Annotated in this window: 56 protein-coding genes, 4 pseudogenes, 1 riboswitch and 1 other annotated feature (2 of these 62 running past the window's edge); of the genes and pseudogenes, 31 read left to right on the forward strand and 29 right to left on the reverse strand. The window is 47.1% G+C overall.

Going from position 1 to position 57,671, the window contains the following annotated elements; genetic code table 11:
• The 9 genes and pseudogenes from VJ374_RS14835 to acpS all read right to left on the reverse strand — a co-directional run.
• Positions 1-14: pseudogene (locus tag VJ374_RS14835) on the reverse strand (SprT family protein); it reaches 425 nt to the left of the window's first position.
• Positions 11-2,136, reverse strand: a pseudogene (locus VJ374_RS14840) (Tex family protein). The pseudogenes VJ374_RS14835 and VJ374_RS14840 overlap by 4 nt, the downstream one beginning before the upstream one ends.
• A 63-nt stretch (positions 2,137-2,199) precedes the next feature.
• Complete coding sequence (sigB, locus tag VJ374_RS14845) at positions 2,200-2,997, reverse strand: RNA polymerase sigma factor SigB (RefSeq protein WP_023469620.1); 798 nt, start codon at positions 2,995-2,997, stop codon at positions 2,200-2,202.
• Complete coding sequence (gene rsbW, locus VJ374_RS14850; protein ID WP_035412210.1) at positions 2,963-3,445, reverse strand: anti-sigma B factor RsbW; 483 nt, start codon at positions 3,443-3,445, stop codon at positions 2,963-2,965. Before rsbW ends, sigB begins: the two co-directional genes overlap by 35 nt.
• Positions 3,442-3,768 carry an STAS domain-containing protein gene (locus VJ374_RS14855; protein WP_029342841.1) on the reverse strand — a complete coding sequence of 109 codons (327 nt, stop codon included), beginning with the start codon at positions 3,766-3,768 and terminating at the stop codon, positions 3,442-3,444. Before VJ374_RS14855 ends, rsbW begins: the two co-directional genes overlap by 4 nt.
• 194 nt (positions 3,769-3,962) lie before the next feature.
• On the reverse strand, positions 3,963-4,313 hold the full coding sequence (locus VJ374_RS14860; protein ID WP_023469623.1) for a type II toxin-antitoxin system PemK/MazF family toxin: 351 nt from the start codon (positions 4,311-4,313) through the stop codon (positions 3,963-3,965).
• Positions 4,314-4,316: 3 nt separating this feature from the next.
• On the reverse strand, positions 4,317-4,541 hold the full coding sequence (locus VJ374_RS14865; RefSeq protein WP_023469624.1) for a hypothetical protein: 225 nt from the start codon (positions 4,539-4,541) through the stop codon (positions 4,317-4,319).
• Positions 4,542-4,680: 139 nt separating this feature from the next.
• On the reverse strand, positions 4,681-5,751 hold the full coding sequence (gene alr, locus VJ374_RS14870; RefSeq protein WP_329469426.1) for an alanine racemase: 1,071 nt from the start codon (positions 5,749-5,751) through the stop codon (positions 4,681-4,683).
• Position 5,752: 1 nt separating this feature from the next.
• Positions 5,753-6,109: a holo-ACP synthase gene (gene acpS, locus VJ374_RS14875; protein WP_035412205.1), complete on the reverse strand. Its 357-nt coding sequence runs from the start codon at positions 6,107-6,109 to the stop codon at positions 5,753-5,755.
• A gap of 68 nt (positions 6,110-6,177) precedes the next feature.
• Here acpS and VJ374_RS14880 point away from each other — a divergent pair, with 68 nt between their 5' ends.
• Genes VJ374_RS14880 through VJ374_RS16010 form a run of 3 tightly spaced genes read left to right on the forward strand, consistent with a single transcriptional unit; the run spans position 6,178 to position 7,423 of the window.
• Positions 6,178-6,456 carry a hypothetical protein gene (locus VJ374_RS14880; RefSeq protein WP_329469427.1) on the forward strand — a complete coding sequence of 93 codons (279 nt, stop codon included), beginning with the start codon at positions 6,178-6,180 and terminating at the stop codon, positions 6,454-6,456.
• A complete protein-coding gene (locus VJ374_RS14885) occupies positions 6,362-6,835 on the forward strand; it encodes a rhomboid family intramembrane serine protease (RefSeq protein ID WP_329469428.1) in 474 nt (157 codons plus the stop codon). Before VJ374_RS14880 ends, VJ374_RS14885 begins: the two co-directional genes overlap by 95 nt.
• A 30-nt stretch (positions 6,836-6,865) precedes the next feature.
• Positions 6,866-7,423 carry a rhomboid family intramembrane serine protease gene (locus VJ374_RS16010; RefSeq protein WP_442899595.1) on the forward strand — a complete coding sequence of 186 codons (558 nt, stop codon included), beginning with the start codon at positions 6,866-6,868 and terminating at the stop codon, positions 7,421-7,423.
• Between the two features lie 50 nt (positions 7,424-7,473).
• On the opposite strand, the gene VJ374_RS14900 is transcribed toward VJ374_RS16010, so the two are convergent.
• Both VJ374_RS14900 and VJ374_RS14905 read right to left on the reverse strand, forming a co-directional pair.
• Positions 7,474-7,737, reverse strand: coding sequence for a hypothetical protein (locus VJ374_RS14900; protein ID WP_035412200.1), 264 nt, complete (start codon positions 7,735-7,737; stop codon positions 7,474-7,476).
• A 46-nt stretch (positions 7,738-7,783) separates the two neighbouring features.
• A complete protein-coding gene (locus VJ374_RS14905) occupies positions 7,784-8,527 on the reverse strand; it encodes a 4a-hydroxytetrahydrobiopterin dehydratase (RefSeq protein WP_329469429.1) in 744 nt (247 codons plus the stop codon).
• 162 nt (positions 8,528-8,689) lie between these two features.
• On the opposite strand from VJ374_RS14905, the gene VJ374_RS14910 reads away from it, so the two are divergent.
• The 3 genes and pseudogenes from VJ374_RS14910 to VJ374_RS14920 all read left to right on the forward strand — a co-directional run bounded on the left by VJ374_RS14910 (position 8,690) and on the right by VJ374_RS14920 (position 11,711).
• Positions 8,690-9,223, forward strand: a complete 534-nt coding sequence (locus VJ374_RS14910) for a cysteine hydrolase family protein (protein ID WP_035412192.1) — start codon at positions 8,690-8,692, stop codon at positions 9,221-9,223.
• 17 nt (positions 9,224-9,240) lie between these two features.
• Positions 9,241-10,696, forward strand: a pseudogene (locus VJ374_RS14915) (nicotinate phosphoribosyltransferase).
• 523 nt (positions 10,697-11,219) lie between these two features.
• Positions 11,220-11,711 (forward strand): YwpF family protein, encoded by a 492-nt coding sequence (locus tag VJ374_RS14920; protein WP_035412187.1) that lies wholly within the window; start codon positions 11,220-11,222, stop codon positions 11,709-11,711.
• Here VJ374_RS14920 and VJ374_RS14925 read toward each other — a convergent pair.
• Both VJ374_RS14925 and VJ374_RS14930 read right to left on the reverse strand, forming a co-directional pair.
• Complete coding sequence (locus VJ374_RS14925) at positions 11,708-12,298, reverse strand: histidine phosphatase family protein (protein WP_329471070.1); 591 nt, start codon at positions 12,296-12,298, stop codon at positions 11,708-11,710. The genes VJ374_RS14920 and VJ374_RS14925 overlap by 4 nt on opposite strands.
• A 21-nt stretch (positions 12,299-12,319) precedes the next feature.
• On the reverse strand, positions 12,320-13,300 hold the full coding sequence (locus VJ374_RS14930) for an alpha/beta hydrolase (RefSeq protein WP_329469433.1): 981 nt from the start codon (positions 13,298-13,300) through the stop codon (positions 12,320-12,322).
• A gap of 186 nt (positions 13,301-13,486) precedes the next feature.
• Between VJ374_RS14930 and VJ374_RS14935 the strand changes: the two are divergent.
• Together VJ374_RS14935 and VJ374_RS14940 are read left to right on the forward strand one after the other, a co-directional pair.
• A pseudogene (locus VJ374_RS14935) lies at positions 13,487-14,500 on the forward strand (metal ABC transporter solute-binding protein, Zn/Mn family).
• A gap of 69 nt (positions 14,501-14,569) precedes the next feature.
• Positions 14,570-14,676: riboswitch (SAM riboswitch) on the forward strand.
• A gap of 83 nt (positions 14,677-14,759) precedes the next feature.
• Entirely contained in the window at positions 14,760-16,070 is a 1,311-nt protein-coding gene (locus VJ374_RS14940) for a Na+/H+ antiporter NhaC family protein (RefSeq protein WP_290753404.1), read from the forward strand.
• A 39-nt stretch (positions 16,071-16,109) separates the two neighbouring features.
• On the opposite strand, the gene VJ374_RS14945 is transcribed toward VJ374_RS14940, so the two are convergent.
• Positions 16,110-16,313: a hypothetical protein gene (locus VJ374_RS14945; protein WP_035412176.1), complete on the reverse strand. Its 204-nt coding sequence runs from the start codon at positions 16,311-16,313 to the stop codon at positions 16,110-16,112.
• A gap of 159 nt (positions 16,314-16,472) precedes the next feature.
• Between VJ374_RS14945 and VJ374_RS14950 the strand changes: the two genes are divergently transcribed.
• Positions 16,473-17,285, forward strand: coding sequence for an aldo/keto reductase (locus VJ374_RS14950; RefSeq protein WP_050678472.1), 813 nt, complete (start codon positions 16,473-16,475; stop codon positions 17,283-17,285).
• A gap of 122 nt (positions 17,286-17,407) precedes the next feature.
• Here the strand turns inward: VJ374_RS14950 and VJ374_RS14955 are convergent, their stop codons facing one another.
• The 3 genes from VJ374_RS14955 to VJ374_RS14965 all read right to left on the reverse strand — a co-directional run bounded on the left by VJ374_RS14955 (position 17,408) and on the right by VJ374_RS14965 (position 22,036).
• The gene (locus VJ374_RS14955; RefSeq protein WP_214856632.1) at positions 17,408-17,869 is read right to left on the reverse strand and encodes a YfbM family protein; all 462 of its coding nucleotides are present in this window, start codon (positions 17,867-17,869) and stop codon (positions 17,408-17,410) included.
• A gap of 86 nt (positions 17,870-17,955) precedes the next feature.
• Positions 17,956-19,401 (reverse strand): alanine/glycine:cation symporter family protein, encoded by a 1,446-nt coding sequence (locus VJ374_RS14960; RefSeq protein WP_329469439.1) that lies wholly within the window; start codon positions 19,399-19,401, stop codon positions 17,956-17,958.
• Between the two features lie 181 nt (positions 19,402-19,582).
• Positions 19,583-22,036 (reverse strand): CoA-disulfide reductase, encoded by a 2,454-nt coding sequence (locus VJ374_RS14965; RefSeq protein ID WP_329469441.1) that lies wholly within the window; start codon positions 22,034-22,036, stop codon positions 19,583-19,585.
• Between the two features lie 200 nt (positions 22,037-22,236).
• Between VJ374_RS14965 and VJ374_RS14970 the strand changes: the two genes are divergently transcribed.
• Positions 22,237-22,764: a type III secretion system chaperone family protein gene (locus VJ374_RS14970; protein ID WP_023469644.1), complete on the forward strand. Its 528-nt coding sequence runs from the start codon at positions 22,237-22,239 to the stop codon at positions 22,762-22,764.
• A gap of 151 nt (positions 22,765-22,915) precedes the next feature.
• On the forward strand, positions 22,916-24,091 hold the full coding sequence (locus VJ374_RS14975; RefSeq protein ID WP_329469442.1) for a hypothetical protein: 1,176 nt from the start codon (positions 22,916-22,918) through the stop codon (positions 24,089-24,091).
• Between the two features lie 193 nt (positions 24,092-24,284).
• Here the strand turns inward: VJ374_RS14975 and VJ374_RS14980 are convergent, their stop codons facing one another.
• Together VJ374_RS14980 and VJ374_RS14985 are read right to left on the reverse strand one after the other, a co-directional pair.
• Positions 24,285-24,851 (reverse strand): GNAT family N-acetyltransferase, encoded by a 567-nt coding sequence (locus tag VJ374_RS14980; protein WP_329469444.1) that lies wholly within the window; start codon positions 24,849-24,851, stop codon positions 24,285-24,287.
• A gap of 101 nt (positions 24,852-24,952) precedes the next feature.
• A complete protein-coding gene (locus VJ374_RS14985; protein ID WP_311246954.1) occupies positions 24,953-25,570 on the reverse strand; it encodes a YitT family protein in 618 nt (205 codons plus the stop codon).
• 411 nt (positions 25,571-25,981) lie between these two features.
• On the opposite strand from VJ374_RS14985, the gene VJ374_RS14990 reads away from it, so the two are divergent.
• Complete coding sequence (locus VJ374_RS14990) at positions 25,982-27,331, forward strand: FAD-dependent oxidoreductase (RefSeq protein WP_214856639.1); 1,350 nt, start codon at positions 25,982-25,984, stop codon at positions 27,329-27,331.
• A 153-nt stretch (positions 27,332-27,484) separates the two neighbouring features.
• On the opposite strand, the gene VJ374_RS14995 is transcribed toward VJ374_RS14990, so the two are convergent.
• On the reverse strand, positions 27,485-27,958 hold the full coding sequence (locus VJ374_RS14995) for a VOC family protein (RefSeq protein WP_035412154.1): 474 nt from the start codon (positions 27,956-27,958) through the stop codon (positions 27,485-27,487).
• Between the two features lie 131 nt (positions 27,959-28,089).
• Here VJ374_RS14995 and VJ374_RS15000 point away from each other — a divergent pair, with 131 nt between their 5' ends.
• The 8 genes from VJ374_RS15000 (at position 28,090) to VJ374_RS15035 (ending at position 35,963) form a co-directional block, all read left to right on the forward strand.
• Complete coding sequence (locus VJ374_RS15000) at positions 28,090-28,974, forward strand: SDR family oxidoreductase (protein ID WP_329469452.1); 885 nt, start codon at positions 28,090-28,092, stop codon at positions 28,972-28,974.
• Between the two features lie 122 nt (positions 28,975-29,096).
• A complete protein-coding gene (locus tag VJ374_RS15005) occupies positions 29,097-29,648 on the forward strand; it encodes a maltose acetyltransferase domain-containing protein (protein WP_035412148.1) in 552 nt (183 codons plus the stop codon).
• 98 nt (positions 29,649-29,746) lie between these two features.
• Positions 29,747-30,631 carry a hypothetical protein gene (locus VJ374_RS15010; RefSeq protein WP_329469453.1) on the forward strand — a complete coding sequence of 295 codons (885 nt, stop codon included), beginning with the start codon at positions 29,747-29,749 and terminating at the stop codon, positions 30,629-30,631.
• Between the two features lie 19 nt (positions 30,632-30,650).
• Positions 30,651-31,334: a response regulator transcription factor gene (locus VJ374_RS15015; RefSeq protein ID WP_329469455.1), complete on the forward strand. Its 684-nt coding sequence runs from the start codon at positions 30,651-30,653 to the stop codon at positions 31,332-31,334.
• A complete protein-coding gene (locus tag VJ374_RS15020; RefSeq protein WP_329469457.1) occupies positions 31,331-32,602 on the forward strand; it encodes a HAMP domain-containing sensor histidine kinase in 1,272 nt (423 codons plus the stop codon). Before VJ374_RS15015 ends, VJ374_RS15020 begins: the two co-directional genes overlap by 4 nt.
• Positions 32,603-32,669: 67 nt before the next feature.
• On the forward strand, positions 32,670-33,749 hold the full coding sequence (locus VJ374_RS15025) for a site-2 protease family protein (protein WP_035412136.1): 1,080 nt from the start codon (positions 32,670-32,672) through the stop codon (positions 33,747-33,749).
• Between the two features lie 150 nt (positions 33,750-33,899).
• Positions 33,900-35,288 (forward strand): MATE family efflux transporter, encoded by a 1,389-nt coding sequence (locus tag VJ374_RS15030; RefSeq protein ID WP_290753444.1) that lies wholly within the window; start codon positions 33,900-33,902, stop codon positions 35,286-35,288.
• Positions 35,289-35,396: 108 nt separating this feature from the next.
• Entirely contained in the window at positions 35,397-35,963 is a 567-nt protein-coding gene (locus tag VJ374_RS15035) for a 3'-5' exonuclease (RefSeq protein WP_329469460.1), read from the forward strand.
• 47 nt (positions 35,964-36,010) lie between these two features.
• Here the strand turns inward: VJ374_RS15035 and VJ374_RS15040 are convergent, their stop codons facing one another.
• The 3 genes from VJ374_RS15040 to VJ374_RS15050 all read right to left on the reverse strand — a co-directional run bounded on the left by VJ374_RS15040 (position 36,011) and on the right by VJ374_RS15050 (position 40,173).
• Complete coding sequence (locus tag VJ374_RS15040) at positions 36,011-37,126, reverse strand: NADH-dependent flavin oxidoreductase (protein ID WP_290788352.1); 1,116 nt, start codon at positions 37,124-37,126, stop codon at positions 36,011-36,013.
• 92 nt (positions 37,127-37,218) lie between these two features.
• Positions 37,219-39,309, reverse strand: coding sequence for an MMPL family transporter (locus VJ374_RS15045; RefSeq protein ID WP_056059880.1), 2,091 nt, complete (start codon positions 39,307-39,309; stop codon positions 37,219-37,221).
• A gap of 69 nt (positions 39,310-39,378) precedes the next feature.
• On the reverse strand, positions 39,379-40,173 hold the full coding sequence (locus VJ374_RS15050) for a hypothetical protein (protein WP_081780437.1): 795 nt from the start codon (positions 40,171-40,173) through the stop codon (positions 39,379-39,381).
• Positions 40,174-40,288: 115 nt separating this feature from the next.
• On the opposite strand from VJ374_RS15050, the gene VJ374_RS15055 reads away from it, so the two are divergent.
• Positions 40,289-40,462 carry a YycC family protein gene (locus VJ374_RS15055; RefSeq protein ID WP_069201452.1) on the forward strand — a complete coding sequence of 58 codons (174 nt, stop codon included), beginning with the start codon at positions 40,289-40,291 and terminating at the stop codon, positions 40,460-40,462.
• A gap of 47 nt (positions 40,463-40,509) precedes the next feature.
• Here VJ374_RS15055 and VJ374_RS15060 read toward each other — a convergent pair whose 3' ends face one another.
• Positions 40,510-40,992 (reverse strand): site-2 protease family protein, encoded by a 483-nt coding sequence (locus VJ374_RS15060; protein ID WP_329469463.1) that lies wholly within the window; start codon positions 40,990-40,992, stop codon positions 40,510-40,512.
• Positions 40,993-41,176: 184 nt separating this feature from the next.
• The gene (pulA, locus tag VJ374_RS15065) at positions 41,177-43,189 is read right to left on the reverse strand and encodes a type I pullulanase (protein WP_329469466.1); all 2,013 of its coding nucleotides are present in this window, start codon (positions 43,187-43,189) and stop codon (positions 41,177-41,179) included.
• 105 nt (positions 43,190-43,294) lie between these two features.
• On the opposite strand from pulA, the gene VJ374_RS15070 reads away from it, so the two are divergent.
• Both VJ374_RS15070 and VJ374_RS15075 read left to right on the forward strand, forming a co-directional pair.
• Entirely contained in the window at positions 43,295-43,789 is a 495-nt protein-coding gene (locus tag VJ374_RS15070) for a YajQ family cyclic di-GMP-binding protein (RefSeq protein WP_023469671.1), read from the forward strand.
• 80 nt (positions 43,790-43,869) lie between these two features.
• The gene (locus tag VJ374_RS15075; RefSeq protein ID WP_290753467.1) at positions 43,870-44,463 is read left to right on the forward strand and encodes a metallophosphoesterase family protein; all 594 of its coding nucleotides are present in this window, start codon (positions 43,870-43,872) and stop codon (positions 44,461-44,463) included.
• A 62-nt stretch (positions 44,464-44,525) separates the two neighbouring features.
• On the opposite strand, the gene VJ374_RS15080 is transcribed toward VJ374_RS15075, so the two are convergent.
• Positions 44,526-45,131: a hypothetical protein gene (locus VJ374_RS15080; protein WP_035412119.1), complete on the reverse strand. Its 606-nt coding sequence runs from the start codon at positions 45,129-45,131 to the stop codon at positions 44,526-44,528.
• A 30-nt stretch (positions 45,132-45,161) separates the two neighbouring features.
• Positions 45,162-46,844, reverse strand: coding sequence for an arginine--tRNA ligase (gene argS, locus VJ374_RS15085; protein WP_308102278.1), 1,683 nt, complete (start codon positions 46,842-46,844; stop codon positions 45,162-45,164).
• Positions 46,845-46,904: 60 nt separating this feature from the next.
• Positions 46,905-47,122 (reverse strand) — a binding site (T-box leader).
• Positions 47,123-47,251: 129 nt separating this feature from the next.
• Between argS and VJ374_RS15090 the strand changes: the two genes are divergently transcribed.
• Both VJ374_RS15090 and VJ374_RS15095 read left to right on the forward strand, forming a co-directional pair.
• The gene (locus VJ374_RS15090; protein ID WP_329469472.1) at positions 47,252-48,928 is read left to right on the forward strand and encodes a GGDEF domain-containing protein; all 1,677 of its coding nucleotides are present in this window, start codon (positions 47,252-47,254) and stop codon (positions 48,926-48,928) included.
• A gap of 15 nt (positions 48,929-48,943) precedes the next feature.
• A complete protein-coding gene (locus tag VJ374_RS15095) occupies positions 48,944-49,726 on the forward strand; it encodes an alpha/beta hydrolase (protein ID WP_329469473.1) in 783 nt (260 codons plus the stop codon).
• A 60-nt stretch (positions 49,727-49,786) separates the two neighbouring features.
• Here the strand turns inward: VJ374_RS15095 and trhO are convergent, their stop codons facing one another.
• Positions 49,787-50,701: an oxygen-dependent tRNA uridine(34) hydroxylase TrhO gene (gene trhO / locus VJ374_RS15100; protein WP_023469680.1), complete on the reverse strand. Its 915-nt coding sequence runs from the start codon at positions 50,699-50,701 to the stop codon at positions 49,787-49,789.
• A gap of 238 nt (positions 50,702-50,939) precedes the next feature.
• Here trhO and VJ374_RS15105 point away from each other — a divergent pair, with 238 nt between their 5' ends.
• From VJ374_RS15105 to VJ374_RS15120, 4 genes are all read left to right on the forward strand, one after another.
• Positions 50,940-51,587: a TVP38/TMEM64 family protein gene (locus VJ374_RS15105; RefSeq protein ID WP_023469681.1), complete on the forward strand. Its 648-nt coding sequence runs from the start codon at positions 50,940-50,942 to the stop codon at positions 51,585-51,587.
• Positions 51,588-51,851: 264 nt separating this feature from the next.
• Positions 51,852-52,178 carry a DUF485 domain-containing protein gene (locus tag VJ374_RS15110; protein ID WP_056059859.1) on the forward strand — a complete coding sequence of 109 codons (327 nt, stop codon included), beginning with the start codon at positions 51,852-51,854 and terminating at the stop codon, positions 52,176-52,178.
• The gene (locus tag VJ374_RS15115; protein WP_329469477.1) at positions 52,175-53,731 is read left to right on the forward strand and encodes a solute symporter family protein; all 1,557 of its coding nucleotides are present in this window, start codon (positions 52,175-52,177) and stop codon (positions 53,729-53,731) included. Before VJ374_RS15110 ends, VJ374_RS15115 begins: the two co-directional genes overlap by 4 nt.
• 114 nt (positions 53,732-53,845) lie before the next feature.
• Positions 53,846-54,703, forward strand: a complete 858-nt coding sequence (locus VJ374_RS15120; RefSeq protein WP_035412101.1) for a sulfite exporter TauE/SafE family protein — start codon at positions 53,846-53,848, stop codon at positions 54,701-54,703.
• A gap of 57 nt (positions 54,704-54,760) precedes the next feature.
• Here VJ374_RS15120 and VJ374_RS15125 read toward each other — a convergent pair whose 3' ends face one another.
• Positions 54,761-56,137, reverse strand: a complete 1,377-nt coding sequence (locus VJ374_RS15125) for an alanine/glycine:cation symporter family protein (protein WP_290788337.1) — start codon at positions 56,135-56,137, stop codon at positions 54,761-54,763.
• 145 nt (positions 56,138-56,282) lie between these two features.
• Here VJ374_RS15125 and VJ374_RS15130 point away from each other — a divergent pair, with 145 nt between their 5' ends.
• Both VJ374_RS15130 and ald read left to right on the forward strand, forming a co-directional pair.
• Complete coding sequence (locus tag VJ374_RS15130; protein WP_290753489.1) at positions 56,283-57,500, forward strand: PucR family transcriptional regulator; 1,218 nt, start codon at positions 56,283-56,285, stop codon at positions 57,498-57,500.
• Positions 57,501-57,621: 121 nt separating this feature from the next.
• Positions 57,622-57,671: the 5' end (the start) of an alanine dehydrogenase gene (gene ald / locus VJ374_RS15135; protein ID WP_329469482.1), read on the forward strand. 1,075 nt of this gene lie beyond the right edge of the window; only the first 50 of its 1,125 coding nucleotides appear in the window; it begins with the start codon at positions 57,622-57,624; the stop codon falls past the right edge of the window.

Here is a 57,671-nt window from a genome sequence, read left to right on the forward strand (position 1 = left end):
TGTTCATTCGTCATTTCGGCGGAACCAGCGTCAAACCAATGCGTCCTCGCTCCGGTTCAACATTCGTCACCCATACCGTCACGATATCCCCGACAGCGACAACATCAAGTGGATGTTTGACACGCTTACGACTGAGCTTCGAAATATGGATCAATCCATTCTCTTTCACCCCGATATCAACGAACGCACCAAAATCAAGAACATTACGGATCGTCCCTTGGAATTCCATCCCGACTTGAATCATATCCATCGATAGAACATCTTGGCGAAGTAACGGTTTATCGAGTGCTTCTCGCGGGTCACGTCCCGGACGTTGTAACGCCTCGATGATGTCACGTAACGTTGGCTCTCCGATCTCGAGCGTCTGTGCCATCTCCGGTAATGCCAATGTGGACAATTGTTCCCGGAGTGCATCCGTTCCGACTTGATCGAGCGTTAAACCTAGTGTCTTGAATAACCTTTCGACTGTTTTGTACTGCTCCGGATGGATTGGCGTCCGGTCGAGCGGATGCGTTCCATCTAAGATCCGGAGGAATCCAGCTGCCTGTTCATAAGCTTTTGCCCCAAGACGAGGGACTTTCAATAATTCCTGACGCGTCTTGAACGTTCCAAGTTCTGAGCGACGTTCGACGATTTTTTTTTTTCGCCGTCGCTTTCGTGATTCCTGCGACGTAACTCAAAAGCGGTTCTGACGCTGTATTGACATCAACTCCGACCTGGTTGACGACCGTTTCGACGACAAAATCAAGCGTCTCCTTCAATTTCGTTTGCGAGACATCATGTTGATATTGACCGACACCAACAGATTGCGGATCGACTTTGACGAGTTCTGCCAGTGGATCCTGCAAGCGACGTGCGATCGAAATTGCGGATCGTTGTTCGACTTGAAGCTCCGGAAACTCCGTTCGGGCAATCTCTGAAGCGGAATAAATACTTGCCCCTGCCTCGTCGACGATCGTAAAGGCAATATCTTTCTGCCCCTTCATCCAATCCGCAACGAATGCTTCTGTTTCCCGCGAAGCCGTCCCATTGCCAATCGCAATCAATTCAATACCATACGTGTCGACGAGCTTTTGAAAGGGTTTGGCGCGCTTCTTTCGCTTTTTGCTCTGACATCGTCACGTAGATGACACCGACTTCCTTCATCTCACCCGTCGGATCAATGACCGCCCACTTACACCCCGTCCGATAAGCCGGATCAAGACCAAGCATGACTTTCCCTTTCATCGGTGGCTGCATGTAGAGTTGACGGAGGTTCTTACCGAAGACGTCAATCGCCTGAAGTTCTGCTTTCTCAGTCAGTTCGTTCCGAATTTCTCGTTCGATAGCAGGAAAAACGGATTTTTTATACCCCGTTGTGATTGCCGCTTCGACGATGTCACGTTTCTTTGGCGCCAGTTGTGCATATGAACGAAGTAACGTTGGTAAAACCTGCTGTTCCTCTAATACGACCTTCACCGAGACGATTTTCAACGACTCAGCACGGTTGATCGCAAGAATCCGGTGCGGAACAATCTGTTGAATCCGTTCGTTGTAAGCATAGTACTGTGCAAAGACACCTTTTTCATCGACTGCGTCCTTTTTCTGTTTCGTGACGATTTCTGCTGAACGACGTATTTGCTTGCGTATGAACTCACGCACCGTCGCTTGTTCGCCCCACTCCTCAGCGATGATTGATTGAGCTCCGGCAAGTGCTTCTTCCGAATCGAGTGTACCGCTCAAACGCTGAAATGTCGCTTCATCATAGGCAGACTTGTCGCGTAACCAGTCAGCAAGTGGCGCAAGCCCTGCTTCCCGTGCGATTTCCGCCTTCGTCCGACGTTTTGGTCGAAACGGTAAGTAAATATCTTCGACTTGTTGTAAGGTCGTCGCTTCTTCAAGCGTTCGACGGAGTTCCGGCGTTAGTACACCTTGTTCCTCGATTTTTTCAAGGACGTCACTTCGTCTACTTTCAAGTTGTGTTAATTGTTTATGTCGATCGAGGATCGCTTTAATCGCGACCTCATCGAGTTCTCCTGTCTGTTCTTTCCGGTAGCGGGCGATGAACGGAATCGTACCGCCTTCTTCCGTCAATTGTAAGACTGCCTTCACTTGAGCAGGACGTACATTCAATTCACTTGCGATTCTCTTTTCCATCTGCTTCACCTCTCATTCATTATACCGAAGAATGCATGGAAAAGAAAAAAGACTGACACGAGGTCAGTCTTTTGAGAATACTTCATTTGGTTCAACTTTAATCGCTTCACGTAACTTCTGCAAAGCACGTCGTTGGAGACGGGACACATGCATTTGTGAAATGCCGAGTAGTTCTCCCGTTTCTTTTTGACTCATATTGCGATAATAGGCACATTCGAGGATAGAACGCTCGCGGTCCGTCAAGACAGCAAATGCCTTTTCAAGAATCAGACGCTGATCGACAGAGTCATAGCCATTCTCTTGATTACCAACGAGGTCGAGCAAGGTAACGGTACTACCTTCCTGATCTGCCTCAATCGAGCTATCGACGGAGAGAGCTTGATAACTCTTACCCATCTCGAGTGTTTCAAGGACTTCCTCTTCTGATACTTCAAGGCGAGCAGCAATCTCATCGATGCGCGGAGAGCGTTGTAGCTCCGTCGTCAATTCCTCGACTGCCTTCTTAATTTTCGGACCGAGTTCCTTAATGCGACGTGGAACGTGGACGCTCCATGTCTTATCGCGGATGAAACGTTTGATTTCTCCGATGATCGTCGGAACAGCAAACGATTCAAAACTGCGACCAAACTCCTTATCGAATCGACGAAGCGCCGCGAGTAACCCAATCATACCGACCTGAACGAGATCGTCATGAATCGGTCGACCACGCGAAAACTTTCGGGCCAAAGCTTCTACCAAGTCTGAATAACGCTCGAGTAATGCCGCATGCACTTCCTCATCTTGGTCGTCCTGCTGATACAAATCAATCAGTCGAAGTACTTCATCATCACTGTGATGGCGTTGTTGAGACTTTGCTGGCACTTTGACCCACCTCATCTCTATTCATATATTTTGTCATATGGACAGTGACGCCGTTCGCTTTCTCGATCGTTACTTGATCCATCAATGCTTCGATCATCAAGATACCAAGTCCTCCTTCATGCAAGGAATCGAGATCGTGTGCGTCCGTAATCGGCTCACTTTGGCGTTTGACCTCATCTTTATCGAACGTAATGCCGTTATCTTTAACGATGATCTCAAGACGATCATCTGGATAGACGTTGCAAGTCAAGGCGATGCTGCCATCTTCTTTTCCTTCGTACGCATGTTGAACAGCGTTCGCACATGCTTCTGAGACAGCGATTTTGATATCTTCGATGTCATCGTACGTATACCCCATTCGGTTCGCGACGCCTGAAACCGTCAAACGAGCGATGGCTACATATTCCGGTTTGGCCGGTAATGTCATGTTCAGTTGTTCGTTCTTCATTGCGTTCCACCTCGTACACCACTATCAATTGTAATGATGCTTGAAAGACCTGTGATCTCGAATAGACGACGGATACGTTCAGAGACGCCAACGAGCGTGAACGACGTACCGTTCTTTTTCGCTGCTTTGAGCGCACCGACAAAAACACCGAGACCGGTTGAATCCATATAATGAACTTCATCCAAGTGCACGATGACATCATTCGTTTCGACTGCCGGGACTAATTCTTGGCGAAGCTTTGGTGCCGTATACGTATCAATCTCACCTGCGATATAAAGATGCGTCTGACCGTCTAGCTGCTCTGTTTTAATTGTTAAATCCATCTTCAAGTTCCTCCTCAAGGAAAATCTGTCTATGTGGTCTTGCTATTCATCCTACCTCTTCCCTTTATAAAAAGGTCACTTGGGTATGTTTCCCCGTAAGAGAAAACTTTGAAACCCATTTTTAAAAAAAGAGGTCAAAAAAAGTCGTATACGCTAGTATCGACTCTTCTTGTGTTGCGCTTCTATGTAAGTGCCTAAAAATCAACCAAGCCTAAGCTGATTGCGACGGCACTATTTACTTTCATCATCGTGTCCGGATCTAGATGTGTGACTTTATCCGTTAGACGGCGTTTATCAATTGTACGGATTTGCTCAAGTAAGATGACCGAATCACGTTCTAATCCGTGTCGCTCTCGATATACTTCCACATGGGTCGGTAGTTTGGCTTTGTCGATCTGTGCCGTGATCGCAGCCACGATGACTGTCGGGCTGAATCGGTTACCAATATCATTTTGTAGAACAAGCACGGGACGAACTCCCCCTTGTTCCGATCCGACCACAGGTGACAAATTTGCATAAAACACGTCGCCACGTTTGACTATCAAAGCTTACACCCCGCTTACTTGACGTAGGAGTGAGAACTCCGCCTCCGTTTCAATCTGGAACATTTCGCCTACGATCGATAAATTGATTGCTGCCATTTCTTCGTAACCACGCTTCAATTCCTCACGTAGCTGACGCTTGCGTTCTTCGGTCGTATGATTCGACTTCATCCCAATCGTCTCCTTCGCTACATTTCGCTCAACAAACTGCATTTCCCGTTGTTGGACCAAGATAATGGCACCTCCAGATTCACTGAAACCTTAACGAACGACTCACTTTCTACTTCAATATATCAGTCGAATTCAGAAAATACAATCAAAATTCAAACAAATAACATATTTTTGCCATCTTATTGATGTCTTATTCGAATCACTGACGCGGAACACGTTTCGAGAATTGACAGAGAACTTCATAGTTGATCGTCCCGAGCCAATGGGCCGCTTCCTCGATTGGTGCCCCTTCTCCAATCAAGATGACTTCCGTTCCAATCGGATATTCTCGCGGTAAACGAATCATCAAGCGATCCATACAGACACGACCGACGATTTCGCACGGTAGACCGTCTACAATCAGTGAATAGCCCTGAAACTTGCGTGACCAGCCATCTGCATAACCAATCGGAACGGTACCGATCCATTCATCTGTCGGTGCCGTATAAGTCGCTCCGTAACTGATCGTCTGACCCGGTTCGACTTGTTTGACCTGCATCAGACGACTCTTCAGTGAAAACGCTGGTTTTAAAAATTCATAATGTCCTGCCATCTCATCCGACGGCATCGCCCCATATAACGCGATACCGACCCGAACGACGTTAAACGGCGCTTGTCCCGCTAAGCGAATCGCTGCCGCTGAATTAGCACAATGTACGTAACGAATGTCCGGTACTAGCGCGACATAGGATAAAAATGTCTCGAGCTGACGTTCGAACAATCGACTGTTCAGCTCGTCAGCGGTTGCGAAATGCGTATAGATGCCTTCGAGTTCGACAAGATCATTACACTCAACCAAAATATGCTTCAACTCATCGACATGCTGCAGTCCGAGTCGCCCCATCCCGGTATCGACCTTGATATGCAAACGGAGATGATCGATTTCCGTCAGATGCCGTTTCGCTTCTTGGAGCCAATCGGCTGAAAAGACAGGAACGGCGACATCGTAATTCGAAGCGACTGGCGCATGCTCCGGCAGTAAAGCTTCAAGCATCAAAATTGGCGCTCGGATACCCGCTTCTCGCAACTCAATCGCTTCTTCAAGGAGCGCAACAGCGAGTAAGTCAGCTCCATTTTCAAGGGCAATCTCAGCGACTGTCACTGCACCGTGACCATAGCCGTCTGCCTTGACGACTGCCATCACCTGTTGCTCGCCCATTCGTGTTTTAATTTCGCGTATATTGTGTGCGATCGCTTCCCGATCGATTTCAATCCAAGTTGGTCGATACATCCTAATCCCTCTTCTCTAATAAGACTTGCGCAGACGCGTAGTGCTCTGAATGTGTAATCGAGACATGGATGACGCCATCGAATGGTCCGCTCATGATCGGTCGTCCGGTCTCATCGTTTAAAACTTCGACGTCCTGCCAGGAAACCTCTTTTCCGACACCGGTTCCAAATGCTTTAACGAACGCTTCCTTTGCGGCGAAGCGACCTGCCAGGTACTCAATTTGCCGGTGTCCTGAAAGCGATTGAAATCGTTCCTGTTCTGCCTGCGTCAAAATTCTTCCTGCAAAACGTGGCTGTCGCTCGAGCGTTTGCTCGATTCGATTTAGTTCGACTAAATCGATCCCAATTCCATAAATCATCCGAGACGCCTCCACAGTTCTATTCTTCGCCATCTTCATATAGAATGAAGATGAAGCGAGGTGTTGTCATGTTTAGTCGAACGGAAAATCTACAAACGTTCACACGTTCTTATCCGGTCGTTTCGTTGTTCATTTTAATCCAAGTCGCCCTGTTTGTCATCGAACAGTTAGGTGGACTCCTTAATCTGACGTTCTCTCCCTTAAGTGCAGGCGCAGCAATTAATCTCTTAATCGGGCAAGGTGAATGGTGGCGTGTCGTCACGGCAACGTTCTGGTCGATTTGCTGCCTTTTATTTGCTCGTCGGTACGCTCGCGAACGTTTTGACGTACTTCACGAAAATCAATGAACCATTCTATGGACAAGCTGGAGCATCTGGCGCCATTCTTGGTCTGCTTGGTTTTTATGTCTACTTGAGTCGCTTCAAACGGACGGTCATCATGGCAGACGATACACGGCTTGTGTATATCTTCACTGCAGTCACGGCAGTCTTTACGTTACTTGGATCGAACGTCGCTGTCTTCGGTCACTTGTACGGTTTCGTCCTCGGATTCCTTTTCGGATTCGTCTTCGGCAACCGCGCCGTGCCATTCACACGTCCGTTCCAAACGGGTCGTCGGACAAGTGGTGGTCCTGTCTTCGTAAGCGGTTCTGGGCAGTTGGGTCGTATCTTCTTCTATGTCATCATCGCCTTTGCTGTACTCGGATTATTCTTCCGTTACCTATAAACCAGCATACAAAAAAAAGGACTACGCTACATGCGTAAGTCCTTTTTGCATTATGATTTTTGGCACATTGCGTTCAATACGTTTGCCCTTGTCATCTTTGCTCCACCACTCGAGCGGATGATTGGTCATGGTCGATTTGCTGCCTTTTATTTGCTCGTCGGTACGCTCGCGAACGTTTTGACGTACTTCACGAAAATCAATGAACCATTCTATGGACAAGCTGGAGCATCTGGCGCCATTCTTGGTCTGCTTGGTTTTTTATGTCTACTTGAGTCGCTTCAAACGGACGGTCATCATGGCAGACGATACACGGCTTGTGTATATCTTCACTGCAGTCACGGCAGTCTTTACGTTACTTGGATCGAACGTCGCTGTCTTCGGTCACTTGTACGGTTTCGTCCTCGGATTCCTTTTCGGATTCGTCTTCGGCAACCGCGCCGTGCCGTGCCATTCACACGTCCGTTCCAAACGGGTCGTCGGACAAGTGGTGGTCCTGTCTTCGTAAGCGGTTCTGGGCAGTTGGGTCGTATCTTCTTCTATGTCATCATCGCCTTTGCTGTACTCGGATTATTCTTCCGTTACCTATAAACCAGCATACAAAAAAAGGACTACGCTACATGCGTAAGTCCTTTTTTTGATTATTTGCGTAGAACTTCTGCCAAGTCCTTCACATCATCAATCAAGTTATGGATCGTCTCCTGATTATCCGTATAAAGTGCTTTTAATTCCTCAAAGCGTCCTTTCGGATCTTGTTTGACAGCAGACAATTGTGTTCCTGCGCCACTGAATGTTCGTTTCACTGCCGTGAACTGCGCTTGACGCGTATCTTTATGCAGTAGTGATAAAGTAGCGCCGACAAGTGCGCCACCAAGTGTTGCTACGACAAAATAGTTCTTCTTCATCTGTTAGTCCCCCTGCATCTCACTCATTTGTGTTGGTGGTACGATTTTATACCGTTTTCATGACGGGAGAAGGCGCGAACGACTTCCCTGCCTCTTCAGCATACTGGTCTACCGTGAGACGTTCAACTGATTTTGCATAACGAGCCCCGTCGCTTGTCTCATGGAACTGAATCAATAAGACGAGATCCGTCCCCTTCTCGACACGTCCAATCCGAAAAGCCTGGAAGCCACCATATTCTGCTCCAATGACTTTTGGATTCGACATCACTTGATGTACGAATAAATCTCCGCTATTTTGATCTGCCGGAATCGACCAGTAGAAGAGACTGCCTTCATCCGAAAAATTTCCACGTGATTCGAGCAACGTGTAGGTATTGCCACTTTGAAAAGGTGATTTCGAGTCCGTCTCTATCCAGAGGATAGCGTCACCGCTTCCGCTAGCAACACGAATGTGAGCGTCCCGAGAACGAATTTGTTCAACAAACGAACCGCTACCGAATGTGATCGAAAGTTTAGATGGCATCACAGGCCTCCGCAAGTTGAAAGTCTTTTTTTCGTCAAATCCATTTTCATCATGAGTCGTCGCCGCAAGTGTGACGTTTTTATAGTCAATCACGATCCGTGGATGATGATTCAAGTTTTCGGCGATACTCCCGACTTCCTGTACGAAATCCAGTGCAGCAGGAAACGATGGAAGTGTATACGTTCGGACGATTTCATCATCGACGATACTCCAATCCTGCAATCGTTCAAGACGCTCTTCCACTTCATACTCATTCAACCTAGCCATCCCTTTCTCCTCCTCTACTATCATTTTCGTCCTATACTTTATACCCCATTCTATTACTTCTCTATACCTGTTTGTATCCGATTTCTTCCTTTCGCCTTCTATGTGAGATAGAGTACAATGTGAAAGAGAACACTAATTCAAAACCGAAAGGGGCTCACGCACATGCGCGCTCTGATTGTCATTGATTACACGATCGACTTCGTTGCTGACGAAGGGAAGCTGACTTGTGGAAAACCAGGACAGGCGATTGAAGACCGGATCGCTACATTGATGGAGGAATTTTCAACAGAGGACTACGTCGTCATTGCCAACGATATTCATGAGGAAGGTGATACGTTCCATCCGGAAACTGTCCTTTTCCCGCCGCATAATATTCGCGGAACACATGGACGTGATTTGTTTGGGAAAGTCGCAGCCATGGCACGTGTCGCTGATCACATCATTGATAAGACGCGTTACAGTGCGTTCGCCGGGACGGACCTTGATTTACGCTTGCGTGAACGTGGTATCCGCGAAGTCCACCTCGTTGGCGTCTGTACGGACATCTGTGTCCTTCATACAGCTGTTGATGCCTACAATCTCGGATATCATATCGTCGTCCATGCCGATGCGGTCGCAAGCTTTAACGCGACGGGTCACGACTGGGCGCTTACACACTTTAAACAATCGATCGGCGCAGAAGTCGTCGGCGAATAAGAAGGGATTTGTCCGTTATGTTACAACGTAATCTTGCACTCCATACCGATCTATACTTACCACGGTGGATGTATATCTACTGGAAAGAAGGACGTCACAATGAACGTGCCGTCTTCGATGTCTACTACCGTTCGAATCCGTTTGCAGGAGGGTATGTCGTCTTTGCGGGTCTTGAGAACATCATCGAGTACATTCAAACACTCCGTTTCACGGAAGAAGACATCACGTACTTGCAAGAGATGATCGGCTTCCCAGATGAATTCAAGGATGAACTGCGTCAATTCAAGTTCAACGGTTCGATTTCCAGTGTCAAAGAAGGTGAGATCGTCTTCCCGAACGAACCATTGATTCGGATCGAGGCACGAATTTTTGAAGCGAAACTCTTACAGACCGCGATTTTGAACATCGCGAACCATGAATCACTCATCGCGACGAAGTACGCACGCATTCGTCAATCGGCACCCCGTGCGAAGTTTCTTGAAGCCGGTGCCCGACGTGCGCAAGGCATCGATGCTGCTTACTTCGGAACGCGTGCTTCGTACCTCGCTGGTTTTGACGTCACAAGTCTTGCTTCAGCAGGACGCGATTTCGGAATCCCATGTGGCGGAACGATGGAACATGCCGACATTCAATTCCATGATGATGAACTAACAGCATTCCGGACATTTGCTTCTCACTATCCGGATCAATCGACGTTACTCGTCGATACGTATGACACACTCAAGAGTGGTCTGCCGAATGCCATCACGGTCGCAAAGGAACTCCAAGCCAAAGGACATAAACTGCGCGGAATCCGGATCGATTCTGGTGACTTATCTTATTTGTCAAAACGTGCTCGTAACATGCTTGACGAAGCCGGCTTCCCAGAAGTCGACATCGTCTTGTCAGGGGATCTCGATCGATGAGTACGTCATCCAAGATTTGCGCATCCAAGGCGCCCAAGCGAATACGTTCCTCGTCGGAACACGTGGTATTACAGCTTACGAGCAACCCGCTCTCGGAATGGTCTATAAACTGGTCGCACGTGAAGTAGACGGCGAACTCACGCCTGTCATCAAAGTGTCCTCGTCAAAAGCCAAGACGACGACACCACACATCAAGGAAGTCTATCGCATCATCGATCCGGTGACGGATAAGTTTAAAGGGGATTACGTGACGTTGATGGATGAGGATCCATCGACACTTGAAGCCGTCGATCTCATCGACGTCCGGGACCCATCGTTCCGTAACCGTGTAGAGCAGTTCAAGGTCGAACGCTTGCTTGAACCGATCTTCAAAGATGGAGAGTTAATCTATACAGTTCCAACGATCGAAGAGATCCGTCACTTCCATGAAACGCAGATTGGTCGTCTTTGGGAGGAGTACAAACGTCTCCGTTTGCCAGAGATTTATGCCGTCACATTCAGTGACCGTCTCTGGAAACTCAAACTCGACATGATTCGGGAGACACGACTCGCGAGTGGTTTAAAATAAGACGCACAAACAAGCGCCGTTCTTCCTCCCTCAGGATGAACGGCGCTTTTCTCATGTTAATCCTGCTTCGTTTCCGACAGGTGTCATTTCTTTCTGTTGGCGCTTGTTCCATCTTCTTACGAAAGTACCACGCGAAACCAAGCGCACCTCCGATAAAGACGATATACGTTATGCGTTGACCGAATTCTGCTAAGGAATCCGCGTAAAAAATACTGATTAAATGATCACTTCCACTAATGAGTAGCAAACAGGCAATCAGGAGCGCAATGCGATATGCAAGCGTCGGGCGGTCTGTCGGTTCAGCATGCCAATACATGATGATATGGTGGGCAAGTAAGACAATACCCAGGATTCCTAATATTCCAATGAGTACTTGCGGCATAATGAACGATCCTCCTGTTAGTAATATCTAGTCTTATTTAAACATAGTTCACACGAATTTCGTCAGGAAAAGTTTCCCGTCCCCCATTCCTCACTGTATACTGTAGAAAAATCGTAAGCGATCAAGGGAGGGCATTTTTTCATGAAAACCTTTAAATTATGCACATTGCGCATTTTAATGGACGAGTCAGGACGTGATACGACGATTCCCGTCGCCATTCAAGACGGACTAACGGTCAGTACCGAACAAACGGCACAATGGGTCGCAGAAATCGTCGTTCCTTCGAGCGATCAGCCGATCGTCGATGAATTGTTCACAAAACATTTACGTGCTTTGATTGAAATCACGATCTCACGACCCGATAATGACCCTGCCGCGATGATCGTCACGCCTCTTGAACGGACTGCCTTAAGCGAACACGTCTCCTATGTCTTCACTGGTAAGATGGTCATGATGAAGAATGATTTATCCGAATCGATCTTACGTGAAGTCGTCGAGGATGGATTCGCTGGTGAGGAACTCGTCCAAGAATACAAGGATCGTCGTTCAAAACGCGGTGCACATATCACGAGTATCGCTAAAGAAACATTTAAACAGTATCTAGCAGAACATCCAGAAACACCGATTTCTTAAGGTTTTTCGACTTCGTCCGTGATGTGATCCGCTACATTGATTCGATCAATCGTATAGTGGTCCGTATATTGGATATAATTCGCACATGCATTTTTCAAAGGTGTCCGGTAACTGAATGTCTCATCAATCGACGATAAGGCTGCTTTGATCGTATGCGAGTGACAGACGATTAAGATTCGTTTCCCCTCATACGTTCGTGTCACTTCCTGTAATGCTTCGAATACGCGATCCTGAATCGCTTGTTCCGTTTCAAGACCCGGAACACGTTTCGTATCGTTCGCTTGAACAGCTTCATAAATCGACGCAACCGGTTCACCGGAAGCAGCACCAAATTCACGTTCGACGAGTCGGTCATCGGTCGCTGTGATCGTCAATCTGACCGCACGTCCGATGATTTCTGCTGTCTCAACAGCGCGAGACAACGGGCTTGCTAGCAAGACATCCCACTTTTCATTGGCTAGATAAGCGGCGCTGAGTTCCGCTTGTCTTTTTCCTGTTGCATTCAACGGGATATCTTCTCTTCCTTGGATTCGTTCATTTAAGTTCCAATCCGTCTGACCATGTCGCACTAAACAAATTTCAGTCAGTCATGCCTCTGTCTCCTTCATTCAAGAAATATGACTGATTGTATCATGTTTTTCATCGGGAAGTTGTCGCGGTGGCAATAACAACACCTGACAAGTGAAGCGTTCAATTCGTTCGAGCAGTCGTTCAATTTTCAATGGATTTTCTGTCTGTGCAAAACTAGCAAGTGAGTGGGTACCGTTCGGAAAAGAAAACAAACGGACATCAGCTCCGACATCGGCTCCTTTTTCAACGAAGTGAAGAGCTTGGGAAAACGGAACGATTGGATCTTTTTTGCCATGTAGGAGCATGATCGGTGGGGCGTCTGACGAGAGATGCGTCACAGGTGAAACGTGGGTCATGAGCTTGCGCCATTCTTCCCGTCCACCTTTATAAAACTTAATGTGAGCGATCCAGGTCTGAATGAAAGTAAACAATAAAAAATTCGTCGGTGGATATAAGGCAATGACACCACTAATCAATGGCATGTGTCGTTCATCGCGCTCACCAACGAAAGCAGATGGGGCAAGTGCCGTCGTCAGCATGAGTGCAGCTCCGGCTGAGTCTCCCCATACCATCATCCGTCCTCTTAAAATGCGAAGATCTTCTGCTTCTTTGTTCAAAAAGCATAAGGCATCCCTTACATCTTCGAGATTATCCGGAAAATAACTCCCTTCTTCAAACAGACGATAATCGATACTACAAACAGCAACCCCAAGTTCAAGCAGGCGATCAACGATCGGGCTAAAACAGAACATATCCTCGCGCTCTCCACGAACGAATGCGCCACCGTGCGCGTAGATCGCGACCGGAAACGGTCCTTCCCCCGGCGGATAATAGAGATCGAGTTGTAAGGTACGGTCTCCCACTTGTTTGTAAGTGAGTGTCCGCGGTGCGAGTTGTTTTTTTTCTGTGATTGGCAAGGCGGGTTCAGTCCACCGAAGTAATGCACCGTAATTATTCCAGATACTTGCTCCCGCAGCTGCCGTCGTTAGTAATGCAGCTCCCCCCCCATAGCCATGCATGCAGTTTCACGTTTCACTTGATCACCTCCAAAAGACGTACCAATTCCTTCACTTTTTTATCCTTTTACCCCGTTTTAAAAGAAGTCGAACGTCTCGGTATTCGTACTTGACGCTTCTCAAACGTTCCGCTATAGTGAAAAAGTCCAAATCGGAATAATTACGTTTTAATAACGGAGGTAACATATAATGAAAAAAATCATTCCTGCTTTAACGGTCGCATTCGCGAGCGCAAGTATCCTCGCAGCTTGTGGATCAAACACCGATTCATCGACTTCAGATGATAAAAAGACGGAAATCTATACATCGACGTTCGCAACAGCTGCCATTGCCCGTGAAATCGGTGGTAATCAAGTCAACGTCAAGATGATCGTCCCACCTGGAGCAGATCCGCACTCCTATGAACCGACGTCAAAGCAACTCACTGAGATTGCCAAAGGTGACCTTTTCCTTTTGACGGGTACGACACTTGAACCCTATTCAAAAAAAATCCAAGAGAGTCTAAAAGGCACGGACGTCCGGTTCGTCGAGACGAGTAAGGATGTCACTTTGCTGGAATCGGATGCTACGCTTCACGCACATGAAGAAGAGGGACATACAGAAGATGAGCATGCGCACGAAGAAGCAGGGCACGATGATCACGCAACTGATGAACATGCTCACGAAGAGGAAGAACACGATCATGGAAAATACGATCCACACGTCTGGCTTGATCCTGTCAACGCCAAAGCAATGGCACGTTCTATCACAGTCGCCTTATCAAAAGAAGTACCAAAAGACAAAGCAACATTCGAAAAAAACTTGAAAGCGTTCGATCAGCAAGCTGACGCACTCGATAAAGAGTTCAAGCAAGCCGTCGCTGACGGATCAAAAAAAGAACTTCTCGTCACACATGCAGCTTACGGTTACCTCGCCGAACGATATGGTTTCACGCAGCTTCCAATCGCCGGAATTTCCCCTTCCGATGAACCGTCACAAAAGCAACTGGCTGCTTTTTGAAAAAGAGCGCGGATGCATGATTTGAAATACGTCGCGTTCGAAGAAACGGTTTCACCAAAGGTTGCGCGTGTCATCCAAAAAGAAATCGGAGCTAAATCCGTGACGATCCATAACCTCGAGTCGGTGACGAAATCGCAACAAAATAGCTCGTATTTCAAATTGATGGAAGAAAACGTCCAGACGTTAGAACAGGCACTTCAGTAAAGTACAGTTGACACGCGTTACTCAATGCGGTACGGTAAGAAACGTGTTTTACAACAATTGAATGACTTCTTTTTATCGCGAGAAACGGAGGGACTGGCCCAATGATGTTTCGGCAGCGGCGACGATTTGATTCGTACTGTGCCAAATCCAGCAAGCGAAAGCTTGAGAGATAAGAAGAGCGTCTTTTTATTTCATAAAGACCTCCTTCTTTCTTGCGAAGGGGTCTTTTTTTGTATCTTTGAGAAATGAGGTATCAACAATGAAAGAAACGATTACGCCTAACAAATGGGCACTGCTTCCGCTCGTCGTATTCCTGGTCCTCTTCATCGGAGCCGGTATCTTCTATGACGATTTTTACAAATTTCCGATTCTGATCGCCGCTTTGATCGCGTTGATCTTTGCTGCAATCATGACGAAAGGATCGATCAATCAAACGGTCGAACGTATCGCAACCGGTGCCGGAAATCCTGATATCATGATCATGGTCTTCATTTTCTTATTAGCCGGTGCGTTCTCTGGAACAGCGGAAGCGATCGGCGCAATTGAAGCAACTGTCAATGCTGCTTTGACGTTCTTACCTCCTTCACTCCTGATGAGTGGGATATTTGTTATCGCAGCATTCATCTCGATGGCAATGGGTACCTCGACAGGAACGATTGCCGCTCTCGCACCGATTGCCTTCGGTATTCATGAAGCAACAGGTATCAACGTTGCGATCGCAGCAGCGTCAGTCGTTGGTGGTTCGATGTTCGGTGATAACTTGTCGTTCATCTCGGATACGACAATCGCTGCCGTTCGGACACAAAAAACGAACATGCGCGATAAATTCCGGACGAACTTCATGATCGTTCTCCCGGCTGCCGTCTTAACGGTCATCTTACTCGCGTTCGTTTCTGGTTCTGGCGATGCGGCAGCAGCTAAAGCATTCGAGTTCTACAAATTAATTCCGTATCTCGCCGTCATCGTCCTTGCACTATTTGGTGTCAATGTCATTCTTGTTCTCGTCGGTGGCACATTGCTTACTGGAATCATCGGTATGATCGACGGTAGCTTTGGCTTAAGTGGGTTCGTCCTTTCGATGTCTGAAGGAATGATGGGCATGGCAGAGATTTCCATCTTGACACTCCTCATGGGTGGTCTCGTCAGTTTGATCACGTTCAATGGCGGAATCGCCTACTTGAAAGAGACGTTGACGCGCAAGATTTCACAGCGTCGCGGTGCTGAATTCAGTATGGCAGCACTCGTCAGTGCGACGAACCTCGCAACGGCGAACAATACGATCTCGATTCTCGTCGCTGGACCACTCGCGGCTGAAATCGCTGATACGTATGAAATCGACCGCAAGAAATCAGCGAGTATTCTTGATATCTTCTCTTGTGGTATTCAAGGCATCATTCCGTATGGGGCACAACTGCTGATCGCAGCAGAGTTGACGAAGACAGCTTCACCAGAACTGATTCCGTATCTGTTCTATCCGTTCCTGCTCTTCGTCTGTGGATCGATTGCCATCATCTTTGGTTTCCCACGTCCGAAAAAATCAGTTGCTCAACAGGAAAAAATCTCTTCTTAACCAACGACAGGTCCGATCATGGTGATCGGACCTGTTTCATTATTTTTTCTGCTTCGCTTGTCGTTCTAAAATCAAATACGCGATTGCTGGAAGTGGAAACTGAAGGAGTCCCGCGCCTCCCCATACCCACGGGTTACGTCCTGATTTTCGTGCACTGAAAAATAGGCTAACTGCTTGCGTGACCAACAAGGCACTAATACTAAGCCAAGCTCCCTTTGATAGCTTTTTATTCTTTTGAGCCATCCTTTCTCCCCCTCTTTCTGACATACGGTCAGATGTGATGAATTCTCTTTTATTTTAACCCATTCTATTCCTCCATGAGCATGGAAACGGACGGTTTCGTTCGTTCGTGCTAAACTAAACGAGCAAATCTAAACTACGTTTTATGAGGAGGAGTAACACATGCAATACGCAAAACTTTCAAACGGTATTACGATTCCCCAAATCGGATTCGGTGTCTGGCAAGTAGACGAAGAAACAGAAGCACCCGCTGCTGTTGCTGAAGCACTACGTGTCGGCTATCGTCATATCGATACAGCTGCTGTCTATAAAAACGAGCGCGGTGTCGCAAAAGGAATCAAAGAAAGCGGCGTGAAACGTGAGGATCTCTTCTTAACGTCGAAAGTCTGGAACGATGATATTCGTGCCGGTCGGACGAAGGAAGCATTCGCAGAATCGCTCGAACGTCTCGAAACAGACTACCTTGACCTCTACCTGATCCACTGGCCAGTCGAAGGCTATATCGAAGCGTGGAAAGCAATGGTTGAACTTTATGAAGCAGGCAAGATCAAAGCGATCGGTGTCTCGAACTTCAAGGAACATCACCTCGATACATTGGCAGAAGAGGGCTTGATGGCACCAATGATCAACCAAGTCGAATTGCATCCACAATTGCCGCAACACGAACTGCACGAATACTTGCAAGATCACAACATCCAAGTCGAAGCATGGAGTCCACTCATGCAAGGGAAATTCCTCGAAATCAACGATTTCAAGGAAATCGCAGAGAAGCATGGTAAGACACCTTCACAAGTCGTCTTGCGCTGGCACCTCGACAACGGTATCGTTGCTCTTCCAAAATCCGTCACACCAGAACGCATTGCAGAAAACTTCGACGTCTTTGATTTCCAACTCGATGCCGATGATCTTGAGAAAATTGATCGTCTAGCAACGGATGTCCGCCTCGGACCGGATCCAGACGAAATCGATTTTTAATCTAAAAGTTATTGTAAAAAGAGTGATTTCCATGTGAAGTCATCTTGATTTAGATGAACGACAAGAGACCCGTTTCCAGTCGACGACTTGGAAGCAGGTCTCTTTTTTATAGATGGTACTAGTCATACGTAATAAATTAAAATCGTATCTTCCGCTTCTTCTGCCTTTTGAAAATAGGCACGCAGATCGGCGAACTGCTCCCAGACATATTCGAATTCGCCCGGTATTCCAGCTTCATCATGAATCGAAGCGAGTGCCCGTTGATCGAAGTTTCGCATCACTTCAGCGGAAATGATCAAAAGCGGTAAAGGAAGAATACCGACGATTGCCGCTTTTTCCTCATTGACGATCAACTCTTCACCAATGATCGCTCGCCCTAGATTATAGTGCGTGTCCTGATCAATATAGATATCGATTTGATTCATCAAATGGTAGATGGCATTCGTTTGTTCGAGGGCAAACAATTGTTCATGGTCGGGTTGTGTCTCATGAATGAATAATATCCAGTCCATGATGATGTGGGGATCGTTTCCGAACGACTCCCAGACCGCATCCGTGACGCGAACGAAATGTACGTTTTCCATTCTCCCCCTCCCTTCTGTACTCTGTATTCCCTTTTTAAATTCGTTCTATACAAAAAAAAGAGCCAGATTTCTCTGACTCTCTTTTCTTAGATCGCTTTTTCGTCTTCTTCTGACCCATGCCATGCTTCAAGCGTATGTTTTCCTGGCAAGTTCGGAATTGAATCCGCATAGAAACGCGGCTCTTTTCCTGCTTTTCGTTGTGTCACGTAATCATCGAGCGCAAGCTTCGCGATTTTTGCGAGGCGGAAAATCGCATATAGATTAACGATTGCCATCAGTCCCATACAGATGTCCGCTAAAGCCCAAACGAGACTAGCCGACTCGACAAGTGAACCGAAGACGATCATGACGAGGACGAGTGCACGGTATGCCATCATGACTTGTTTATTGTCACGGATGAACGTGATGTTCGATTCACCGTAATAGTAGTTTCCAACGACAGAACTAAAGGCAAAGAGGAAGATGGCAAGTGCCATGAATCCTGTCGCAAGTGATCCAACTTGCGACGCAAGTGCCCCTTGCGCTAAATCAATACCGGCTAAGGCATCTCCATTCGCATCTTTTGTCGGAACACCACTGACGAGAACAATCATCGCTGTCGCCGAACAGACCATCAACGTATCAACGAAGACCGCGAATGATTGAATCAAGCCTTGTTTGACCGGGTGGGAGACTTCAGCCGTTGCTGCTGCGTTCGGTGCCGAACCCATACCGGCCTCGTTCGAGAACAAACCGCGACGAATACCATTTAAAACGGCCGCTCCGATTGCTCCCCCTGCTAGTGTCTTAAATTCGAATAATCCTTCTTGGAAAATCAATTTAAAGACGTTCGGTAATACTTCAAGATTCGTCACCATGATATACAGGGCGATCAGGATATAACCACCTGCCATGATTGGAACCATAAACGAAGCGACTGTCGCAATACTACGAACACCACCAAAAATGATCAGTGCCGTCAAGACGACCAATCCGACCGTAATCCACATCTTATCCACACCATATTGACTTTGCAGTGACAAGGAAATCGTATTCGATTGGACAGAGTTGAAGACAAAACCAAATGAGATCGTGATCAGAACACTAAAGACGATTCCTAACCACCGTTGTCCAAGCGCTTTTTCCATGTAATAGGCTGGACCACCACGCCATTCTTTTCCGTCACGTACCTTATAAATCTGAGCAAGTGTACTTTCAACGAATGCTGATGCCGATCCAATTAAGGCAATCAACCACATCCAAAAAACTGCTCCTGGACCACCTAGTGCAATTGCAGCCGCTACACCCGCGATGTTTCCGGTACCAACACGCGCTGCCGTACTGATTGCGAATGCTTGAAATGGAGAGACACCGTCTTTTCCATCATCTGTTCCTTGGAACAATAAGCGAACCATCTCCGGAATCATCCGGAATTGAACGAACCGCATTCGAAGTGTAAAATAAATACCTAACACGACTAGCAGTGTGATCAATACATTTGTCCATAACAAATCACTGACTCTATTCACTAACCTCATTAATTCCTTTTCCATCAAAACTCCTCACTTTCATCCATCTTTTCTCTCTATTTGTATGTAAGTTTTTTTCACATGTGATTTATCATACGCAATTTTTTTTGAAAAATCAAACTCACTTATAACTCAGAACATAAAAAACGTGTTAAACCTCACATCAGATGTCAGGTTTAACACGTTCACATAGTTAATTCTTTTATTAGATGAACAGATTCAGGTTAGCACCATCTGTTGCGCCGAGATAACTCGCGACACCACCGTAATCAATGCCGTCGAGGAGTTCTTCTTTCTTAATGCCCATGATATCCATCGACATCGTGCAGGCAATCATGCGGACACCCGCCGCTTGCGCTTTTGCCATCATCGTCTCGAGCGCATCGACTTGTTTATCCTTCATGACTTTTTTCATCATTTTTTGACCAGCACCTGCCATATTCATGTTCGAGAGTGGCAGTTCCCCGGCGTGTTTCGGCATCATCATCCCCATCATCCGCTCAATACCGGCTTTCTCGACGGCAGGAGCATCCGGTTTTCGAATGATGTTCAAGCCCCAGAACGTAAAGAACATCGTCACTTGTTTCCCCATCGCTTGTGCACCTTGCGCAATGACGAAAGAGGCAAGTGCTTTATCAAGATCACCACTGAAGACGACCATCGTCGCATCATCTGCCGGATTGACTTGAACCGGTGCTGCAGCAGGTGTCTCCCCTTGCCCTTTTTCAAGCAAGACCTCGACGACTCCCTGATTCATTTCAGCTGAATGGACCGTGTGACCTAGTTTTTTCGCCCATGCTTGAACATCCGGCAAGAATCCTGGATCCGATGCCTTAACGAAAATTTGCTCGCCGTCCGTCATCTGATCGATTTTTGTTTTCAGCTCTAAGATTGGACCTGGGCACTGTAAGCCGCACGTATCGAGCAGCGTCACTTGTTCCGGTGTAGTCTTCGTTTTCGGCTCACGCTCCGTTACCGTCACAGCTGTCTCCTCCTTCACTTGGCTTCGCGCTTCTTGATCACGATGGACGACCGACCATGTTTTGTAGCCGCCGCTTAAGTTTTTCACATCATAACCGTGTTGTTGCAATAGTTGGCTCGCAACATATCCACGTAATCCGACTTGGCATGTCACATAGATCGTTTGATCCTTCGGCAGATCAGTCAACTTCTCACGTAACGTCGGTAACGAGATATTGACCGATCCCGGAATCGCGCCTAACTCGTTTTCCGATGGTTCACGGACATCGAGTAATAAGCCGCCATTGGCGACGATCGCGTCAATTTCGTGCCAATGAACGTTCGCACTGTCACCAAGAACGATGTTCGACGCAATATATCCTGCCATGTTGACCGGATCTTTCGCTGAACTATACGGCGGTGCATATGATAGTTCAAGATCTGGTAGATCAAGCACTGTCAATCCACCTTTGATCGCTGTCGCGAGGACATCGATCCGTTTCTCGACTCCTGTCATACCGATTGCCTGCGCTCCGTAGATCGTTCCTTCGATCGGATCAAATAGTAACTTCATCGAAATTGGACTCGCCCCTGGGTAGTACCCCGCATGCGATCCCGGATGCAGGTGCACAGCTTCATAACGTAGACCGAGCTGACGTAACCGTTTTTCGTTGTTGCCGGTCGAAGCGACTGTCAAGTCGAAGACTTTTGCTACCGCTGTTCCGAGTGTGCCGCTGTACCGGACATCGCGTCCTGCGATGATGTCAGCAACGAGGCGTCCTTGACGGTTTGCCGGCCATGCGAGCGGAACATGTGTCGCTTCCTTCGTGATATAATCTTTGACTTCAATCGCGTCACCGATCGCAAAGATTGATGGATCGGATGTCCGCAGTTGGTCGTCGACTTGAATCGTCTGTTTGATTCCAAGTGTTAAACCAGCATCTGCTGCGAGCGTGTTCTCCGGTGCAACACCAATCGATAGAATATTCATCTCTGTCTCAATCACGCGTCCGCACGTTAAGACGACACGACGACCTGCCTCTTCAAAACGAGCAACGCCATCTTCTAGAATCAACTCGACACCTTTCGCACGAAGATGTTCATGAACGATCGCTGCCATTTCCGGGTCAATTGGAGCCATGACTTGATTCGCCATCTCGACGAGGGTGACGTGCGCCCCACGTTCAGCGAGATTTTCCGCCATCTCGAGACCAATGAAACCACCGCCGATGACAAGTGCTTTATCCGGACGCGTCGTATCGACGTATTCCCGCATTCGGTCCGTATCTGGAATATTCCGTAACGTAAAGACGTTCGATGCATCACTCAATCCCGGAATGTTCGGACGAATCGGTTTTGCACCTGGAGAAAGAATCAGATGATCGTACGATTCATCGTATTCTTCACCCGTTTCGACGTTGCGGATCGTGACTGTCTTCGCTTCACGGTTGATCCGAATCGCTTCCGACAAATTGCGGACATCTAAATTAAACCGTGCATGCATGCCTTCTGGCGTTTGGACGAGTAATTTATTGCGATCTTTGATGACATCTCCGATATAGTAAGGCAGTCCACAGTTCGCGAACGAAATCTCTTTTCCTCGTTCAAGCAAAATGATTTCTGCCGTTTCGTCAATCCGACGCAGTCGTGCTGCAGCCGTAGCGCCACCAGCGACGCCGCCTACGATGATCGTTTTCATCTGATGATTCCTCCTCGATTTTCTATCTGCCACTCAATATACCCTGTTAGGTATGTATTTTCAAGTCAGTTGCTTGCGGCTTCACAGATATGACATATCCCATTCGTTTTGTATTTTCTTCCTATCTGAACGGACATTAGTTGCATTTCCTTCTGAAATGCTTGAAACTAAATCTATAGTATATAAAGGGGGATTTTGCAATGGACCAGGAACGTAACTCGAACGAATCAAACGAGAACAATAAAGTGACACCGATTCACCAAGATCGTCAACCCGAAACAAACGAACAAGGAATCGCGCCACAACAGCAACAACACTTAGAAGCTTTCCAAGCTTTCCTCGTTGAAAAAGGCATTCCAATGGAAGCACGTGAGAATGAGACACACGTCTTCTTCATGACACAAGAAAAAACACCTGCAGGAGCAGAACCGATGATGATGATCGTCTTCAGTAAGACGACGACAGATGTCGAATTGTTCGCTCGTACGGTGACACACGTACCAGATGGTGTCGAGGATCTTCCGATTCTTAATGCCATTAACGATTTCAACCAAGAGTTCAAATACTTCCGCGTCGTTCTCGATAGCGACCGTGATGTCACGATCGCATCGACAATTGATCTGGATCACGGCTTCAATCCAGCAGCGATCTTCGGACATTCTGTCATGATGTTCCAAGCATCGGACGAAGTCTATACGTATTTGACAAAACTGTATGAACAGTTCTGATTTTTGATTTTGGACGGCTTTGGATTCTTATTCCAAAGCCGTTTTTTATTTAAAGTTCAATTAAAAATATGAATTATTCTCCTTACGTTCAGATTTCTGAAAACAACTACATGATAGAAACTTCTTATCACTTTTGTAGGAGGTCACGATTATGAAAAAGCGCATAAAAGTAGCTTCGATCTTTATGTTAGCTGGCATCTTAGCTGCCTGCGGTTCGAACGCAACCGATACGACTGTACCGAAAGAAGAGCAGTCGACAGAAACGAAATCAGCGGATGCTGGAATCGCTGCAACGACATTGATAGATGAATTGACGATCTACAGCTCGATCAAAGCAGAACTCGACAAAGCGAAAGACGGACAAGCAATGGATTGGAAGATGGTCAAGACGAGTTATGAGGCAAAACTAAAAGGTGGTGTCAAAACGGTAGCACCAGAAATCGACCAAGTCATTCAATCCGCTTTAGTAGATGTTGAAGCGAAGAATCTCGATCAGAACATCGCACGTCAACTCGTCGATAAAGGTCTACAATCCTATTTCTATCAATTACAAAAGGCAACTCAAGCAAAAGCTGAAGAAGCACTCGTTGCGGGTAAACCGGAAGCTGCAACAGAAGCACTCAAAGATGTCGAAGCAATGGCCAGGACCACTTTCATCCCGACAGCGAAAAAGTGCGACGTAAGCTACGATTTCAAAAATGAAGACGCGATTGCTCAAGCAATTATTTCCGGTCTATCTGCCCAGCAAGAAGCCATTGATACTAAAAAAATCGGTGACTTCAATGTCGCGAAACAAGTGACGGATAAATCGATTTATCGTTCGTTCTACTTGGCTGCACTCGATTATGCTCAAAAAATCGAGGATGGTGTCAAAAGCGGGACGGACGAAAAAGAATTACAGGTAGGGCAAGCAGAAGGATATGCTTCCTTCCTTGCAGTTGAAAAATCTTTAGCGGATGGCGAGGAAGAGGCTGTCAAAATACTAAAAGAACGTTATGACTTCTCGAAGACAAAGCCAGCTGACGTTTCTTACAAAGAAATCGAAGGATTATTCGCACAAGCGTTGACGGAAAAAGTCGACGAATCTCATGAAGAAACACAAGAAGCAATCGAGAAGAAAGACATCGATACAGCGCGGGCAAAAGCAATGGAAGCTAACCTATTCATCGTTGCGATGAAACCCACGCTTGAAAACCGTCTCGGTAAAGAAAAAGTAGCGCAAATCACTAAAGATGCGAACGAATGGTTCGCGCTCGTTGAAAAAGGTGACATCACGGCCAAAATGATAGGTGAACGGATTACGGACGCACTCAAACCATTTAACTAAGCAAAAATGTTATGAAAACGGAGTGCTAAGGTGAACCTCTTCATGTCTACACCAAGCTTCCGCTTTACGAGTGATGCCCGATACGAATCAGAAGACGCGCAAGCGATTTGTATCAACTAACGATGCCATGATGGCATGACTATAAAAACCATGTCGATTCCCGAATGACACTGTGGAGATCGACATGGTTTTTTCATTGCTGTATATCGTAACGACGTTCCATATAATCAAAGGTACCGCCACTAATTTCAATCGTCCGGACCGGTTTAAAGCCAAGGCGGCGATACAGTCGTTGCGCTCCAACGTTCGTTTGATCAGCGTTTAACGTAAACGCTTGTAGTCCCTGTTTCTCGCCTACTTCCGCTGCTGCCTGCAACAGTTCCGTACCAATTCCTTTTCCACCATGACGCGCATCCACTGATAAGGTATCCAGGTAATAGACCGGTCCTTCCGTCTCGACGTCGATCTGGACGTCTTGACCTGTCCACTGTTTCAAATGTTCTTTAATTGGTTCGTCGAGTTGTTTCGCCTCTGTTCCGGCATAAGCGATCACGATGCCCGCTACTTCGTCCTTGATGATTTTCACGAGGATGTTCTCATGACTGAGCCGGTTTCCGGTTTGGGAAACGAAATAAGCGAGCCTTTCTAGAACCTCTTCTTTTTCTGTCGTTCCCGTCAATGTCTCAGCAATCTCATGAATCGCTTGCTCAATCAACGGGGCAATCTGTTGTGCTTCAGAAGCATGTGCTTGTCGAATCATCTAATCGTTCTCCTTTGAACTTATTTTCTAATTAATGAACCTGAAAAATCGGACTCGACGATGTCGAATCCGATACATGATTTTTTTAGATATTCTCCGTTTTACTGCGTCACTCTTTTTACGACAGGTGCCGGTACGATGATAGGCTCCCGTGTCATGACAGCAACGACACGACCGGCGATCGCTACGGCCAGTAATGTGTATAACGTCAAGCTAAGTGGCAGATAAACAAGTGAAATCACTAACACGATGGCGTCGAGTCCGAACAAAATCGTTCCGATCGATAGACCTGTCAGTTTGCTGAGTCCCATCGACAGTAGATCGTCTCCACCTGTTGCCGCTCCACTTTTCAAAACAAGTCCGAGACCATATCCGGTCACGATTCCGCTAGCGATCGCTGCGATGAGTGTCGCTGGCCAAGCCTGTTCTGGAAAGTGGAACAAATCGAGTCGGTGCCACATTTCATAAAAGAGTGATAACGCACCTGCTGATAGTAATGCTTCACTGACGAAACGCTTGCCTTTGAAGTACAAGGCACCGATGAAAAATGGAATATCGAGCACGATCATCGAGATCGAAGGATTGATATCAAAAAAGTATCGACCAAGCAACGATAATCCGATAAAGCCGCCTTCTGCTAATCCGAACTGTTCATTCAATGTGTAGTAACCGAACGCCATGATCAGCGTTCCGGTTAAGATGGTTGCGATTCGTTTCATGTTTTATTGTCCTCTCCCATTTACATCGTGGGAGAGGTTTTATACGTCCCGTTTGGGTATTCATCTATTTTCGCTCTCCCTGATTTTTATAAGCCATTACCGTCTTGTTCGTCTTGACCGGTACTGCTAAAAATCAGGTAAGCTGAATAGATGATTGGTCCTCTCGGTATCCATCGGTTTCCACCCCTTCATTAAAAATCTATTTTCATTATAACCCGAATTTCAGTAACTAAAACAGTTTTACGCATTCTTCATACAATCCAAACACTTTTGCTCACTCATTCACAATTTAGACAAGATTATGCTCAATGTTGAACAAACTACTTGAAAGTGAAATTGCGAAGGATTACACTAAGTATATCAAATGAATGTGATTTACATCACAAACAAAACACAAAGGAGACTTTACCCATGAAAGTAGCAGTCATCGGATGTACACACGCAGGAACAGCAGCAGTCAAAGAACTCGCTTCACAACAAGATGTCGAGATCACCGTTTATGAGCGGAATGACAATGTATCGTTTCTCTCTTGTGGGATCGCACTTCACGTCGGTGGTGTCGTCAAGCACGCGGAATCGCTATTTTACTCGTCACCAAGTGAACTTGCTGAGCTCGGAGCCGAGATGCGTCTGAAACATGATGTACTTGAAATCGATAGTGAACGTCAAACGATCGTTGCGAAAAACCTCATGACTGGTGAAGTCGTTCACGATACGTACGATAAACTCATCATGACGACTGGATCTTGGCCGATCATTCCAATGCTTCCGGGTATTGAGTTGAATCAGATCGAGCTCTGTAAAAACTATCACCACGCTCAAACAATCATCGAAAAAGCATCAGATGCAGAGCGGATCACGGTCGTTGGTGCAGGCTATATCGGTGCTGAACTCGTCGAAGCGTTTGAAGCCTACGGAAAAGATGTTACGTTCATCGACAGTGCAGATCGCATTCTCAACAAATACCTCGACCGCTCGTTCACTGACGTCATTGAACGCGAATTAACAGATCGCGGCATTCGTCTTGAACTTGGACAAACCGTCCAAAGCTTCAAAGGAGAAAACGGTGCTGTCACACACGTCGTTACAGATAAAGGCACATTTGAAACGGATCTCGTCATTCTCTGTGTCGGTTTCCGCCCAAGCACGGAACTCTTAAAAGGACAAGTCGATATGTTACCGAACGGTGCCATCATCGTTGACGATTATATGCGGACGAGCAACCCGAACATTTTTGCTGCTGGTGACAGCTGTGCCGTCTATTACAACCCAGCTCGGACACATGCCTATATTCCACTCGCAACGAATGCTGTCCGGATGGGTACGCTCATCGGAAAAAACTTACTCGCGCCAAAGATTCGTTACCAAGGAACACAAGGCACATCTGGTCTTCGCTTATATGATTTGAACATCGCGTCGACTGGTTTGACAGAAGAAGCGGCACCCTTGTTCGGACTTGAAGTGAGCAGCACGACAGTTACAGATGCGTATCGTCCAGAGTTCATGCCAACAGCAGAAGACGTCCAATTGAAGCTCGTCTTCGAGACGGCAACACATCGTGTCGTCGGTGCACAAATCATCTCAAAAGTTGATTTGACACAGGCAATGAACACACTTTCTGTCGCGATTCAAAATGACATGACACTTGAAGAGCTCGCTTTCGTCGATTTCTTCTTCCAACCGCACTACAACAAACCGTGGAACTTACTAAACCAAGCAGCTCTACAAGCAATGAGCGAGCGCCAATCAGCTCGTGTCTAAATTTATTGCAAGATAGATTAAGTGCAATTTTTCTCTATTATGAGGAGAAAGATTGCACTTTTTGTTCATTTCGAACCGTTTTCTATAAAAGAACACGTCATGCAGTTTGCGATTTGAATGCGTAATCAATGACTGAACGTTACAGTCACCTCTTCATTTTTCCGTTTCAATCTGATAAAGATGCTGCCAGTCCTGATACGACATCGTTCCGTTCATCGTCTCCATATCAAAGCGTAACGGTGCGATCAATTCGAGTGAATTACCATCTGGATCCTCGAAGTAGATTGCTGCGTGCGCATGTGGATGATTATCGAGAACGAGCGGTTGATTTGCTCCTGCTACACCGAAGGCTGATCGAACTTCAATCCCTCTCTCCTTTAACCAGTCCTGTGCTTTGTCGATATTTTCATGCTCCATCCGAAACGCAACATGGCGAATCGACGGATGATACGGTAACTCAGCTTGACCTGCTTTCCATAGCCCCAACCAACTCTTACCGTGCTCGATCCAAAAGAAAGCGACGCGTTCATTTCGGAACGCACATTCAAGACCTAACTCTTCGTAAAAGACAATCGATCGTTCGAGCTCTTTGACCGGTAAATGGGCTTCATAAAGTCCAGCAATCATCTTCTTCACACTCCTCTTTTTCGAGTGTAAACCATCAATTTCCAAATTTACTACCATCAAAAACGTTTAATCCGACTTGTTGAGGGAACATACAACCTATACCAAAACCAACTTTCAGGAGGAATGTTTACATGGCTGCATCGAAAAATCCGTTAACACAATACTTCAATGACGATTTCCCAAAACAATATCAGGACGCTCCAGCGGTTCAAGCAAAAATGGAACCTGTTCCCGATTGTGGAGAAGAAAGTTATAAAGGTTCTGGCAAATTGATCGGCAAAAAAGCACTGATTACGGGTGGCGACTCCGGCATCGGCCGAGCAGCAGCAATCGCCTACGCACGTGAAGGGGCTGATATCGTCCTTAACTACTTACCGGAAGAACAACAGGATGCTGAAGAGGTCAAAGCACTCGTTGAAGCAGCGGGACAAGAAGCATATCTCTTACCTGGTGATTTAAGTGATGAAGCGTTCTGTGGACAACTCGTCAAAGAAGCACACGAATCACTCGGTGGACTCGACATTTTGGCACTTGTCGCGGGTAAACAACAAGCTGTCGAAAACATTCTCGACCTTTCGACGGAGCAATTACGCAAGACATACGAAATCAACGTCTTCTCCCTCTTCTGGGTCGTCAAGGCAGCCTTGCCACTCTTAAAGGAAGGCGCTTCGATTATCACGACGACATCTGTCCAAGGATATAATCCAAGCGCGAATCTCTTAGATTACGCTTCGACGAAGTTTGCCATCAACGGTTTCACGCGTGGACTCGCTAAACAAGTCGCGCCAAAAGGAATCCGTGTCAACTCCGTCGCACCTGGTCCGATTTGGACACCGCTTCAAATCTCGGGTGGTCAGCCAAGCGAGAACATTCCAGAGTTCGGGCAGGAAACACCACTGAAACGAAGTGGTCAACCGGTCGAACTGTCTGATGTCTATGTCTTCCTTGCTTCAGACGCTGCAAGCTATGTCACAGCGCAAATCTATGGTGTCACAGGTGGAATCGAGTTAGCATAAGGATCGAATCTCGACAGGGTAGCTTCGGCTATCCTGTTTTCGCGTGTCTTAACGGGATATCAGTTGCATCACCCGGTGCCATTTAGTCTAATGAAAGTAATAACGATGAAGGAGTGAATCAGATGACTGAAAAAGAAAAGATGATTAAAGGGGAACTCTATTTAGCACAAGATCCAGAACTTGTGGCCGACCGCATCCGGGCACAATCGCTCTGTTATGAGTTTAATCAATTGAGTGTCCATGATCGTGCCAAGCGAAAGATGCTTTTGCAACAATTATTTCAGACGGAGCAAGCCGACTTTTACATCGAACCGACCTTTAAATGTGATTATGGCTACAACATTACGTTAGGGGCTCGTTTTTATGCCAACTATGACTGTGTCTTGCTCGATATTTGTCCGATTACGATCGGCGACAACTGCATGCTTGCTCCAGGAGTACATATCTATACCGCGACCCACCCACTCGATCCTGTCGAGCGCAATAGCGGTTATGAATTAGGAAAACCGGTCGTCATCGGGAACAATGTCTGGATCGGTGGACGCGCGGTCATCAATCCCGGTGTGACGATCGGAGATAATGCAGTTATTGCCTCAGGTAGTGTCGTCGTCAAGGATGTACCGGCAAACAGCGTCGTTGGTGGAAATCCAGCTCGGATCATCAAGACGATCTAATTCTCATCAAATTCTAATCTGTTCCTCAGTTTCCTTTCACGTGGTCTGGTTATTCTATGTATAAGAACAACAGCCACTACTTAAAGGAGGACATCATCATGACTGAAAAACGAACAGATAAAGGAAATAAACGCTTCAAAAAAGGAATCGCTACACTTGCCGTAACGGGTACAGTCTTAACAGGAGCCGGTGCGTTCCTACTCCTCACAGGCCCAGGACACTCTCTCGTCAACTCGACGGTCACCACTTCACAGCAGGCAGAGCAAAAAGTCGAAGCTGCTTCGCGCCAAGTCGAACAAAAGCTTCCTGCTTCCATGCGTGACGATCAAGAAATCGAAGGCACATTGCAGAAACTATCGGATCGTTCGATGACGATCGACGTTAACGGTGACGCTCAGACGTATGACTTTGCATCGTCAGTCGAACGCGAAGACGTGCAAGAAGGCGATTGGGTTAAAATCGATTTGAATGCGAATCAGCAAATCACGGAACTTGAGCGAGAAGATCAAGATGATCGCAATGACCGAGAGGACGATGGCAATCGTTCAAATGATTCATCGAACGATGCGAATGAACGGTACGGCATCCTTCGTGCCCTATCACAAAGTGAATTGACACTCGAACAAGAGGGACAAGAGACGATCTACGCAATGGCGGATCGTGCGGAACGTGACGCTGCGAAATCTGGGGATATCGTAAAAATCGAATTGAATGCAGACGGTCAAGTCCGTGAGCTTGATCGGGAAGATGACGACGAAAATCGTAATGATACACGCGATGAAGACCGTAACGATGCACGGGAGCAAGAAGTCCGCGGTACACTCTCTAAAATAACGAATCAAGAGATCATCATTGAACAGAATGGTGCGCAAAAATCGTACTCTCGTGCATCAAACATGGAACAAGATGATGACGTCCGAGTTGGTGGTTCCGTCAAACTTGAGTTGAACGCGTCAGACGAAGTGACAGAAATCGATGAATGATCATTAAAGGAGGATGTTTATGCCAACCACCATCTTAATCGTTGAGGACGATGCGAAAATCGCACGCCTCCTTGAACTCGAACTCCAATATGCCGGGTACGCGACACGTGTCGCCTCCAACGGAAAAGATGGTCTCGCTGCCGCTGAGCATTCGGTTGATCTCGTCTTACTCGACGTGATGATGCCGGAGCTGAGCGGCTTCGAAGTGTTGCGCAGGCTCCGTGGAAAAGGTATTCACGTCCCCGTCATTATGCTAACAGCACGCGGAGAAGTCTACGATAAAGTCGCGGGACTCGATCTTGGTGCGAATGATTATGTGACGAAACCGTTCGAGATGGAGGAACTCCTTGCCCGGATCCGAGCGTTATTACGCACTCCGACTTCAACTAGTAACGCATCGCGCACGTTACAGTTCGCCGATCTTGTACTCAATCTTGATCGACATGAAGCATTTCGCAATGAAGGGCGACTCGATTTGACACCGCGTGAGTTCGAACTTCTGACATATTTACTAGAAAACAAGGAACATGTCCTGACACGCGAACAAATCCTAAATCGCGTCTGGGGGTACGATTACTTCGGTGAGACGAACATCGTCGACGTCTACATCCGTTATCTTCGCAAAAAAGTCGATGCCCATCCTCCAGCTTTGATTCAGACCGTTCGTGGGGTTGGTTATGTGCTACGGGAGGCGATCCCATGAAGCTTCGAACAAAGCTTGCTTTATCCGTCACCGCCTTTACGACACTCTTGCTATTCCTTTCGTTCATCGTCGTGACACTCGTCGTCCAAAATCATTTAATTGAATCGCGTTATACCCAACTGGAACAGGCAGAGGAATTGATGGAAGATGATTCATCGGTCCGGACATTGCTGACGCTTCATGAGGATGCTGTCGTCTTATCGAACGAAAATGGACGCTGGGTCATCTCAAACGATGAAGATGGCGACGACTCGTCTACTGTTAACGGAGACGTACAAGCAAATGACCTCCCCGGTATCCCACGCTCGAAGGAACCTTTTAAGTCTGGCGATTGGTTCGGCATCGTCTATCAGGATCAAGCCTATCTGTTCGAAGATGAGAGCGTCGATGATACAGTCTCGACACTCGTTTTGACCTTCACCATCGTGTTGGTCGTTGGAATCCTGATCGCGTTCATCAGTAGCTTCTGGATTGCTTATCAGACGCTCCGCCCGCTCAGGCAACTAAATGATACGATGCAACGAATCTCCTCTTCTGGAACGCTTGAGACCGTGCAGACCAAACGTGATGATGAGATCGGTCGCCTCGGTCGCGTCTTCAATCAGATGATTGGTCGTGTCGATCAGACGATGGAACAACAACGGCAGTTCGTCGCGGATGTCTCGCATGAAATGAAGACACCCTTGACCGTCATTGAGGGATACACTCAATTATTGAAACGCTGGGGCAAAACGAAGCCCGACGTACTCGATGAATCGATCGAACACATCTTGCAGGAGACACATGCGATGCGGACGACCTTGATTGAGCCTATGCTCGAATTGTCTCGTCTCGGTTACGAGGAAACATCTGTCGAAGTAATTGACTTAGCAGAGCTTGGAAGCGAACTCGCTGATCGGATGTATCACGCAACAGGGACGATCATTCCTGTTGATGCCTCCGGAACGATTCGGGCAAATCGCGAAGCGGTGTTACGTATCTTGACGATCTATATCGATAATGTCCTGAAGTATGCTACTTCACCAAAATTGCACCTGCGCAAAGAACGTCTGGCTGTCCTTGATCGGGGAACGTCTCTAACGGACGAAGAACGCGCTCGGTTATTCGACCGGTTTTACCGACTCGATGCAGCACGCGATCGTTCAGGAAGTGGACTCGGATTGTCGATTGCTGCTGCACTTGCGACGACACATCATTTTAAGGTCGGTAGTGAAGCGCGTCAGCCAGATGGAAGCTGCTTCTATTTAATCCCCGAGCAGTCTGAATGAAACTTTTTCTACAATTGTGTCGTACACTTAAGGAAGAACGTCACATGATGAAAGAAGGAATTTCACGATGGCTAAAAAACGTTGGGGTGGACTTGCTGTTGCCGGCGCCTTTCTCTTGACGAAAGGAAAGGTCATCCTTGCCTTATTGAAATTTTCAAAGTTCGGAGGCACTCTGATTTCGTTCGGAATCTCTCTTCTCTTTTACGCTCAAATATTCGGTGTTTGGTTCGGGGTCGGATTGCTCTATCTCCTATTCATTCATGAGATGGGACATCTACTCGCCGCTAAACGACTCGGTTTTAAGACCGGTCCTGCCATTTTCGTTCCGTTCATGGGAGCCGTCATCGGCATCAAGGATACATTTCGAACGCCAAAACAAGAAGCGATTCTCGCGTACGGTGGACCACTGGCTGGTCTCGTATCCCTGATTCCGCTTGCGATCGGATATGCTGTGACGGGAAATGACTTCTGGCTCGTCATCTTCCACCTCGGGGCTCTATTGAATCTCTTCAACCTACTTCCCGTCAGTCCGCTTGACGGCGGACGGATTCTTGCGGGACTTCCGATCATCGTCTGGGTCGCGGGACTTGCTGCCTTGATTGCCTACGGTATCACCCACTTTAGTCTGATTTTGCTCTTGATTGCCTTTTTAGGCGGTAGTGCCGTTTGGAAAAGGTATAAGTTCGCGAAACAATATGAGGCGAACCGGTCGACCTTAATGTTGTACCGTGCCGCACGTGAACGCGTTTTACGGGCAAAGGCAGAGCAAGAACGTGCAGACGCTGAAGTCGCACTTGCTCCAGAACTAGAAGGTGAGGAAGAACAAACAATCGAGAGTACCTACGATCCGATCGCTTGGTCACTTCGTCTCGATTTACAAGACTTGCGACAAGCGAGTCCGGAAGAGGCACGTCAGGAAGCAGACGATCTGTTACGGTATCAATATGATGCCGCCAACGATTACGATGCCTTATTGCGACGGATCGATCAGCGGATTGAACCACTTCGTCTTGCTGAAGAGTCTGTTCAGTATCATCAGATGCCGAAAAAACAACAAACGATCACGCTCCTCGCTTATTTGGCGCTCGGTGCTATTTTATTCATTGCTTTCGAATATTCGAAAGGTTACCTGCCTACACCATCTTAAATCGAGATCCATCGGATGCGCTTCATGGCGCATCCTTTTTTCATAGAACGAACACATTGACTAGAGTGATTTCTTGCATCTCGTTAAAGAAGCGACTACTCTGAGTAAAACCCTACTTACCACTTGTCTAAAATAGGAGGTCCTCCTTCCATGAATAAAAACACTGCCCGTTTGGGTGAAGCACCTGTCAATCAGCTTTTACTTAGTCTCTCTTTACCAGCGATGGTCGGGATGCTCGTCACGGCACTCTACAATATCGTCGATACGATTTTCGTCGCTCAAGGAATCGGTACGGCTGCCGTGGCCGCCGTCGGAATCGCTTTCCCCGTCCAGCTCGTATTAATGGCAATCGCCAACTCGATCGGGATCGGTGGTGCTGCAATTGCGTCACAACGACTCGGTCAAAAACAAACAGATGGTGCCAGTCGTGCTTATGCCAACGTCTTGATGGCTGTTTTCTTCATCAGTATGCTCGCTATCATCAGTGCTTTCATCTTCGTCGAACCGTTGCTACGTCTCTTTGGAGCGACGGATGAGATCATGCCGTACAGTATCGCTTTCTTACGCGTCCTCTTGATCGGATCTCCTTTCTTCATGTTGACGATGGCGTCGAGTGCGATGCTCCGCGCAGAAGGACGCGCGAACTATCAGATGCGCGTCATGCTGACGACGGTTGCGATCAATATCGTCCTGACACCGCTGTTCATCTTTGGTCTTGATTGGGGCATCCAAGGTGCTGCACTCGGGACAGTCGTTGCGCAAATCGTTGGTGCTGTACTTGTTTTTCGATTCTTCTTTACGAAACGCCGACAAACTGGCTTGACGCTCAATCGGAGTGCTTTTAAACCTGATTTCCGATTAACGTTCCGGATGATGCAAATTGGATCATCGTCGTTCATCATGCAAGTCTCTCAATCCGTTCTATTCATCACCGTCAATCATATGCTCGTCCGGTACGGGGGTACGACAGAACTGGCAACGTTTGCAGTCATCAATAAGTTCATGGCGCTCGTCGGTATGCCGATCATGGGGATCGTGCAAGGGATGCAACCGATCGTCGGGTATAATTTCGGATCCCGGCAGTTTAGCCGGATGTCGCTTGCCATCAAGTTGGCAATCCGCTACGGCTTATCGTTATCGATCAGCTTGTGGTTACTCATTCAACTGTTCCCTCGTTTTTGGGTCGGCTTGTTCACAGAAGAGGCGACACTTCTACAGGAAGGCTCGAGTGCGATGCGTATCTTATTCGCCTTATCGTTCGTCTACGGAATTCAAATGATTGTCAACGGAATGTACCAATCGCTTGCAAAAGCAAAAGTCGCTTTATTCTTGTCCTTGTCACGCCAAACGTTATACACGATTCCACTCGTCTTGATATTGCCAGTGTTCTTCGGTGTCAATGGTGTCTGGTTCGCTTTTCCGATCGCTGATGCAATGGCTGTTTTGACGGCCCTTGTTTTCGCCTATAAAGATCGCGTTCTGTTATTTAAACCGGAAGAGTACGTCGCAGAGGAACAAAAAGTCGCTACCGCGAAGTGAATGGAATGGATCTAAGATCGTCTGCTTTGCAGATGGTCTTTTTTGATGGACTTCCAGAATACGAACATGTATTCTGTTACTAGTGAATGACAGAAAGGAGCCTGCTGGATGTATACATTAGCAATTGACTTTGAAACGGCAAACCGAAATAGTCGAAGCATTTGTGCGTTTGGTTGGTCCGTTCTCTCGAACGGTCGTGTCACGGAGAGTAAACAGGTCTTAATCAATCCAGAAGAAAATTTCGATGCTGGAAACATTCGGGTCCACGGAATTCGTCCGAGCGATGTCTTTGATGCGCCGACGTTACCTGAAGCAATGGAAGCCCATGGCTTATACGATTTGATTGCAGGCGCTCAACTGATCGTTGCTCACAATGCATCATTTGATATGGGGGCACTCCAAAAAGCGATTCAAAAATACGATATGTACCAGATGTCCGCTTTCACCTACGGCTGCACGGTCAAATTATCCCGCAAATTGTATCCTTGGTTGCCGAACCATCGATTGAATACGATGGCAGAGTTTCTCAACGTCTCTTTCCAGCACCATGATGCGAAAGAAGATGCCTACGTCTGTGCGTTACTCTTAAACGATATGTTGGAACGAACGAACCTACAGGATCCGGTCACTTTGCATACGTTCTGCGGCGTTCGGATGGGACAGGTTGCCTACTAAACAAAAAAACACTCCCGACTGATGTCAGGAGTGTTTTTTTCATGGTGTTATTTGCTCGTTTGTTTGATTGGGAACCAGCCTGGGCGACTTGTGATGCCTGCCCATAATGCATCTGGAACGACGAGTTCTGCTTGTGCTTCTGGATCAAGTTCTGTCCGGATTGACGCAAGGTCACCCGCTTCGACTTTCTCAACCCATTTCGGTTCCATGATCAGTTCACGACCAAGAGCGATCATTGGAACGACAGCCAAACCTTGTTCGACTTCGTCCGCTGTGTGAAGCGATCCGACACCGATGATAGGTACTTGTTCACCAACACGTTCTTGAACGAGTGTAATAGGTGATGTCGTTTCATTTTCATCACGAATTGAACCTGCGAAGAAGTCCATCACGGAAACGTGCAAGTAATCGAGGTCTTTTTTCGCCAGCTCATCGACGAGGCGCATCGTATCATCGAGTGTGATTCCTGGATTTTCAATTTCTTCTGGAGAGAAACGGTATCCGACGATGAACGAAGGATCTTGTTTCGCGACAGCTTCGACTGCATCCACGACAGCTAATGGGAAGGCGAGACGTTTTTCTAAGCTACCGCCCCATTTATCTTCACGACGGTTTGAGTGTGGTGAGAAGAACTGTTGGATCAAGTACGTGTTTGCACCGTGAATCTCAACACCATCAAATCCAGCTTCCATCGCACGGCGTGTCGCTTGACCGAATGCTTCGATGATTGCTTCGACTTCTTCTGCCTCTAACGCACGTGGTGTCATCGCACCTTCACGCACGGGTGCAACAGCACTTGCACTGACCGTTTGCCCACCGACGAGTTCTGGTGGTGCCATACGACCAGCGTGGAAGATTTGTAAGATCGCTTTTGCGCCTTTATCTTGAATCGTTTTCGCGAGTCGCTTCAGACTCGGCACGAGATCGTCACGATGCGCACCAAACTCATTCGGGAATCCTTGACCGTCTGCTGTGACGTTCGCACATGCTGTAATGACAGCGCTGACGCCACCTGAACGTTCTGCGTAGTACGCGAGTTCCGCATCCGATACTTCGCCGTTCTCTTGTGCCGCATAGTTCGTCATCGGTGCCATCAAGACGCGGTTTTTCAGCGTCACACCGTTTGGTAGTGTAAATGGTTCAAACATTGCTTGAGTTGCCATGAGTGAAGTGCCTCCTCTAATTTCTTGAATTGAATATCGACAGTATACGCTCGTCTTCCTCTGAATAGCTACTGATGTGCTTACGCGATGTGTCACTTGCGGATCGCTTTACGACGCCCTCCCGGCCACCACCAGTTCCAGTGACCAAATAGCTTCATCAGTGCGGGGACAAGGAGCATCCGGACAATCGTAGCATCAATAAAAATTGCAAGCGCGATACCGACGCCAAGTTGTTTGATCGGACTAACACCTGTAAAGGCAAACGCACCAGTGACGACGATCATGATCAAGGCAGCGGACGTAATGATTTTACTCGTCTTCGCCAGTCCCATCTCGGTCGCATGATCGTTATCGCCCGTCTCGTCATAATATTCTTCCATTCGCGAGACGAGGAACACTTCATAATCCATCGATAAGCCGAAGACGAGTGAGAAGATGAAGACCGGTGTTAGAATGCCGATCGTCTCCTGCGGAAGAACTGCGCCGGACTCGAACAAGACGACGAGTAATCCAAACGTTGCTCCTAAACTGAGCAAATTCATCAGAATCGCTTTGATTGGAATCAAGATGGATCGGAACGCGATTAGCAGAATGATGAATGTCGCCAAGACGACGACACCGATAGCCAGTGGGAGTTTCGATTCAATGGCATCATAAATTTCCTGATTAAAGGCTGCTGGTCCCCCGACAAGGTAACCGTCCGCCTGCACCTTCCGTACCCAGTCTTGCGAAGTAGCATCGCCGGGATTTCCTTTTAAATTGACGTTGATCCGTGCTTGATCGTTCTCTGATAGAAACGGCTTCAGTGCATCGCGCCCAGCCGAAACAGCGAGTAACTGCTCGAGCGGAACCTGTTGCTGTTCCGCGATCGTTGCGGCGGACACGACGGAACGCACTTCTGAATCTGATTCGAGTCGAATCGTCACATCTTCGATTTTTTCTCGTCCCACCTCTGAGGAAGCATCCGCAGACAAGATGAGAACGGCGTCCGTTCCATCGTTCCCGAATGTTTTTTCCCACGACTCAAAGGCCAGACGCGACGGATAGGATTCCGGCAGGGCAGTTGCTTGCGGAATGTTCAACGTCAAGTCACGTAACGGAAATAAACAAGGTAAAAGAAGTAATAAAGATAGAATCGTCACTGTGACAGGGCGCTTCATGACGAAACGTGCGAGGCGGCGCCAACGATCTTCTCCACGACCTGCTTGTTGCCGGAAAAGTCGTCCTTTTTCTAGTACCTTCCCGAAAACGATTAATAGTGCCGGTAGTAATGTCAACGCACTGACAACCGCCCCGAGTACCGAAACGAGTGTCCCGATTGCGACAGCGCGGAAGACATCAACATCAATCAACAACAATCCGGCAAGTCCGACGAATACACAGATTCCGGAAAATAAAATCGAGCGTCCTGCCGTCTCGACCGAACGAATCGCTGCCGACCGAATCCCTTGTCCGTCCTGCCGTTCTTCACGGAACCGATTAACGTATAACAACGAAAAATCAATGCCGAGTGCCAGCGAAATCATTGCGACCGCATTCAAGACGAAGATCGATAACTCTTGTTGTCCGGCAACGAAATAAAGAACACCGGCACCAAAAACAAAAGTGACGAGTCCCATGATCAAGGGTAAGATGGCGGCAACGGGTGTACCGAAAACGAGTAGTAAGACGATCAATGCTGCCGGAATTCCGATTAACTCAGCTCGGATGAGGTCATTTTTGGACGCTGTATTCAAATCATCAACGACGACCGGTTCACCCGTTAGCCGAATCGTCCCGGTACCATCCAGTTGACGTGTGACCGCTGTTGCCCATTTCGCATCAAGTGTTGGTACACCGACTGTCACGTATCCCTTATCGTCCCGCATCGCTCGCGGATTTTCGACGGGACCAATGACGTTCCCGACTCCTTTGATGTCACGGAAGCGCTCGACATGTTGTACCATCGTTTGTCGTAGATTCTCTTGATTCTCAAATAGGACGATGATCGTATGTGGATCCTGCCCAAAATCTTGAGCGAGCACCGTTTCGACACGTTGAAAATCACCGTCACGTGTAAATCCATTTCCTTCTAGACGATCGGGTAATTGATATGCAAAATAACCAAGCACGACGAGTAGAAGCCCCCAAACGACCAACACTCCTCGAAAATACGCACTAATCAGATGACCAAGCCGTTCCATGATGCGTCTCCTTCCTGTATAAACGTACAAAAAACATCCTTCTTGCTGAAAAGCGAAAAGGATGTTTCATTACGTCTTTTGAAAAATTTGAACCCATGTGTTGCCGAATGTAGTCGATGTCGACACGATCGCAAGACGCCGCGCCTCTTCATCGAGTAACACACTTTTGAGTAAAACGGAGGAGTAGCATCCCTCGAACTTATATTTCAGCTGACTCTTCTCATACAAGTAAAACCGAGAGGAATCGGTGATCGAAAACAATTGGTGCCGGTGGTCAACGAGTGAATACTCCGCGTAATCCGAAAAAGGAATGACCGATTCCTGATTCGTCGCGGCATCCCAAATCACATACCGTTCTTGTAGATCATCATAGGAGATGATCGTCGTAGGTGCGATGAATCGCTCGAACGTCAAACGTGTATCATATCCTCGCTCAACTAAGCGTCCGAACAGCGGCACCTCTTCATAGTTTGAGTACCGCCAGTCCCCTGTTTGAACGTTCACACAGACGACGTCCGTTTCTGCCGTGTATAGGAAGATTTCATCATCTTGCCACAAGAATAAATTACTGAACCATGCTTCGGAGAAAGCAGCGGGTCGCTTAATGTAATTTAAATGCCCTTGCTCTAAATCCAATAAACCAAAATAAGCTGACTCTTCAAATACGATGAACAATCGTCCACCGCCTGGCTCAATGTACCAGGAGAATGGAACATACGCACATGCTGTTTCCCACAGTGGTCTTAAATCCGCATCACATTTCATAAATCCGTGGCGATCTCGAAAAAGAAGCAAATCCTCCCCGATGCGATCAAACAGTGAGACGGATTCATGGAGTAACAGCTCTGCAGCAGGTTTATACATATGCATCACTTCCTACTTCATACGGTATCAACCTTCTCAGTTTCTCGCTACTATTGATGCGCTTGGCTTGCACCTCCTGTTATACTAACTTCATGGAAAAAGGAGGACGAACACGATGAAACCTTTACAATTATCCGCAGAGACAGCTGTCGAACTTGCGAAACGTCTGAACGTACCACTTGAACAACTAATGCATATGCCACGCCATATCTTGATTCAAAAGCTCGTCGAACTCGAGCAGGAACAAGCGAACACGGAACCTGATTCGTCTAGCGAATCGGAATCTTGAGTAAGTAGCCTCTTTTCCAACGGTGGAAGGAGGCTTTATTTTTTACCTTAGGATTGCGGATGGTATTCTGATTTACCGTACCGGAAGACATTAATGATCGCTTTCCCATCACTCGGATAACCGTTCGGATGATCGATCGGGAAGAGGGAGAAAAAGACGAAATAAAACGAAAAATACGCGAATTGATAGGTAAAGATTGATGCTTCGAACACACCGGCATAAATCAGACCATTGATGGCTAAGATACTCGCCACGTTTGCAATCGATCCACCGGCATAAACCAGAATGTTAGCGAATTTCGTCTCGTTACGTAGTGCCTCATATTGACACCAGCCATCCCAAAAATAGACGCGATTCAAACGAATCGGACCAACACGAAGCAACGACTTTCCTGAACCGATATTGATCTCCATGTTTCCGCCGAATAATCGGGCAAAAAAGTAATGTCCCATCTCATGAATCAATGTCACGATAGGCAATAGTAAAAAGAACGACAAAAAGAATTTCCATAAATCACCGAAACCGAACATACAACGTACATCCTTTCACGTCAAAACAACATTTAAAATACTACATATGAATTGTTCCCGAAAGATGTATGTTCAAACAATCTTTCAATGATTTTCGTAAGTCAATTGTATGACAGGCTGACATCGGACTGTCATCCGCACACAAAAGAAGGACGAAGCCATTTAGTGCTTCATCCTTCTCCATTTAATCGGTTTTCTTTCGACGCTTGTTCGCTGCGTACAACAATCCGATGATCGTCAGTGCTGCACCACCTGCTACCGCGTATTTCTTGTAATCTGCTTTTCGTTCCGCAATAACCGTAGTCGTCAATGCTGGAACGACTAACTGTTTTTCTTCGTGCAACCGTGGTGCGTGTAATTTAACGGCACCCGACTCAACCAACACCTCGAATTCACCATTTGGCAATTCAATCGTGATATCTTTTTCCGTCGCATTGTGATAGACACGCTGCCGTTCGACGTATCCTTCATATGTTCGCTTCAGTTCAAAGGCAATGACACCTTCCTCTTCTTCAAGGAAACGAAGATGTTTTTTAATCATCGCCGCGTTTGCGAGACGGAACATCGGATACTGACGACGAAGGGCAATCAATCCTTTGACGTACTCGACTGCTGGTCGCTCTGTTTCTGCCCGTTCATAGTCGAGACGATTCACGACCTCTCCGGCATTGAAACTGTCACGAATACCGTCTTTCGTCCGGAAGAACTCTTGTCCGGCATGGAGGAAAGGAATCCCTTGTCCCGTCAAAATGATTGCATTTGCAAGCATTTGCCGTTTCCGACGAATCTCTTCCGTGTCTTCTGGACGAGACACCGTCAATTTATCCCAAATCGTCAAATCATCATGAGCCTCGACGTACGAGACGACTTGATTCGGCTCATCGGCAAACCCTTGCGAAGAGACGTTACCAGCGATTCCCCGTTTGACTTCACTCGTCCGGTCAAATGCACCACTGATGAAACCACAGTCTTCTGGCGTTTGGACGTCGCCTTTGACCCCGTCCCGTAAACCGTTGTTGAAATGAGCGATTCCTGGCATCTTCGGTGCGTTGAAATAGTTCGCTTTTTCTTCCGGATCAAGTGGCGTATCGAGGTCCCAGCCTTCACCGATGATCAGAATCGATGGATCAATCCGGTCAAGTGCATGGCGCACTTGATTCATCGTCTCAACATCATGAAGTCCCATTAAGTCGAAGCGGAACCCATCGAGATGGTATTCTTTCGCCCAGTACGTCACACAATCAAGAATGAACTTTCGCATCATCAGACGTTCAGATGCAGTATCATTTCCACAGAAACTACCGTTTGAGAGACTCCCATCCGCCTCTTGACGATAAAAGTATCCAGGAACGAACTGACCAAGCGGAACCGTCGCCGCATCATACGTATGATTGAAGACGACGTCCATGATGACACGGATCCCGCGATCATGTAACGCCTGCACCAATTGTTTTAATTCAAGGATCCGCGTTCGTGGATCATCCGGATTCGAGGAGTACGAACCTTCCGGCGCAAAGTAGTTCACCGGATCATAACCCCAGTTATAGTTATCCGGGTCGTTCGGCGCTGTCTCATTGACCGAGCCAAAATCATAGATCGGTAGTAACTGGACATGTGTCACACCGAGGTCTGCCAAATAATCAAGCCCTGTCAATCCACCATTTGGTGTCCGTGTCCCTGCTTCCGTCAGTCCAGCGAACGTACCACGTGCAACGACACCACTGGCCGGATGACTCGTTGCATCGCGTACGTGTAATTCATAGACAACTGCGTCTTGCGAAGAATGGAACAATGGACGTTCTTCAATCCATCGTTCTGGTGTCACACTGGTCGGGTCAATTAATGCGCCGCGCTTTCCGTTCGTTCCGACGGCTTTCGCATACGGATCGACCGCCTCGACCTTTTGTCCGTTGATGCTCGCTTGAAACGTATAGAAATAACCTTCATATGTCGCTCGATCGAGTTCAACGACGTACGTTCCCCGTTCGTCTGCCACCATCTCGACCTCTTCGACTTTTCGTGCGCGTAGTGTCTTGTAGAGACGAATCACGACACGTTCTGCTGTCGGCGCCCACAAGCGCACGTGAATCGCTGTCTCTGAGAAGGTCGCTCCTAAATCATTTCCACTATAGGCAAATCGCTCATCCAGTTCTTGCGGTGTGAGCGTCAACATGTCTGCTGTTTGTTTCAAAGCCAAGCACCCCTTTCATTTCATGGTTTTTATTATAACAAAATTTCAAAGCAGTGGACGCTTCCGGTATTCCTCTCTAAAATAGAGAGTGGAATGAAAGGGGAGATTGAAATGGCAGCAAAAGATAATTCATTTGATATCGTGTCACAAATCAACATCGAGGAAGTCAAGAACGCGGTCCAAATCGCACTGAAGGAAATCACGAACCGCTTCGACTTCAAAGGTTCAAAGAGCGACATGAAGCTCGAAAAAGAGGATTTAATTCTAATCTCAGATGACGATTTCAAACTCGATCAAGTCAAAGATGTCTTAACAGCAAAATTGATCAAGCGCGAAGTCCCAACCAAAAACCTGCAGTATGAAAAAGTCGAGCAGGCTGCCGGGAATACGGTCCGACAACGTGTCATCCTGAAAAGTGGAATCGACCGTGACGACGCGAAAAAGATCAACAATGCCGTCAAGGAATCGAAATTAAAAGTGAAGACACAGATCCAAGATGACCAAATCCGCGTCACAGGTAAATCACGTGACGACTTACAACAAGTCATGCAGATCGTTCGTGAGCTTCCATTATCAGTCGATGTTCAATTCATTAACTTCCGTTAATCGATTGATCTGAACGCTCATATTCAAAAGATAGGTATAACGCATTTTCGGGTATCTCCTTAACAAAGGAGTGGTCGATCATGCGTTATGCCCTTTTTGCGGATCTTCACAGTTCAGTAGCCGACACAGCGGCTGTCCTAGCTGACATACGACAGCTCGCTCCCGATGCGCATTTGTTTTGTCTCGGTGATGTTCATGAATGCCATGTCGGTAAAAAGCGAGCGAAGCGCTATTCTTTCGAATCGCTCTCCCTCGTCGTGACGCTTGATGATGATTTTTTAAACCTAATTGATTTTAAGACGTTACTGGGTAATCAAGAAGAGCGCATCCTGTCGCTCGTTCCACCGCAACTATCTCCTGTCATCGATGCGTTACGCGACTGCCCTCGAAAACAACACATCGAGGGTGCATTGTTGATTCATGGAGATCAATTGAATTGGTCCCGTGATTTTTTGCCTGATCTGTCACAGCAACGTGAACCAGTACTCTTTTTTGGTCATAGTCATATCAGAGGTTTGTTTCGAAATGGTATTGCTCTGTCGAGCCCATTGTATCAATCTTTATCCATTAATGGAGGACGATATGCCATCAATCTAGGTCCTGTCGTGTTCGAACGAGAATGGTGTCTTTACGATTCAGTGCAACAATCGATCGTATTCTATCAGGCGAAGTAAGAGGATACGACAAAAGCCGTCGGGCACAGGGCTCGACGGCTTTTGTTCATGCATCTTATTGATCAGAGATAACGGACAAGCGATGCCTTGACGATATCCACTTGTGTGAAGTTCGTCTCTTCCGCGAATGCTTCGATGACTTGACGGACATCCCCTTGACGACGAACGAAGCTCGTCGGAACTGGTGTTGTACCGACAAGTTGCTCATGCAAACTCGTCAATCGATGATCATCGATGATCGTCGTCATCAAATCAAGGAACAGAAGAACATGCAGACGGTTCAAATAATCCCATGGTTTATCTTCCGAACGGAATTCATTACGAGCGAGCCATTTTTTTAATCCGATCGCATCGATTTGACTCAACGTCTCTGTCGTGCGTGCCGACTTCCAAAGCGTCAACAGTTCGCCGAGTTTTTTTCGTGTCTGTTTCTTACGCATGAAGAATTCAAAATTGTCTTTCGTGCGCAACGCGTCTCCTTCAATCGGAGCAATCAAATCAGCTTCCGGCGCCGTCACGAAATCGTGAACGAAATCGACAGACTCTCCCGGTAACCAAGCAGCGACTTTCCCGTGAAAATCAGCCATGAAGGCGACCGTTTCTGCCAAAGGCTCCTGCTTCATCTGTGAAGCAGCTTGCTGTAATCGGTCTTTCGTCTCAGTCTTCATAATCTACCTCTTCTTATTCGTGGATTGGTCTTACATTTCTTCTGGAGCGCCGACACCAAGCAAACGAAGACCCTCTGTCAAGACGATCGTGACCGACTTGACGAGTGCAAGACGCGATTGTTTTGCTGCGTCATCTTCGAGAACACGGACGTGTCCGTAGTATTTATTGAAGCTTTGTGCAAGATCTAAGACGTAACGGCTGATGATTGACGGCTCGCGACGTGTGAACGCACGATCGATGACCGTCGAGAATTGGTTCAGCATCGATACGACACCCCATGCATGATCATCGGCACTGCCAGCGAATGGTGTGCCATCATAGCTACCTTTACGGAGCAATGAGTGCGCACGAGCATTCGTGTACTGGACATACGGTCCTGTTTCACCTTCGAATTTCAACATCTGCTCAAGATCGAACTCGATGTTGTTCATCCGTTCGTTCTTTAAGTCGTGGAAGATGACGGCGCCAACACCTACTTGACGAGCTGTGGCTTCGGCATTCGCTAAGTTCGGATTTTTTTCCGCGATGTTTTGCTTCGCGACGTCGATTGCTTCTTGTAGTACTTCTTCAAGCAAGACGATCCGGCCTTTACGCGTCGACATTTTCTTTCCGTCTTTCATGATCAGACCGAACGGTACATGGTGCATTCCGTCGACGTTCTCAAATCCAAGTTTCTTCAGGACTGCGAACAATTGCTTGAAGTGAAGCGCTTGTTCCCCACCGACGACGTAGAATGCTTGCTCAAAACGGTACGTTTCGAGACGATAGACAGCAGCTGCTAAGTCACGTGTCGCATAAAGCGTTGCGCCATCCTTCTTTTTAATTAAAGCAGGCGGCATACCTTCTGCTTCGAGGTCGACGACCATTGCCCCTTCTGATTCGACGAGTAAATCTTTTTCTTCAAGCAAATCGATGACGTGTTGCATCTTATCGTTGTAGAAGGCTTCTCCGTTCAAGCTATCGAATTTAACTCCGAGCATCTCATAGACACGGTTGAACTCGACGAGTGAGACTTCACGGAACCACGTCCAAAGTGTTGTTGCCTGCTCATCACCTTGTTCGAGTTTTTTGAACCAGAGACGTCCTTCGTCCTCAAGCGTCGGATTTGTTTCCGCTTCTTCGTGGAACCGGACGTATAATTTCAACAATTCCTTGATTGGTTCTGCACGGACCGCTTCTTCCTCACCCCACATCGTGTAAGCCACCATCAATTTCCCGAACTGTGTTCCCCAGTCCCCTAAGTGGTTGACACCGACGACGTCGTACCCTTTTTTACGTGAGATTTGGTTGAGCGCATTTCCGATTACTGTTGAACGTAAGTGACCCATCGAGAAAGGTTTCGCGATGTTTGGTGATGAAAAATCAGTGACGATCGTTTTTCCATTCGCTTCACTTGATCCGAACGCCTCTTGCTCCGTCAGGACTTGGTTGACGATTTCTTGCGAGACGACTTCCCGGTTCAAGAAGACGTTAATGTAAGGACCAACAGCTTGAACGTTTGAGAACAACGGCGCATCAATTTTTTCTGCGAGCTCCGAAGCAATCATGTTCGGTGCTTTACGGAATGCTTTCGCGAGCATGAAACATGGGAATGCCAGATCTCCATGATCTTCATGTTTCGGTTGCTCGATCAGTTGTTCGATTTGTTCAACCGATAAGGCACCTTCCATGACTTGATGTAATACTTCTGCATACTGCGCTTTATAACTCATCTTTATTTCCTCCTGCTTTACTGATTTTTTGGCAATAAAAAACGCCCCTTGCGCCACGCGCAAAGAGACGGAATGACCGCGGTACCACTCTTCTTGGTGTCACTCGACACCCACCTTGTTCGGGGATAACGGGGTTCCCCCGGCTACGCCTTTTCCTTCAGGAATCGGGCAGCGTCTCAGAAGTGCGTTTCACGATCGGTTCGTCCTCAGGCTTCCACCATTCCCTGATTCGCTAGTTGACGAAAATCAACCGTTACTCTCTTCATCATCGACTGTATTCGATATCTTTCACATTATACGCAATTCTTTCTTTTCTCTCAACCTTATTTTTTTGGTAAATGGCTTATCAAAATTTCCACAATTCGGGTATAGGAATAAAAGATACTTCTCAGGGGGAGGGATGTTTCATGCGCTACTACCAACATGTAGCCCGGGCGAGCTGGATCGTCTTCGGTCTCGTCGCTTTGACATTATTAGTGATCGGCATCGTTCATCCACCAACCTTCCATCCTTCCATCTCCATCATCAACACCCTTTATTTGTTTGGACTCGTTCTCCTGTTTCAGTTCGATAATGTCCGTCGTGGTGGCATTTACTATACATTCCAAGAAGGCATCATCTTATTTTTATTCCTCAATTACGGTTTGACGTACGCTTTGATTTTAAGCCAAATCGGTATTCTCGTCTTTCAATTCATGTCTCACCGAAAAGCGATTCGCTGGAAACGTTTCGTTTATCTCTACCCAATCAACGCCTTGTTCGATTTAGTCTACATCTCGCTTCCGGCCTTTGCGTATTATGCGCTCGGCGGACCAATCGGCTCAAACTTTACGTATACGAAAGCCTTACTCCCTTTCATCGGCTTTTTGATCACTGTCTTCCTTGTCTCTTACTTCCAATGTCTGTTCGTCAATCGCTTCCTCTACTTGAAATACGATTGGCGACGTCTCGTGAAGTTGCAGTCCCTCGTTTATGGAATCAGCATGTTAAGTGCTCTACTTGGAATCTGGTTCTACGATGAAAGTCCGCTCGTCGCGGCTACAGTATCCGCCTTGATTCTCTTCTTGTTCAAACGTCTGTTGCAAGAACGTGGTGACTTCCTTGAAGCAAACGATAATGCCAAACGATTTGATGATGCGAAGGAACACTTGTTGATTTCCCGCTTCGAGCGCGAGACGATCGATTCGTTACTCCTCGATTTACCACATCTGTTGCCGTTTTCTGAAGGTTGGATCTCAATTCAACAACAGCGGAAACAAGTCATCTATAACATTCGGACGAAACAACCAATCGACGTGTTACCACTGTTTCATTCCTTGTCAGCTGACGATTTGCATACCCCAATCATCTATGGTCTGCGTTGCGACTGGGGAAACGATATTCAAATCGGATTGCCTGTCGATCGTCACTCGATGCTAGCGATTCCTTCGATTACGAGCGGAGAGGTCGATGTTTCGATCATCCTGTTCCATCAAGTCGCAGACGCCTATGATGTGACAAATGCTGACGAATTATCTCGTTTGCTTCGTACCTTTTGTCGCGTCTTAGAACGCTCACGTGAAACGGTCCAACTCTATACGGAAAGTCGGACCGATGCTTTGACCGAATTACCGAATAGCCGTGCTTTTTATGAACACGGTCGGCAGGAATTTGCCGCTGACTCCTACCCGCTCTCCGTAATTCTGTTCGATATCGATCATTTCAAACGTGTCAATGATACGTACGGTCATAAAGTAGGTGATCTCGTCCTTCGTGAACTCGGTCGACGCATCCAGACGATCCAATTGCAACATGATGATGTCTTTGCTGCTCGTTATGGTGGGGAGGAATTCGTGCTTCTGTTGCGAAATGGTAGTCAAGAGGCTGCTATTCAGATTGCCGAGACGGTCCGCCATACGGTCATGGATCGTCCCTTCCTCGTCGATGGTCACCGACTGTCCTTAACCGTCAGCCTCGGAATTGATACAGTGGATGAAAGATATCAACGGACGTTCGAAGAATCGTTACGTCAAGCCGACCATGCACTCTATGTCGGCGGAAAACACAACGGACGCAATTGTACCGCGCATTATGCAAACCTTTGAAAGGTCGTGACTCTATTGTCGATTACGGAAATTGAAATGACGCTACCGACATCACAAGCCCACCGGACGATTCGAATTCATCGTCCGCCCCATTTGGATCCTTCTGAAGCATTACCAGTAATTTATATGCACGATGGACAAAACGTCTTTAGTGGAGAAACCGCCTCGTTCGGAAAAGGCTGGGAGATTCATCTTGCACTACAACAGACACAGATTCCGGCAATGGTCGTCGCGATTGACAGTCCAGAAGATGGAATGGATCGGTACGATGACTATGCTCCTTGGAGCGACGAAGCCTTATTGATGCGGAGCGCCTATCCTTCGCATCGGACGTCAATTGGTGGCAACGGTAAGGTCTATATGGACTGGATCATCCGCGAGTTAAAACCATACATTGATGCCAACTATGCGACACGCCCTGATGATACGACAATGATCGGCAGTTCGATGGGTGGCGTCATCTCGCTATATGGATTATTCGCGTATCCGGAAGTCATCACGCGCGTCGCTGCCTTATCGACTGCCGGATGGGCAAACTTCTCCTCACTCCTTGAATTCATAGAGCGAAGCCCGTCTCTGTCTGCAACGCATCGCTGTTATATGGACGTCGGCACAAAAGAAGTGAGTGGTCCGATGACCGAGACGGATTATTTACACACGAATGATGTCTTAGCGCGAGCGATTGAACAGAAACTCACTCAAAGTCGCTATACGATCATTCCGGAAGCAATCCATCATGAAACGGCCTGGGCCAAACGTTTGCCAGATATTTTACGTTACTTGTTCCCGTCCTCTTGAATACACAAAAAAAGCCGGACGGTTTCTATTAAAGAAATCATCCGGCTTTTTACGCGTGCCTTATACTAATTCTTCTTGTTGCTCTTTTTCATAACGGTTGCGCGGATGCTCCCGGCATTCATCGGAACACGAACGCATGACTTTTGGTTCGCATTCTTCACAGCAGAAGTGCTGTCGATTACATTCCGGGTTTGCACAATTAACATAGCGCGTCTCCGGTTTTCCGCAGTAGTAACATTCTGAGACGACAGACGGATTGACGGCATTGACAGGAACTTGTACACGCTCATCAAAGACGTATAGTTCACCTTCCCAGTCTTCTCCTTGTGTCTGTTCATCTTTTCCATACATGACGACTCCGCCTTTCAGGTGGAAGATATCATCACTCTGTTGCCGTTTACGGAAGTACGCCGTGAATTTCTCACAACGAACGCCACCCGTACAGTATGTGAGAACCTTTTTCCCTTCAAACAAATGCTCGTTCTCGTCTAGCCATTCAGGGAATTCCCGTGAAGCATCGACATCGACTTTTACGGCATTCTTGAAGTGTCCGAGGTCGTATTCGTAGTTGTTGCGTACATCGAGAATGACGACGTCATCTTGTTTCATCATTTCTTTCCACTCTGCTGGTTCAAGATACGCAGCGTGTTCTTCTGGTACGTTGAATTCGTCCTCAAAACGCCATGTGACGAGTTCTTTTTTGTAACGGACGAACGTCTTTTTGAAGGCATGCTCTTCAACTTCATCAATTTTGAATTCGATGTCAGCGAATCGTGGATCCGCCGTCAAGTCCTTCATGTATTGTTCCGTTTGTTCGACCGTTCCAGAGAGTGTGCCGTTGATTCCTTCTGGTGCAATCAAAATCCGACCTTTGATACCGAGCTCTTTACAGTAAGCAAGATGCTCTTTCGTTAGCTGTTCCGCATTTTCAATTGGAACATACTTATAAAATAATAGTACGCGATAAGGTTTCATATTCCTCATTAGCCCCCATGTCAGTTTTTTGCAGTAAAACGAACGTTGGCAAACGAAGCGTCTAGCTATTGACTAGCTGGGAACGCCTGCAAAACGCACCCATTTAAGTATAATACCAACTACCTTTCGAATGTACAATCTACAATTCCTGAATCCCTTTCAAGGAATTTCATTCCCTTTCTGAATCAGAAAGAGGTAAAATAAAACACAGTAGTACATCTCGCAAGGAGGATTCCGAATGCTCCATACACTTCGTGACTGGATCGAGCAGATGATTTTCTTTCTCCAAGACTTACCTGGAGGAGCTGCCACCGGTTTGATTGCCCCGTTTCTTGAGTCTCTATTTCCTTTCCTACCACTCGTCCTGATCATTTCCGCGAATGCGGCAACTTATGGTTTTGGTATGGGTGTTCTCGTATCATGGGTCGGGAGCATGCTTGGATCACTCGTCGTCTTCGCTTGTATTCGATATCTATTTCGTCGTCCGGTCACGCGTTGGCTTGAAAAACACCATGCCGCGCAACAGTGGATTGAACGTGTTCGTCACATGAGTCCCATCTCACTCGGATTCTTTTTTTCGCTTCCATTCATGCCTGCGTTCATCATCACGTCCATTTCTGCCATGATTCAACTATCGCTGCGGACGTATTTGATCGCTGCTGGTGCCGGGCGTCTGATCGTCGTCATCATCTTCTCGCTAATCGGAAAGGAATGGTCCACGTTCCTCGAACGTCCGATGCGTCTTGTCCTTCTATTTTTGATTTTACTCGCCATCTGGGGAGTTAGTCGCGGGACGGAAGAATGGTTGAAGCGTCGTGCCCTTTCAAAACGTGCGGATCATTTACGAGAAATCGAAGATAAGATCGAACGTCCATCTGAAAAATGACTCAAGCCTGTCTATGATTCCATAGACAGGCTTTTTAAGCTGTTCTCATTTTTCTAGGGACTAGGTCTTTTGAATCATTTTATAAAGTGATTAATATATAAAAATAACGTTCAAACAATGTTCAATATTGAAAACGCTTACATTAAATTGGTATGACCAATATTAATATAATAATGATCTTTTCTTCTTAAAAATTAGGATAGCTTTTCCAGAAACGACATCCTTATAATGAATTTACATTCATTCCTTAAAGGAGGCGTCCTCATGCATCAAGTGTCCGAAGTTCAAAAAAATGAAGCGACTCAATCTGCTCCAGCCATCGTCGAGAGTGCTACCTTTCAACAATTGATGCGCCAAAAGAACGGCTTCATTCTTCCAGCTATTAGTTTTTGCCTTATTTTTTATTTTGCGCTTCCGATTTTGACAAGTTACTTCACGATTTTGAATGAGCCAGTATTCGGTGATATTACAGGAGCTTGGGTATTCGCATTTGCCCAGTTCATCATGACGTGGACGTTCTGCATGATGTATAGCAAAAAAGCACGTGCCTTTGATCGACTCGTCGAACAGATCAAGGAGGAGTCGAAATGAATTATACTGCCGTTGCCTTATTCGCAGCGATCGTCGGTTTGACGCTCGTCATTACATACTTTGCTGCCCGTAAAACAAAAACAGCTAACGACTTTTATACAGCGGACGGCGGACTCACTGGTGCACAAAACGGGATGGCGATTGCCGGCGACTATATGTCCGCCGCCTCGTTCCTCGGAATTGCCGGGATGATCGCTTTAGCCGGATTCGACGGATTCTTTTACTCGATCGGCTTCCTCGTTGCTTATCTTGTTGTCTTGTACCTCGTTGCCGAACCACTTCGGAACCTCGGAAAATACACGATGGCTGATATGATTGCCGCTCGTTTTAACGCCTCAAAAGTTCGTGGAGTCGCTGCCATGAACTCGATCGCGATCTCGATTTTTTACATGATCGCGCAACTCGTCGGTGCAGGTGCCTTGATTGAATTGTTGTTAGGAATTCCTTATACGACGAGTGTCATCATCGTCGGTATCTTAATGACGGTCTACGTCGTTTTCGGTGGTATGACTGCGACTTCGTGGGTTCAAATCATCAAAGCGATTCTCTTGATGGCAGGAACAGCCGTCATCTCGTTCATGGTCTTCGCGAAGTTCGATTTCTCGATCTTCAAGATGTTTTCAGAAGTGAAACAAGCCACGCCGCTCGGGAATTCATTCTTGAATCCTGGAAACAAATTTAAGTTACCACTCGATACGATTTCGCTCAATCTCGCGCTCGTTCTTGGAACAGCTGGATTACCACATATCTTAATTCGTTTCTTTACTGTTAAGGATGCTCCGACAGCTCGTAAATCCGTCGTGTACGCGACATGGATCATTGGTGTCTTTTATATCTTGACGATTTTCCTCGGCTTTGGTGCTGCTGCTTTCGTTGGTTCTGAAGATATCATCGCTGCTAATGCTGCTGGTAACATGGCTGCGCCACTTCTCGCTAAAGCACTTGGTGGCGATTTACTCTTTGCCTTCGTCGCTGCGGTCGCTTTTGCGACAATCCTCGCTGTTGTTGCAGGACTCGTCTTATCCGCTGCGTCTGCCTTTGCTCATGATTTTTATAGTCATATTCTACGCAAAGGGCAAGCAACGGAAAAAGAACAGATGACGGCAGCACGACTTGCTTCCATCGCTGTCGCCTTGATTTCGATGGTACTGGCATTGTTCGCACAATCGATGAACGTCGCGTTCCTCGTATCGCTTGCCTTCGCTGTCGCGGCAAGTGCCAACTTGCCAGTCATTCTCTTGACGATCTTCTGGCGCCGTTTCAATACTGGCGGAGCTGTCACAGGTATGGTCGTCGGGTTATTCTCTTCACTGATTCTCGTCGCACTCAGTCCAAACCTTTGGGCAGTCGACGGTTCAGCCTTGTTCGTCGGGGAAGCCCTCTTCCCGCTGACGAATCCAGGAATCGTCTCCATCCCGCTTGGTTTCCTCGGAGCTATCGTCGGGACATTGTTGACGAAATCGAACGAGGTTGCCGGTAACTTCGAACGTATCTTAGTCAAGGCCAATACCGGTATCGATGCAGCAACGGAAGTCGCCGCGTCAAAAGAATAAGTTCCCCTTAACGGCTCCTTCAACCCCCTTGAAGGAGCCGTCCCCTTTTACATTCTTCTCATTCATTGCCATACTAAGTGAATAATAGAGAAGAAAAGGAAAGGAAGACTGTACATGGATCTCGCTTTTTATTATTTCTTAATCCTCGGATTTTTCATTGGAATCATTTCCGGATTTTTCGGAATCGGTGGCGGTATCATCTTGACGCCTCTGTTACTCATTTTAGGATATGCTCCAAGTGTCGCGATCGCGACGAGTCTTATGCTGACACTTGGATCTACCGTTTCAGGAACGATCTCTCACTTACGTCTTAAAAATGTCGTCTGGCGCGATAGTCTCGTCGTCGGTGGCGTCGGAATTATCGGTTCGACGATCGCGACACCACTCGTTCTTCGTCTAGAGGCAGTCAATGGTGCTCATCTCGTCATCTCAATCGTTTATATCGGTCTCTTACTCTACTTCGCGAATAAATTTTTACGTCCGAAATCAACGACGGGTGAACAGACGGGGTGGAAAAATCGATATCTCGCTCTTGCCTTCACTGGTTTGTTCGCCGGATTCATTTCTTCATTACTTGGTGTCAGCGGTGGCTTCATCATCACCCCGTTACTCGTCGGGATCGTTGGCTATGAGTTGAAACGTGCGGTCGGAACGAGTATTGCTTCCGCGTTGCTGATTGTCCTATCGGGACTTGTCAATTACACGGTCGCAAGTACGAACATCGATATCCTGGTCGGAATCATGCTGATCGTCGGTGCCTTGCTCGGAGCACCGATTGGCGCGAAGCAATTGACGCACTTCGAAAGCCCATTCGTCAAAAAGTACCTCGGTATCTTCTATTTGACGGTTGCGATCAGTGTTTTACTCGAGGTCATCGGCTGGAACGTCGCTTCACTCTCTGTCCTCGTTGCGCTGAGTTTGATTTTCTTACTGACACTCCTCATCTACAGTCGTCGTCGGACGAATGGATGAATCGTCTCATCATAAAAGCCGTGGTGCCTGTTTAAAGGCATCACGGCTTTTGTTCGTTTAAGCGACTCGTTTATGACCCGTCCGTTCGTAATTCCTCGTTTGTTCAATGACCAAGTGCGACAAGAACAGCATCCCGATCAAGTTCGGAATCATCATCAATCCATTTGCGATATCTGCGACGAGCCACAACGGTTCTAATTGCGCGACGGCACCATAACAGGCTGCGAGTGCAAAGAATACACGGTATCCTTCGTTGAAACGTGTCGTACCGCTCAAGTACTCCAAGCACTTCTCTCCATAGACATACCAACCGATGATCGTCGAATAACCGAAGAAGAAGACGGAGAATGCGACAGTCCATTCTCCAAATGATCCAAGGACGCTCGCAAAGGCGGTTGCTGTCAGTGCTGCCCCGGAAAGATTCGCATCATGCGTCATACCTGAATGTAGTCCGCCTGACGGATCCCAAAAGCCTGTCGTCAGAAGGACGAGTGCCGTCATCGTACAAACGATCAAGGTCACGATGAAGGTACTCGTCATCGAAATCAATCCTTGTTCGACCGGACGCTCACTTTTCGCAGATCCGGCAATCAATGCTGCTGTCCCAAGTCCTGCTTCGTTCGTGAAAATACCACGTGCTACACCGACTTGCATCGCCATCATGATCGATACACCGGTGAAGGCTCCTGCAGGCGCAAGCGGCTGGAGGGCGTACTCAAAGATTAAACCAAAGGCTGGTAGAATCTGATCCGCCTTCAATATTAAAAGGACACAAGCGGCACCGATATAAAGTAAGCTCATGATCGGAACAAAGATCGTCGAGATCGCACTGACGCGTTCAAGTCCACCACGAATCGATACATAGACTGCCAGCGCGAGCAGAATGCCGAAGAGTAGAAGCGGTACATGAAACGATTGCTCAAGCACCGTTGCCATCGCATTCGCTTGCACGGTGTTCCCGACACCAAATGATGCAATCAAACCAAATGCCGCAAACAAGATGGCGAGGAATTTAAATTTTGCACCTAGTCCCTTTTCGATATAATACATCGGTCCACTGACAGCTTCGCCGCGTTCATTTCGACTTCTAAAAAGAATCGCAAGAAGACTTTCCGCATATTTCGTCGCCATTCCGATCAAACCGATGATCCACATCCAAAAGACTGCACCCGGTCCGCCCATCGTCAAGGCGACCGCGATTCCCGCGATGTTTCCGTTCCCGATCGTCGCTGCAAGAGACGTCATTAACATCTGAAAGCTACTAATTTCCCCTTCACCCTGTCCTGATTTTTGAACAGACAATTGAAACGCTTGTTTCAAGCGACGAAACTGAAGACCACGTAAACGAATCGTAAAGTACACTCCCGTTCCTACTAACAACACCATGCTTGGAATTCCCCAGACCCAAGCAGATATCAGACGTAACACATCCATGCCATTTCATCCTCTCTCTTTTTTCCGAGGCTTACCGTAGCATGGAGTTGTGTTTTCATACAATACGAAAGAATAATTTTTGTGATTTTACACAACAGAAGCTATACTAAAGATACTGAACGAGAGAGAAAGAAGGGATTCCTCCATGTTAGAAGCTTCATACCATTCGTTAGACGATTTAGCGGAAGCGATCGGTATCGCCTTAAATGCGCCGATTACGATTGAAGATCGTAATCACCGTCTCCTTGCCTATAGTACGCATACTGCTGACACGGACCCTGCTCGTGTCGCAACGATCATCGGTCGCCGGGTACCGGAATCGGTCATTGACCAACTCTGGAAAGACGAAGTCATCCAGAGTCTCGCTACTCAAGACGATCCGCTCATCATTTCTGCACGCACGGATGTTGGACTGAATGACCGCGTCGCCATTGCCATCAAACAAGATTCAGAAATTCTCGGCTACATTTGGTCGATTGCTCGCAGTACCCCGTTCACTCCATCAGAACTAGCAGATTTAAAGAAAGGAGCTCTGCTTGCTCAACGTCAATTACTAGCGATCGACATGCAGAAAAAACGGAAGGAAGAGCAGACGGAACAATTCTTCTTTGAGTTATTACATGAAGAACTATCCGAGTCGGAGATCCTGAAGATGTTTTCTAAGCTCCATGTCGCACCCCCTGGCATTAGTCGTTTGACGGTCATCCGTTTTTCTGAAGCAATCACACCACGACTTGCGGATCGTCTGCGCTATTTATTGACGATCCAACAGACAGTTCGTCCATTACTTTACGCATATGATGAAACAGATTTTATCTTGTGGATCAGCACAAACGACCGCGACGCAGAACAAGAGCGTCTACAGTTTGACGCCTTCATTCAGTCCTTCCGTCAATTGCTCGCGGAGCGGTTTGATTATACGGATTTCGTTGCGGCAAGTAGTGAAGTCTTCACGGGCGTCCAAGCGCTTCCGGAGCGTTACGAAGAGGCGGGTATCGTCTTACGTTTGAAAGATGCCTTTCCATTCGAACTGAAGAACGTGACGCGTTACGAACGTCTCGGCTTGTTTCAGCTCTTGCCAATTTTTTCAGAACGTTTGCGACGACGAACGGTTCGTCTCGAAGAAATCGAGCGATTGCGTGCTTACGATGTGAAACATGCCTCCTCTTTATGTGAGACGCTAGAATGGTTTCTTCATTATGATGGGAACGTCAAGCAAGTCGCTTCCCATCTCCATGTTCATCCGAATACGATCCTATATCGGATGCGACGGATCGAGGAGGAAGCTGGTATCCGGATGGAATCACTACCCGAACGTTCCTTACTTTATTTGTACCTAAAAGCAGACCGATATCCTTTGTGATTTTACACAAAGGATATCGGTTATTTTTGAAAACGCCGATAAAGTAGAGCGCTTTCATTTCTCGTATACTGAAGAAGAAGAGAAATTGATTTGTTTATTTGCGAAAGGGGATCGCGTTCACATGATCATTGGAGTATTAAAAGAAATTAAAAACAACGAAAACCGTGTTGC

This window comes from Exiguobacterium sp. 9-2 (assembly GCF_036287235.1).
In the GTDB taxonomy this organism is placed as follows: Bacteria; Bacillota; Bacilli; order Exiguobacteriales; family Exiguobacteriaceae; genus Exiguobacterium_A.

Bases quoted from the DNA above. Each gene is read 5' to 3' on its own strand.
- rsbW (WP_035412210.1), bottom strand. From the start codon at position 3,445: ATGAAGAACGAACAACTGAACATGACATTACCGGCCAAACCGGAATAT.
- VJ374_RS14855 (WP_029342841.1), bottom strand. From the start codon at position 3,768: ATGGATTTAACAATTAAAACAGAGCAGCTAGACGGTCAGACGCATCTT.
- alr (WP_329469426.1), bottom strand. From the start codon at position 5,751: ATGTATCGACCAACTTGGATTGAAATCGATCGGGAAGCGATCGCACAC.
- acpS (WP_035412205.1), bottom strand. From the start codon at position 6,109: ATGATTTATGGAATTGGGATCGATTTAGTCGAACTAAATCGAATCGAG.
- VJ374_RS14880 (WP_329469427.1), top strand. From the start codon at position 6,178: ATGTTTAGTCGAACGGAAAATCTACAAACGTTCACACGTTCTTATCCG.
- VJ374_RS16010 (WP_442899595.1), top strand. From the start codon at position 6,866: ATGCGTAAGTCCTTTTTGCATTATGATTTTTGGCACATTGCGTTCAAT.
- VJ374_RS14900 (WP_035412200.1), bottom strand. From the start codon at position 7,737: ATGAAGAAGAACTATTTTGTCGTAGCAACACTTGGTGGCGCACTTGTC.
- VJ374_RS14905 (WP_329469429.1), bottom strand. From the start codon at position 8,527: ATGGCTAGGTTGAATGAGTATGAAGTGGAAGAGCGTCTTGAACGATTG.
- VJ374_RS14910 (WP_035412192.1), top strand. From the start codon at position 8,690: ATGCGCGCTCTGATTGTCATTGATTACACGATCGACTTCGTTGCTGAC.
- VJ374_RS14920 (WP_035412187.1), top strand. From the start codon at position 11,220: ATGAAAACCTTTAAATTATGCACATTGCGCATTTTAATGGACGAGTCA.
- VJ374_RS14930 (WP_329469433.1), bottom strand. From the start codon at position 13,300: ATGCATGGCTATGGGGGGGGAGCTGCATTACTAACGACGGCAGCTGCG.
- VJ374_RS14940 (WP_290753404.1), top strand. From the start codon at position 14,760: ATGAAAGAAACGATTACGCCTAACAAATGGGCACTGCTTCCGCTCGTC.
- VJ374_RS14945 (WP_035412176.1), bottom strand. From the start codon at position 16,313: ATGGCTCAAAAGAATAAAAAGCTATCAAAGGGAGCTTGGCTTAGTATT.
- VJ374_RS14950 (WP_050678472.1), top strand. From the start codon at position 16,473: ATGCAATACGCAAAACTTTCAAACGGTATTACGATTCCCCAAATCGGA.
- VJ374_RS14955 (WP_214856632.1), bottom strand. From the start codon at position 17,869: ATGGAAAACGTACATTTCGTTCGCGTCACGGATGCGGTCTGGGAGTCG.
- VJ374_RS14960 (WP_329469439.1), bottom strand. From the start codon at position 19,401: ATGGAAAAGGAATTAATGAGGTTAGTGAATAGAGTCAGTGATTTGTTA.
- VJ374_RS14965 (WP_329469441.1), bottom strand. From the start codon at position 22,036: ATGAAAACGATCATCGTAGGCGGCGTCGCTGGTGGCGCTACGGCTGCA.
- VJ374_RS14970 (WP_023469644.1), top strand. From the start codon at position 22,237: ATGGACCAGGAACGTAACTCGAACGAATCAAACGAGAACAATAAAGTG.
- VJ374_RS14975 (WP_329469442.1), top strand. From the start codon at position 22,916: ATGAAAAAGCGCATAAAAGTAGCTTCGATCTTTATGTTAGCTGGCATC.
- VJ374_RS14980 (WP_329469444.1), bottom strand. From the start codon at position 24,851: ATGATTCGACAAGCACATGCTTCTGAAGCACAACAGATTGCCCCGTTG.
- VJ374_RS14985 (WP_311246954.1), bottom strand. From the start codon at position 25,570: ATGAAACGAATCGCAACCATCTTAACCGGAACGCTGATCATGGCGTTC.
- VJ374_RS14990 (WP_214856639.1), top strand. From the start codon at position 25,982: ATGAAAGTAGCAGTCATCGGATGTACACACGCAGGAACAGCAGCAGTC.
- VJ374_RS14995 (WP_035412154.1), bottom strand. From the start codon at position 27,958: ATGATTGCTGGACTTTATGAAGCCCATTTACCGGTCAAAGAGCTCGAA.
- VJ374_RS15000 (WP_329469452.1), top strand. From the start codon at position 28,090: ATGGCTGCATCGAAAAATCCGTTAACACAATACTTCAATGACGATTTC.
- VJ374_RS15005 (WP_035412148.1), top strand. From the start codon at position 29,097: ATGACTGAAAAAGAAAAGATGATTAAAGGGGAACTCTATTTAGCACAA.
- VJ374_RS15010 (WP_329469453.1), top strand. From the start codon at position 29,747: ATGACTGAAAAACGAACAGATAAAGGAAATAAACGCTTCAAAAAAGGA.
- VJ374_RS15015 (WP_329469455.1), top strand. From the start codon at position 30,651: ATGCCAACCACCATCTTAATCGTTGAGGACGATGCGAAAATCGCACGC.
- VJ374_RS15020 (WP_329469457.1), top strand. From the start codon at position 31,331: ATGAAGCTTCGAACAAAGCTTGCTTTATCCGTCACCGCCTTTACGACA.
- VJ374_RS15025 (WP_035412136.1), top strand. From the start codon at position 32,670: ATGGCTAAAAAACGTTGGGGTGGACTTGCTGTTGCCGGCGCCTTTCTC.
- VJ374_RS15030 (WP_290753444.1), top strand. From the start codon at position 33,900: ATGAATAAAAACACTGCCCGTTTGGGTGAAGCACCTGTCAATCAGCTT.
- VJ374_RS15035 (WP_329469460.1), top strand. From the start codon at position 35,397: ATGTATACATTAGCAATTGACTTTGAAACGGCAAACCGAAATAGTCGA.
- VJ374_RS15040 (WP_290788352.1), bottom strand. From the start codon at position 37,126: ATGGCAACTCAAGCAATGTTTGAACCATTTACACTACCAAACGGTGTG.
- VJ374_RS15045 (WP_056059880.1), bottom strand. From the start codon at position 39,309: ATGGAACGGCTTGGTCATCTGATTAGTGCGTATTTTCGAGGAGTGTTG.
- VJ374_RS15050 (WP_081780437.1), bottom strand. From the start codon at position 40,173: ATGTATAAACCTGCTGCAGAGCTGTTACTCCATGAATCCGTCTCACTG.
- VJ374_RS15055 (WP_069201452.1), top strand. From the start codon at position 40,289: ATGAAACCTTTACAATTATCCGCAGAGACAGCTGTCGAACTTGCGAAA.
- VJ374_RS15060 (WP_329469463.1), bottom strand. From the start codon at position 40,992: ATGTTCGGTTTCGGTGATTTATGGAAATTCTTTTTGTCGTTCTTTTTA.
- VJ374_RS15070 (WP_023469671.1), top strand. From the start codon at position 43,295: ATGGCAGCAAAAGATAATTCATTTGATATCGTGTCACAAATCAACATC.
- VJ374_RS15075 (WP_290753467.1), top strand. From the start codon at position 43,870: ATGCGTTATGCCCTTTTTGCGGATCTTCACAGTTCAGTAGCCGACACA.
- VJ374_RS15080 (WP_035412119.1), bottom strand. From the start codon at position 45,131: ATGAAGACTGAGACGAAAGACCGATTACAGCAAGCTGCTTCACAGATG.
- argS (WP_308102278.1), bottom strand. From the start codon at position 46,844: ATGAGTTATAAAGCGCAGTATGCAGAAGTATTACATCAAGTCATGGAA.
- VJ374_RS15090 (WP_329469472.1), top strand. From the start codon at position 47,252: ATGCGCTACTACCAACATGTAGCCCGGGCGAGCTGGATCGTCTTCGGT.
- trhO (WP_023469680.1), bottom strand. From the start codon at position 50,701: ATGAAACCTTATCGCGTACTATTATTTTATAAGTATGTTCCAATTGAA.
- VJ374_RS15105 (WP_023469681.1), top strand. From the start codon at position 50,940: ATGCTCCATACACTTCGTGACTGGATCGAGCAGATGATTTTCTTTCTC.
- VJ374_RS15110 (WP_056059859.1), top strand. From the start codon at position 51,852: ATGCATCAAGTGTCCGAAGTTCAAAAAAATGAAGCGACTCAATCTGCT.
- VJ374_RS15115 (WP_329469477.1), top strand. From the start codon at position 52,175: ATGAATTATACTGCCGTTGCCTTATTCGCAGCGATCGTCGGTTTGACG.
- VJ374_RS15120 (WP_035412101.1), top strand. From the start codon at position 53,846: ATGGATCTCGCTTTTTATTATTTCTTAATCCTCGGATTTTTCATTGGA.
- VJ374_RS15125 (WP_290788337.1), bottom strand. From the start codon at position 56,137: ATGGATGTGTTACGTCTGATATCTGCTTGGGTCTGGGGAATTCCAAGC.
- VJ374_RS15130 (WP_290753489.1), top strand. From the start codon at position 56,283: ATGTTAGAAGCTTCATACCATTCGTTAGACGATTTAGCGGAAGCGATC.